The organism is Mycobacterium sp. 1465703.0, from assembly GCF_001672975.1.
In the GTDB taxonomy this organism is placed as follows: Bacteria; Actinomycetota; Actinomycetes; order Mycobacteriales; family Mycobacteriaceae; genus Mycobacterium.
The window spans coordinates 1-57,671 of record NZ_LZKU01000076.1; the positions used below are offsets into that span (position 1 = coordinate 1).

Annotated in this window: 47 protein-coding genes and 1 tRNA gene (1 of these 48 running past the window's edge); 25 read left to right on the top strand and 23 right to left on the bottom strand. The window is 62.8% G+C overall.

The genetic code is table 11. The features are described 5' to 3' along the window. The 5 genes from A5625_RS06945 to A5625_RS06965 all read left to right on the top strand — a co-directional run. On the top strand, positions 1–772 hold a 772-nt coding region (locus tag A5625_RS06945; protein WP_156748013.1), incomplete at its 5' end, for a cytochrome P450. Further along, positions 769–2,619, top strand: coding sequence for an NAD(P)/FAD-dependent oxidoreductase (locus A5625_RS06950; RefSeq protein WP_066990677.1), 1,851 nt, complete (start codon positions 769–771; stop codon positions 2,617–2,619). The genes A5625_RS06945 and A5625_RS06950, both read left to right, overlap by 4 nt. 111 nt (positions 2,620–2,730) lie before the next feature. Further along, positions 2,731–3,843: an ABC transporter substrate-binding protein gene (locus A5625_RS06955; RefSeq protein WP_066990680.1), complete on the top strand. Its 1,113-nt coding sequence runs from the start codon at positions 2,731–2,733 to the stop codon at positions 3,841–3,843. Between the two features lie 34 nt (positions 3,844–3,877). Then, positions 3,878–5,140: a cytochrome P450 gene (locus tag A5625_RS06960; protein WP_066990682.1), complete on the top strand. Its 1,263-nt coding sequence runs from the start codon at positions 3,878–3,880 to the stop codon at positions 5,138–5,140. Positions 5,141–5,421: 281 nt separating this feature from the next. Further along, entirely contained in the window at positions 5,422–6,624 is a 1,203-nt protein-coding gene (locus A5625_RS06965; protein WP_066990685.1) for a cytochrome P450, read from the top strand. Between the two features lie 60 nt (positions 6,625–6,684). Here the strand turns inward: A5625_RS06965 and A5625_RS30000 are convergent, their stop codons facing one another. The 5 genes from A5625_RS30000 to A5625_RS06990 form a co-directional block, all read right to left on the bottom strand. Next, complete coding sequence (locus A5625_RS30000; RefSeq protein ID WP_232003501.1) at positions 6,685–7,878, bottom strand: cytochrome P450; 1,194 nt, start codon at positions 7,876–7,878, stop codon at positions 6,685–6,687. Then, positions 7,764–8,813, bottom strand: a complete 1,050-nt coding sequence (locus A5625_RS28195; RefSeq protein ID WP_082984308.1) for an SDR family oxidoreductase — start codon at positions 8,811–8,813, stop codon at positions 7,764–7,766. The genes A5625_RS30000 and A5625_RS28195 overlap by 115 nt, the downstream gene beginning before the upstream one ends. Next, positions 8,806–9,942 carry a spirocyclase AveC family protein gene (locus A5625_RS06980; RefSeq protein WP_232003487.1) on the bottom strand — a complete coding sequence of 379 codons (1,137 nt, stop codon included), beginning with the start codon at positions 9,940–9,942 and terminating at the stop codon, positions 8,806–8,808. The genes A5625_RS28195 and A5625_RS06980 overlap by 8 nt, the downstream gene beginning before the upstream one ends. A gap of 118 nt (positions 9,943–10,060) precedes the next feature. After that, the gene (locus A5625_RS06985; protein WP_197516002.1) at positions 10,061–10,867 is read right to left on the bottom strand and encodes a CbbQ/NirQ/NorQ/GpvN family protein; all 807 of its coding nucleotides are present in this window, start codon (positions 10,865–10,867) and stop codon (positions 10,061–10,063) included. After that, the gene (locus A5625_RS06990; RefSeq protein ID WP_197516003.1) at positions 10,868–11,755 is read right to left on the bottom strand and encodes an oxygenase MpaB family protein; all 888 of its coding nucleotides are present in this window, start codon (positions 11,753–11,755) and stop codon (positions 10,868–10,870) included. A gap of 184 nt (positions 11,756–11,939) precedes the next feature. On the opposite strand from A5625_RS06990, the gene A5625_RS06995 reads away from it, so the two are divergent. From A5625_RS06995 to A5625_RS07005, 3 genes are read left to right on the top strand one after another with little or no spacing between them, the layout of a single operon-like run. Then, positions 11,940–12,590, top strand: coding sequence for a TetR/AcrR family transcriptional regulator (locus A5625_RS06995; protein ID WP_066990845.1), 651 nt, complete (start codon positions 11,940–11,942; stop codon positions 12,588–12,590). 47 nt (positions 12,591–12,637) lie between these two features. Then, positions 12,638–13,057: a limonene-1,2-epoxide hydrolase family protein gene (locus tag A5625_RS07000; RefSeq protein WP_197516004.1), complete on the top strand. Its 420-nt coding sequence runs from the start codon at positions 12,638–12,640 to the stop codon at positions 13,055–13,057. Between the two features lie 59 nt (positions 13,058–13,116). Beyond that, positions 13,117–14,112 carry an SAM-dependent methyltransferase gene (locus tag A5625_RS07005; protein ID WP_066990702.1) on the top strand — a complete coding sequence of 332 codons (996 nt, stop codon included), beginning with the start codon at positions 13,117–13,119 and terminating at the stop codon, positions 14,110–14,112. Here A5625_RS07005 and A5625_RS07010 read toward each other — a convergent pair. The 6 genes from A5625_RS07010 to A5625_RS07035 form a co-directional block, all read right to left on the bottom strand. Next, positions 14,109–14,495: a nitroreductase family deazaflavin-dependent oxidoreductase gene (locus tag A5625_RS07010; RefSeq protein ID WP_066990705.1), complete on the bottom strand. Its 387-nt coding sequence runs from the start codon at positions 14,493–14,495 to the stop codon at positions 14,109–14,111. The two genes, A5625_RS07005 and A5625_RS07010, sit on opposite strands and share 4 nt — an antisense overlap. A 14-nt stretch (positions 14,496–14,509) precedes the next feature. Next, positions 14,510–15,595: an NAD(P)-dependent oxidoreductase gene (locus A5625_RS07015; protein ID WP_066990851.1), complete on the bottom strand. Its 1,086-nt coding sequence runs from the start codon at positions 15,593–15,595 to the stop codon at positions 14,510–14,512. Position 15,596: 1 nt separating this feature from the next. Beyond that, entirely contained in the window at positions 15,597–16,712 is a 1,116-nt protein-coding gene (locus A5625_RS07020) for an NDMA-dependent alcohol dehydrogenase (protein WP_066990708.1), read from the bottom strand. Beyond that, positions 16,709–16,909, bottom strand: coding sequence for a ferredoxin (locus tag A5625_RS07025; RefSeq protein ID WP_066990711.1), 201 nt, complete (start codon positions 16,907–16,909; stop codon positions 16,709–16,711). The genes A5625_RS07020 and A5625_RS07025 overlap by 4 nt, the downstream gene beginning before the upstream one ends. A 5-nt stretch (positions 16,910–16,914) precedes the next feature. After that, on the bottom strand, positions 16,915–19,263 hold the full coding sequence (locus A5625_RS07030; protein ID WP_066990853.1) for a CaiB/BaiF CoA-transferase family protein: 2,349 nt from the start codon (positions 19,261–19,263) through the stop codon (positions 16,915–16,917). 221 nt (positions 19,264–19,484) lie between these two features. Then, positions 19,485–20,174: a TetR/AcrR family transcriptional regulator gene (locus tag A5625_RS07035; protein WP_066990855.1), complete on the bottom strand. Its 690-nt coding sequence runs from the start codon at positions 20,172–20,174 to the stop codon at positions 19,485–19,487. Positions 20,175–20,480: 306 nt separating this feature from the next. Between A5625_RS07035 and A5625_RS07040 the strand changes: the two genes are divergently transcribed. The 5 genes from A5625_RS07040 (at position 20,481) to A5625_RS07060 (ending at position 27,065) form a co-directional block, all read left to right on the top strand. Then, positions 20,481–21,701, top strand: a complete 1,221-nt coding sequence (locus A5625_RS07040) for a cytochrome P450 (protein WP_197516005.1) — start codon at positions 20,481–20,483, stop codon at positions 21,699–21,701. A gap of 70 nt (positions 21,702–21,771) precedes the next feature. Continuing rightward, on the top strand, positions 21,772–22,977 hold the full coding sequence (locus tag A5625_RS07045; protein WP_082984316.1) for an amidohydrolase family protein: 1,206 nt from the start codon (positions 21,772–21,774) through the stop codon (positions 22,975–22,977). Positions 22,978–22,995: 18 nt separating this feature from the next. After that, positions 22,996–24,519 carry an aldehyde dehydrogenase family protein gene (locus tag A5625_RS07050; protein ID WP_066990715.1) on the top strand — a complete coding sequence of 508 codons (1,524 nt, stop codon included), beginning with the start codon at positions 22,996–22,998 and terminating at the stop codon, positions 24,517–24,519. Between the two features lie 70 nt (positions 24,520–24,589). Next, entirely contained in the window at positions 24,590–25,762 is a 1,173-nt protein-coding gene (locus tag A5625_RS07055; protein ID WP_066990718.1) for a CaiB/BaiF CoA-transferase family protein, read from the top strand. A gap of 394 nt (positions 25,763–26,156) precedes the next feature. Continuing rightward, positions 26,157–27,065 (top strand): SPFH domain-containing protein, encoded by a 909-nt coding sequence (locus tag A5625_RS07060; RefSeq protein ID WP_066990864.1) that lies wholly within the window; start codon positions 26,157–26,159, stop codon positions 27,063–27,065. 139 nt (positions 27,066–27,204) lie between these two features. On the opposite strand, the gene A5625_RS07065 is transcribed toward A5625_RS07060, so the two are convergent. After that, a complete protein-coding gene (locus A5625_RS07065; protein ID WP_066990721.1) occupies positions 27,205–27,447 on the bottom strand; it encodes a DUF1918 domain-containing protein in 243 nt (80 codons plus the stop codon). Between the two features lie 222 nt (positions 27,448–27,669). On the opposite strand from A5625_RS07065, the gene A5625_RS07070 reads away from it, so the two are divergent. Further along, the gene (locus A5625_RS07070) at positions 27,670–29,217 is read left to right on the top strand and encodes a molybdopterin-dependent oxidoreductase (RefSeq protein WP_066990725.1); all 1,548 of its coding nucleotides are present in this window, start codon (positions 27,670–27,672) and stop codon (positions 29,215–29,217) included. 15 nt (positions 29,218–29,232) lie between these two features. Here A5625_RS07070 and A5625_RS07075 read toward each other — a convergent pair whose 3' ends face one another. Next, the gene (locus A5625_RS07075; RefSeq protein WP_066990728.1) at positions 29,233–29,433 is read right to left on the bottom strand and encodes a hypothetical protein; all 201 of its coding nucleotides are present in this window, start codon (positions 29,431–29,433) and stop codon (positions 29,233–29,235) included. A gap of 244 nt (positions 29,434–29,677) precedes the next feature. Here A5625_RS07075 and A5625_RS07080 point away from each other — a divergent pair, with 244 nt between their 5' ends. Continuing rightward, positions 29,678–30,694 carry an ABC transporter substrate-binding protein gene (locus A5625_RS07080; RefSeq protein WP_082984312.1) on the top strand — a complete coding sequence of 339 codons (1,017 nt, stop codon included), beginning with the start codon at positions 29,678–29,680 and terminating at the stop codon, positions 30,692–30,694. 192 nt (positions 30,695–30,886) lie between these two features. Here A5625_RS07080 and A5625_RS07085 read toward each other — a convergent pair whose 3' ends face one another. Further along, positions 30,887–31,507, bottom strand: coding sequence for an antibiotic biosynthesis monooxygenase (locus A5625_RS07085; RefSeq protein ID WP_066990730.1), 621 nt, complete (start codon positions 31,505–31,507; stop codon positions 30,887–30,889). A 433-nt stretch (positions 31,508–31,940) separates the two neighbouring features. Here A5625_RS07085 and A5625_RS07095 point away from each other — a divergent pair, with 433 nt between their 5' ends. The 3 genes from A5625_RS07095 to A5625_RS07105 are packed head-to-tail and all read left to right on the top strand — an operon-like array spanning position 31,941 to position 34,114. Further along, a complete protein-coding gene (locus A5625_RS07095; RefSeq protein WP_066990737.1) occupies positions 31,941–32,849 on the top strand; it encodes an RNA polymerase sigma-70 factor in 909 nt (302 codons plus the stop codon). A gap of 3 nt (positions 32,850–32,852) precedes the next feature. Beyond that, a complete protein-coding gene (locus A5625_RS07100) occupies positions 32,853–33,662 on the top strand; it encodes an SDR family oxidoreductase (protein WP_066990740.1) in 810 nt (269 codons plus the stop codon). Further along, on the top strand, positions 33,659–34,114 hold the full coding sequence (locus A5625_RS07105; protein ID WP_232003492.1) for a hypothetical protein: 456 nt from the start codon (positions 33,659–33,661) through the stop codon (positions 34,112–34,114). The genes A5625_RS07100 and A5625_RS07105 overlap by 4 nt, the downstream gene beginning before the upstream one ends. A gap of 230 nt (positions 34,115–34,344) precedes the next feature. On the opposite strand, the gene A5625_RS07110 is transcribed toward A5625_RS07105, so the two are convergent. Together A5625_RS07110 and A5625_RS07115 are read right to left on the bottom strand one after the other, a co-directional pair. Beyond that, complete coding sequence (locus tag A5625_RS07110; RefSeq protein WP_066990743.1) at positions 34,345–34,986, bottom strand: TetR/AcrR family transcriptional regulator; 642 nt, start codon at positions 34,984–34,986, stop codon at positions 34,345–34,347. Then, a complete protein-coding gene (locus A5625_RS07115) occupies positions 34,979–36,232 on the bottom strand; it encodes a cytochrome P450 (RefSeq protein WP_066990746.1) in 1,254 nt (417 codons plus the stop codon). Before A5625_RS07115 ends, A5625_RS07110 begins: the two co-directional genes overlap by 8 nt. A 337-nt stretch (positions 36,233–36,569) precedes the next feature. On the opposite strand from A5625_RS07115, the gene A5625_RS07120 reads away from it, so the two are divergent. The 6 genes from A5625_RS07120 to A5625_RS07145 all read left to right on the top strand — a co-directional run bounded on the left by A5625_RS07120 (position 36,570) and on the right by A5625_RS07145 (position 45,369). Beyond that, complete coding sequence (locus A5625_RS07120; protein WP_066990749.1) at positions 36,570–37,574, top strand: LLM class flavin-dependent oxidoreductase; 1,005 nt, start codon at positions 36,570–36,572, stop codon at positions 37,572–37,574. 92 nt (positions 37,575–37,666) lie between these two features. Next, the gene (locus A5625_RS07125) at positions 37,667–38,737 is read left to right on the top strand and encodes a phosphotransferase (protein ID WP_066990871.1); all 1,071 of its coding nucleotides are present in this window, start codon (positions 37,667–37,669) and stop codon (positions 38,735–38,737) included. Positions 38,738–38,919: 182 nt separating this feature from the next. Next, a complete protein-coding gene (locus A5625_RS07130) occupies positions 38,920–41,466 on the top strand; it encodes an excinuclease ABC subunit UvrA (protein ID WP_066990873.1) in 2,547 nt (848 codons plus the stop codon). Between the two features lie 91 nt (positions 41,467–41,557). Next, a complete protein-coding gene (locus A5625_RS07135; RefSeq protein WP_369829989.1) occupies positions 41,558–44,230 on the top strand; it encodes an adenylate/guanylate cyclase domain-containing protein in 2,673 nt (890 codons plus the stop codon). A 92-nt stretch (positions 44,231–44,322) separates the two neighbouring features. Then, positions 44,323–44,859 (top strand): hypothetical protein, encoded by a 537-nt coding sequence (locus A5625_RS07140; protein WP_369829992.1) that lies wholly within the window; start codon positions 44,323–44,325, stop codon positions 44,857–44,859. A gap of 111 nt (positions 44,860–44,970) precedes the next feature. After that, positions 44,971–45,369, top strand: a complete 399-nt coding sequence (locus A5625_RS07145; protein ID WP_066990877.1) for a YchJ family protein — start codon at positions 44,971–44,973, stop codon at positions 45,367–45,369. A 42-nt stretch (positions 45,370–45,411) separates the two neighbouring features. Here A5625_RS07145 and A5625_RS07150 read toward each other — a convergent pair. From A5625_RS07150 to A5625_RS07160, 3 genes are all read right to left on the bottom strand, one after another. Next, positions 45,412–45,482 (bottom strand) — tRNA-Cys (locus tag A5625_RS07150). Positions 45,483–45,597: 115 nt separating this feature from the next. Continuing rightward, on the bottom strand, positions 45,598–46,815 hold the full coding sequence (locus A5625_RS07155; protein WP_369829990.1) for an N-acetylmuramoyl-L-alanine amidase: 1,218 nt from the start codon (positions 46,813–46,815) through the stop codon (positions 45,598–45,600). Between the two features lie 140 nt (positions 46,816–46,955). Next, positions 46,956–48,362: an aldehyde dehydrogenase family protein gene (locus tag A5625_RS07160; RefSeq protein WP_066990763.1), complete on the bottom strand. Its 1,407-nt coding sequence runs from the start codon at positions 48,360–48,362 to the stop codon at positions 46,956–46,958. A gap of 215 nt (positions 48,363–48,577) precedes the next feature. Here A5625_RS07160 and A5625_RS07165 point away from each other — a divergent pair, with 215 nt between their 5' ends. Continuing rightward, positions 48,578–49,495 carry a YgcG family protein gene (locus A5625_RS07165; protein ID WP_066990766.1) on the top strand — a complete coding sequence of 306 codons (918 nt, stop codon included), beginning with the start codon at positions 48,578–48,580 and terminating at the stop codon, positions 49,493–49,495. 65 nt (positions 49,496–49,560) lie between these two features. On the opposite strand, the gene A5625_RS07170 is transcribed toward A5625_RS07165, so the two are convergent. The 4 genes from A5625_RS07170 to A5625_RS07185 form a co-directional block, all read right to left on the bottom strand. Beyond that, complete coding sequence (locus tag A5625_RS07170; protein WP_066990769.1) at positions 49,561–51,162, bottom strand: bifunctional aminoglycoside phosphotransferase/ATP-binding protein; 1,602 nt, start codon at positions 51,160–51,162, stop codon at positions 49,561–49,563. A 114-nt stretch (positions 51,163–51,276) separates the two neighbouring features. Continuing rightward, complete coding sequence (locus tag A5625_RS07175) at positions 51,277–53,019, bottom strand: MFS transporter (RefSeq protein WP_066990772.1); 1,743 nt, start codon at positions 53,017–53,019, stop codon at positions 51,277–51,279. 121 nt (positions 53,020–53,140) lie between these two features. Further along, positions 53,141–53,836: a Type 1 glutamine amidotransferase-like domain-containing protein gene (locus A5625_RS07180; RefSeq protein ID WP_066990777.1), complete on the bottom strand. Its 696-nt coding sequence runs from the start codon at positions 53,834–53,836 to the stop codon at positions 53,141–53,143. Beyond that, positions 53,833–57,671 carry the final stretch of a BTAD domain-containing putative transcriptional regulator gene (locus A5625_RS07185; RefSeq protein ID WP_232003503.1) on the bottom strand. 7,603 nt of this gene lie beyond the right edge of the window, so 3,839 of the gene's 11,442 nt are visible here — the last part of the coding sequence; the start codon falls outside the window, past its right edge; the stop codon is at positions 53,833–53,835. The genes A5625_RS07180 and A5625_RS07185 overlap by 4 nt, the downstream gene beginning before the upstream one ends.

Consider the following 57,671-nt stretch of genomic DNA (forward strand, 5'->3'; position numbering starts at 1 on the left):
CACGATCAAGCGCTGGGGGAGCGCCTATCTGTCGCAATTCAGTCTCACCAACACACGTGAGGACATGATCCGCGCGGCTCACGAGCTCTGTGAGATGCAGAACTATCTGATTGCGGTCGTACGAAAGCGAATGGAGACACCAGAAGACGACATGCTCTCAGACATCATCAGAGCCGACACACCAGACGAAGAGCCGCTGACGTTCGAAGAATTGGTGGCAACCGCGCGGATGCTGCTTATCAATACCCATGACTCGATGTCGACGGCGTTCACCAACATCCTCTTCAAAGTTGCGACGGAGACCGCGATCGCTCAGCAGTTCTACAGCGCTGCCGACGACGATTCACAGATGGGGGGTTTCATCGAGGAACTGCTTCGGCTCGAAACACCTGTACGCGCACTGTCGCGTGTGACAACCAAGCCGGTGACCCTGGGCGACACGCCTCTTCCAGAAGGAGCACATCTACTCGTCCTGTTCGCCTCGGCAAACGACGACGAAGCGGTCTTCGAGTGTCCGCGCCAGTTTGAGGCGAGTCGCATCAACATCCGAAAGAGCTTGACATTCGGAGCCGGCGCGCATTTGTGTTTGGGGATCTCACTGGCTCGCATGCAACTGCTGGTCGCGGCGAGGCAAACAGCGAGACGGATGAAGAACATCAGCCTGGCGATACCGATGCAAGACATCCGGTACCTACCGAACGCGGCTTTGCTTGCAATGGAAAGGCTTCCGCTGCGGTTCGTGCCGCACACCACCGAAGGGCTGAGCCGATGAATTGCAATCCCACCGACGTGCCTGCCGCACATGAGGTAGACATCCCGTCCCTGAAAACTAAGTACCGCGAGGAGCGCGATCGCCGACTCCGCCTCGACGGTCAGGAGCAGTACGCACCCGCATTCGAAGATGCTGCGGCACTTGACTTCAGCGACCCGCACATGCCTAAGGTGTCGCGCCGGGCGGTCAGCGATGACGTGGATGTCGTGGTACTTGGTGGTGGTTGGGCCGGAGTTCTTGCCGGTTATCACTTGCGTACGGCCGGTGTCACCGACTTCCGAATCATCGAGCAGGCAGGTGATTTCGGGGGAGTCTGGTATTGGAACAGATACCCTGGCCTGTCATGTGACAACGACGCCTTTTGTTATCTTCCGCTGCTCGAGGAGATGCAGTTCTTCCCCTCCAAAAAGTTCGCCGACGGCCTCCAGATCCGCGAGTATTGCCAGGATGTAGCAAGCAAATTCGGGCTGTATGAAGGCGCGTTGTTTCACACCTGCGTCAACGCGTTGCGATGGGACGAATCGATCAAACGCTGGCGTATCAGCACGGATCGCGGTGACGATCTGCGAGCTCGATTCGTCATCATGGCGATGGGCCCGATCAACACACCGAAGGTGCCCCATGTGCCGGGACTCGAGGACTTCCAGGGCAAGATTTTCCATACGGCCCGTTGGGATTACGAATATACCGGCGGGAATCAGCGCGAACCGGTCCTCGACAGGCTGAACGACAAGCGTGTGGCCGTCGTCGGTACCGGCGTTTCCGCCATTCAAGTAATTCCGTACCTGGCCAGGTACGCCAAGCAGTTGTACGTGCTTCAGCGCACACCGTCGACCGTGGACGAACGGCATAATCCCCCGACGGACCAGTCATGGGTTGCCACACTAAGTCCGGGTTGGCAGCGCGAACGACAGATCAACTTCCACCATGCCGCGATCGACGGCTTGGCGCCGGGCGAACAGGACCGCATCTGCGACATCTGGACAGAGATCAACAGGAACCTGACAGCCGAATTCAACGAAGCGGGCTGGCCTCAATCGCCTGATGAGTTCCTGGCAAAGCGCGAGGAAATGGATTTCCGGGTCATGGAGCGCTTGCGAGCACGCGTCGAGGCTGTGGTGGAGGACAACGAGACGGCGGCGATCCTCAAACCCTGGTATCGGCACATGTGCAAGCGGCCCGCGTCGAGTGACGAGTTCTATCCCACGTTCAACAGGCCGAATGTGCGACTCCTCGACGTTTCTCCCACGCGAGGCGTGGAGCGCATAACGGCCCGCGGCTTCATACACGAAACCGCCGAATACGACGTTGACTGCCTGATATTCGCCAGCGGGTTCGAAGTGACCAGCGACCTCCAACGACGTTGGGGAATCAACAAAATATCGGGCCGGGGTGGTCAATCCCTTTATGACCATTGGGCCCACGAGTTCCGGACGCTTCACGGTGTGATGACCCACGGATTTCCCAATCAATTCTTTGTGGGCTTCTTCCAAGGTGGATTCAATGCCTCAACCACTGAGACCTTCAACTACCAGGGCCGCCATATCGCATGGATCGTCAGCCAAGCACTCAGCCGCGGAGCTCGGACGGTGGAGCCCAGCCTGGAAGCGCAAGATGCGTACGTCAACCACGTCCGCGAAGTCGCGGTCGACACCTCCGCGTTCTTCCGGGAATGCACGCCAGGGTATTTCAACAACGACGGACAGGAAGTCGCCGACGAACAGGGCGAGCTGCGGCCGCGGACCTATACCGGCGAGACATACGGCCTGGGGTACTACGCGTGGGAGAAGCTCTTAGCGGACTGGCGTTCGAACGACGATCTTTCGGGTCTGGTAGTCGAACCGTGATTCAACAAGTCTTCCCGCCGAGGCCCGACATTGTCAGCGAGGTGATGACCTCGCGCGACGCTCTGTAAGTCACCAAACCCGCACTTATGTCGTCACAACACTGGAGTTGAAATGTCCTACGAAAGCACCGCTCAACCCATAAAGATCGGCTACATCATGGATTTCATCCTTCCGGATGTATATCCGGAGGATATGCGAAAAGACCTCACCGACCCGTTCGACTTGGTGTTCAACGATGCGCGCGAACAGGGTGTCATCGACCGCCCGCTCGAGATTATCTACCGCGAGGTCGAGGGCCTTCCCAAAGGCTCAGTGAAGGCTGTGATCGATGCCTACGGGGAGTTAGTCGACGAGGGATGCCTTGCGGTGTTCGGCCCGCATATCAGCGACAACTGCGTACCAACCCGGGAGGCTATCGAAGAGCGTTTCCGGGTTCCTGCACTAAGTGTCACCGGTAGCGACGACTGGTTGGGAGAGTGGACTTTTTCGTTTCCGCAGGGCTCCCTCACCGATGAGCCCATCTTCTGGGCCGACCTTCTCGAGAAGGGCGGGCACCGGGAGGTCGGAGTCTTTGTGGAGCAGTCCGAGTCCGGCCACCACTACTGCAAAAACTTTGAAGACGAATGTCGGCGCAGGGGAATACGTATCGTCGCCGAAGTGTCATTGGCGCAGACTGCCCAGGATGTCACCAAAGCCGTGGACGCGATGTGCGAGGCCAAACCCAGCGCACTTGTACACTGCGGATTCGGTTTCGGGATTGTCTTTATCAACGCAGCGCTTGAGGCGCTCAAGTGGGATCCACCACGCTTCACCAGCACTGCTTTTCAAAATGCGTGGATGAATCCGGTGATGTGGAACGCCTTTATGAACTGGACCGGGGTTGATCAATACGACGAACAAAACCCGGTAGGCCAGCGATTCCTCGATAAATATGAGGCTCTGTATGGGCGGCGCCCGCAGTATTGCGTTCCGGTCGTGAATCATGATGTTGCCTCGACTTTGGTGCGCGCAATCACCCTAGCTCACCCCTTGAGTCCACGAGGTCTCAAAGAGGCACTTGAGAAGGTGAAAATGATGCCCGCGGCGTCCGGTGCCCCCGGTACCAGGGTGTCTTTCGGGAAGTGGACTCGTCGGGGATGGATGGGCGCGGGCTATCTCGTTGCGCGGCAACTTGACTCAGACGGGATTAATTCGCATCTGGTCGCTCGGTTTGGTGAGGAGTAAGGATGAGGCCCTACCATTACGCGAGGAGTGATTCGTGACCGACTTCGAAACTGTGGACTTCTTGACCGACGAATCCCTTGTGCCCGATCCATATCCATACTTTGACTACTTACGGTCGAAGTGCCCCGTCGCGACCGCAACGCCGTTCGGGGTCCTCGCTGTCACTGGCTACGAGGAGGCGCTCGAGGTCTACAAGAACCCTGCCTTCTCGTCCTGTGTCTCGTTCGCCGGACCCCTTTCTGGTCTGCCCTTTGGCGTGGGCGGTGATGATGTCACCGAGCTAATCGAGCAACACCGTGATCAACTGCCCATGGCAGAACACATCGCGACCCAAGACCCACCCGAGCACACCCGCACCCGCGGACTTCTTAGCAAGCTCCTGACGCCAAAGAGGTTGCGCGAGAACGAAGATTTCATGTGGCAGCTGGCCGATCAGCAGCTTGACACGTTCATCGATCGCGGCGAGTGCGAGTTCCTTCACGATTACGCCAACCCGTTCGCGTTGTTGGTTATCGCCGATCTGCTCGGCGTCCCTGCCGACGACCACGGTGAGTTTCGGGCAACGTTCGACAAATCACTCGCCGGTGCCATCGGCGATGAGTCCGTCAGCGCCCATAATCCGCTGGAATTCCTCGCCCAAAAGTTCCATGCATACATCGAGGAACGCCGGCGCGCTCCCCGCGCCGATGTGCTCACCGAGCTGGCGCAGGCTAAGTATCCCGACGGATCGACGCCGGAGGTTGCCGACGTGATGAACCTGTCGACATTTCTGTTCGCCGCGGGAACGGAGACGACCACAAAGCTGGTTAGCACGGCGGTTCGCATCATCGCGGAGAATCCGGATTTCGAGACCGCACTGCGTGAGGACCGCGGCCTCATCCCAGCGTTCCTGGAGGAGACGCTGCGACTGGAAAGTCCTGTCAAGGCCCACTTCCGGATGGCCAGAACATCGACCCACATTCGGGACGTGCCGGTCCCGGCCGGCACGATCGTGATGCTGCTTCCAGGGGCCTGCAACCGCGATGCTCGCAAGTTTGACGAGCCCGACGCTTTTCAGCCCGAACGTCGCAATGTGCGCGAGCACCTGGCATTCATCCGCGGCAACCATTCGTGCCCGGGGGCGCCGCTGGCCCGCGCCGAGGCGCGGATCTCGCTGAACCGCATCTTGGACCGGATGACCGACCTGCGCATCTCCGAAGCGCACCACGGCCCAGCCAGCGCCCGGTCCTACGCGTATGAGCCAACGTTCATCCTGCGAGGACTGCGCGAGCTGCATATTCAATTCAAGCCTGCCTGATGCATGCCGGAGAATCGGTTCGTCCAAATTCGTTGGTTGCCAATGTCTCGCTGGAGCCCACGGCTATAAGCGGCCGTGTCGCAGGCGATTGACGGGTCGTGGATGAAGGTCAGGGCCACAGCCGAATTACCACATCATTGACTGAATTGCCGTGCGGCGTGAGGATGAGCACGGTTGTGAGTGGCTCGATCTTGCGGTGCGCAGTTGGCGTGCTGTCCTGAGCTACCGGGTAGTTCGTCCGATGAACGGTCGAGGCGTTCGATGGAGGGAGTTGCAGACTTATGGGTGTCAAGACTGCGAGTGAGTTGTTTTACGACCCCTACGATGTCGAACTCAACGCCGACCCGTATCCACTGTTTCAGCGGCTCCGCGAGGAGGCACCGCTGTCGTACAACCAACAACACAACTTTTACGCGTTGAGTCGATTCGACGACGTGCATGCGGCGCTGAATGACCATGAGACGTTCAGCTCTGCCCGCGGCAACATTCTCGAGTTGATCAAGGCGGGCTGGCCGATCCCGCCCGGAGTGTTTCTTATGGAGGACCCGCCCCTACACGACGTGTATCGGAAGACCCTTTCTCGCCTGTTCACGCCACGCAAAATGCGCGAGGTTGAGGCCACCGCACGGCAATTCTGTGCCGAGAGCCTAGATCCGTTCGTTGGTACCGGGGGCTTCGATTTCATCGCCAATTTGGGTGCCGAGATGCCGGTGAGAGTCGTGTGCAGGTTGCTGGGAATTCCCGACGAGATGCGGCAGGAGGTCCTCGACTTCGCCGAAGATCACGTCAATACCGAGGCTGGCGGGGAAATGAAAGCCGCGTCCTCAGGGCTAGAGACAGGGCAGTTGTTCGCCGAGTACCTCGATTGGCGCGCTAAACATCCCTCCGATGACGTTGTCACCGAATTGCTCGGCGTCGAATTCACCGACCTCGATGGCACCATACGGGGGTTGAGCCGTGAGGAACTACTGGTTTGCATCTCGCTGGTCGCTGCGGGCGGCGCCGAGACAACGACCCGGCTAATCGGATGGGCAGGCAAGGTTTTAGCTGAGCATCCCGAGCAGCGGCGGGAGCTGGTAGCCGATCGCGGCCTGATTGTCGGCGCAATCGAGGAGCTGCTGCGTTTTGAACCCCCCGCGCCACACATCGCGCGCACCGTCACACGCGATGTGCAGTACTACGGGCAACGCGTGCCAGCCGGCAGCATCATGATGTTGCTTGCCGGTGCGGCAAACCGTGACCACCGGCAGTTCCCACCCGATGGTGACGTCTTCAACATTCACCGAAAGGCCGGAGCCCATGTCGGTTTCGGTGTTGGCGTGCACTACTGCCTGGGAGCGTCATTAGCTCGGATGGAGGGACGCGTGGCGCTCGACGAGGTGCTCAACCGCTTCCCGGAGTGGGACATCGATATGTCCCGGGCACACATGACAACCACATCGACAGTCCGCGGCTGGGCAACCTTGCCAGCCGTCCTAGCATGAAAGGCCATCCCGCGAATAATCGCCGGCCGCGGATCGAGTTTTCGGAACAACTGGGGCAATTTATCCCCGGGCAACGTCGAAGAGAACAGGCAGCGAGGTAGGCGATCGGAACACTTGCCCACGGATATGGGGATCATCGGCATCAGGGTCGAGACGGAGGTTGTCGAGGCGATCGAGCAACAGGTTCACCGCGACCCGCATTTCCATGCGAGCCAAGTGCATTCCCAGGCAGACGTGTGCGCCGTAGCCCCATGAGATTGGCGTCCGCGGCTGGCGGAAGATGTCGAAACGATCGGGATTGTCATAGCGGGTTTCGTCGCGGTTGGCGGCGCCGAGCATCGGCATCACTGAGCAGCCGGCAGGAATCTGCACGCCGCCCAGTTCCGTGTCGCGTGTAGTGACCCGGGTAATTGATAGGAGTGGAGCTTCCCAGCGCACCGCCTCTTCGATTGCTTGTGGCAGAAGCGATCTGTCAGCACGCACCGCGTCGAGTTGATCGGGGTTCGACAGCAAGCCAAATAGCAAATTGCCCAGGGACCGGTACGTGGTCTCGACTCCGGCTGGCATCAATAAATGTAAGAAGCAGTAGATCTCTTCGTCGGACAGTCTCTCGCCGTCGATCTCGGCTTCGGCGAGCCGACTGGTCAAATCGTCACGAGGGTGTTGTCGGCGATCGGCGAGAATCGGCACGAGGTACTTACCGAGTTCGTCGGTCGCCTCCGCCGCGCGCTGAGGGTTGATCCCGAAGGCCAGCTGCGATATCGACCATCGTTGAAACTGCGCATAGTCTCTTTCGGGCAACCCCAACAGTCCGGCGATGATCTGGGCCGGGTAGGGAAACGTGAACTCGTTCACCAAATCTGCGCTACCGCTGCTGGCGAAGCTATCGATCAAAGTGTTACCCACCCGCGCCGCCAGGTCGGATTCCCAGTGTGCCAGCGCCTTTGGCGAGAAGGCTTTGGAGACCAGAGCCCGGTGCCTGCCGTGCTCGGGTTCGTCCATTCCGACCATTACGTGTTTGCCGATACCGAAGAAGTCCTTGATGATGGCCGACGAGTAGGTCTCGTTGTCGCGCAACATCTCTTGAATGTCCTCGTGGCGGTACACCATGAAGACCGGTTTCCCCTCCTCGCCAGGCATCACGGAGAAGTCCAACCGTTGCACCGGTTCGGATTTCCGGATGCGAGACAACTCGGTGTAGGGATCGCGTACGTCCCCAGCGACCGCATCGTCAAAGGATCCGAAATCGTCCAGGTCGTCGAACAACTGCATCGTGCAGACTCCTTAATCTTGCTGACAGTCAGTGGGTTAGGCGACTGAATCGCTGCGTAGAGAACCGAACGCGGGATTCCCATCGCGACTCGTGTGACCTGCTGAAGAAGCCGATTCGGGAGAAACCGATTGCTGATCAGCAGCATGTGTGCGTCGGGGCCGACGGCGTGACGGCTGAGGGGCGCGGTGTCGTCGAGAGCTTTGGCCAGCCCACGGGCGAACCGCTCTGGCGTTCCTGCGATTCGGATAGCAAGTCGGCCTCGTCGGTCGATGTTGGTGTTGATCGGGCCGTAGGGTCCGTCCAAGCCGCGGTAGTCCTGCACTCCCGCATCGGTGAGAATGTCGGTATCGAACGTCCCCGCCACGAGTATTGTTACGCCGAGGCCGAACGGCGCGACCTCGCCGGCCATGGCTTCCGCCCACCGCTCGGATGCACCTTTGACGGCGGAATACGCGGCGATCGTTGGCATTCCGCGCACACCACCCTCGCTGGAAATCACTACGATTCGACCGCGACCGGCAGCGCGCATAGCCGGCAGCAGGGCCTTGGTCAGTGCCACCGGCCCGAACAGGTTGGTAGTGAAGAGATCTTGCCAGACGTCAACGTCCATCTCTTCGACACAACCGGCTGCCATAATTCCCGCGTTGTGTACAACGGCGTGCGGGGCGCCGACTGCAGTTTCGATGCTCTTTGCGGCCGCCTCGATCGATGCCCTATCGGTGAGGTCGAGTTGAACCCCGATCAGCCGAGGGTCGTCTGGTGGTGCACCAGTTGCCTCACGGAGCCGTTCAAGACCGACGTCCGGAGTCCGCATTGCCCCAACCACGCGCCATCCGAGTTTGTATAGGTGTGCGGCGGACGCCAACCCCAGGCCGCGCGAAGCCCCTGTGATGACCACCGTGCGCGGGTCACCCATTGTTGTGCTCCGCGCAGCGATCACTCTTGGACCCGAGCGTAACCGTCGGACGTCCGTCGGGCTGCAACATCATGTATGTCGACCAGATGCCGGACGAGTAGGGCCCCTTCTGGCCGTTCTCTTCGTAGACGCCCTGTGGGTCATAGACTTTCGCGTCCGGGAACGGCCAGGGGCACGCGACGGACGTCGTGGCACGTGACCACTTCATCAGAGCGAACGCTCCTCCGTAGAACAGGTAGAAGACATTCACAATGACCAGCATCACCATGAATGAACCTAGAACCGGCCGGTTGGGAAAGATGCGTGCGCGCTTGGCCAACTTCTCGGACACCGTGCGACCGGTGTCATCTCGGTAGACCAAGATCCCCGCGGGAATCATCACCAGGGTGACTAACGAGGATTCCCACAGCAGCGGGAACTGATGCGGTGTACCGACGAAGACCGAGCCTAACGGGATCAACTGCGAGTAGCTGTACAGGCCTGTGCGGATCGCTGCGACTTCGAGAAACATGTCTACGATGAACCCCACCACGAAGATCAACAGGCCAAGACTGACCAGCGGATGGCGCCAGACGAATGAGTCGACCGGCCGTCGAGCCTGAATCTTACGGAGAGCCCAGGCCGCCGGGAAGTACGGGCCGAATTGAAACAGAACGTAGCCGAAGACAATGAAGGGCTCGACAGTGGGAGACAGCGATACTAAAGGCCACGACTCCGGCCAGTGCCACAGACGCGGGTCGTAAACCGCGTAGGGCGCCCAGTTCATGATCGGGTCCTGCCAGACGATGAACGTGGTCACAATGGCCATGAGTATGTATGGGTGCGGGCCATAACGACGCCAACCCCATACGCAAACCGCGACGACGATGATCATCACGATGAGGGTGCCAACCTGTTCAACGGCGAGCCAGTGGCGAAAGCCGAGTAGCGGCCTGACGGGACGAGGTATACCCGTCACTTCCGGATTCCCGACCCGCGCATCGGGATAGTCGCGGGCATTCCATGCCACCGCCGCGATGGTGATGACACCGAGGGCCCAGAAGACCCAGGTCCACATGTTGCCTGTTCTAGAGCCTGTCGGAGCTGTAGTCGATCCTTTGGGTGATGCGGTTGTCTGCTCGGCGGTCACTATTGGCCCTCACAATCTCTTAATCCGGTTGTGTGATCACGCATTGTCTGCTCTGTCGTCACCGACCAATCCTCACAAATATTTGGTTCGAGGAAAGATTGCAATTGCCTTGTGGTGCCTAGTCACTCAGATACGCGTCGATCATCTCCTCCAAGCCGCTCGTGACCGTCGAGTCATCGCTGAGCGGGCCGGCGATAGCTGCACGCGCGGCGACGCACGGTTCAAGGCCCTCGGCAATCAGCCGGCCGGCTGCGATGAGCACACGCGTCGACGCCACTTCGCGTAGCCCTGCCGTCTCCAGCCGACGAATAGCCTGGCCGAACCGGACCAGCTCAGCAGCCCGCTTCGGCCCGACGCCCGACTCGCACGCAACGACCTTCTCTTCAACATCACTTGGCGGAAAACTAAATTCGATGGCGACCATCCGCTGGCGGGTTGAATCTTTGAGATCTTTCAGCACACTCTGATAGCCGGGGTTGTACGACACCACCAAGCAGAACCCAGGCGCTGCATCGAGCGTGACGCCAAGCCGCTCGACCGGCAACTGGCGCCGGTAATCCCCCAGCGGATGCACTACGACGGTGGTGTCCTGGCGCGCCTCGACGACCTCATCCAAGTAGCAGATCGCACCTTCACGCACCGCACGAGTGAGCGGCCCATCAACCCACTCAGTCTCGCCGCCGCGCAGCAGGAAGCGGCCCACAAGGTCCGCGGTAGTCAGATCGTCGTGGCACGCAACGGTGATTAGCGGTCGGTCGAGATCATGGGCCATTGCCTCGACGAACCGGGTCTTACCGCACCCCGTCGGGCCCTTCAGAAGAATCGACAAACCTTGGCGATAAGCAGCTTTGAATACCCGTTCTTCGTTACCTACAGGGACGTAGTACGGGCGGGTGTCGACTGTCACATCATCAGTCAGTGTCATTTACCCACTCAAATGTCCGCATGTTTCGGTGGCGCCCGGCACGAAGGATGTCAGGCCGATTCCCTTGTAGTGATTGACAATTCGCGCGTAGTCGCACCTGGGTCCCGCAAGCGGCGTGTCGGTAAGGCCACGGGGTAACCAGCGGTAGGCGATCTGCACGAGCCTGGTCAGGACCGTAAATTCCACCTCGTGGCGGCGCGTCCACCGCATCGGAAGTATCGCCCGCACCCGGGGATGCATGATGCCGAACCCCAAGACTGCGGCAAGATGGCCTCCGAGTGGTCCCAGCAGTCTCCACAGCGGTTCTGTCAGAACAGGCATGTGCTCAGGTCGCCGCGGTCGCCGCAGGGCATCCACGACGATGTCGAGAGCCTCTGTGCGCCTGAGCTTCTCGGTCGCCATCTGGTCGTAATACTCGGATAGCTCGTCATAGCGATCTGTCAGTTGTCGTGCACGGCCCGGCATCTCTAGATCCTCGATCAGCGCCCGGTAGCGATCCCAGATCGCCTGGTTGTCAGCGGCGCTCAGCTTTTCCCCGGTCATCGCCATGAAGGCTCCACGGTGCGTGAAAAAGATGCTGATCAGATTCCAATTCCATGGCTCTGGACTCATCGCGCTGTAGCGAACTCCGTCGGGCCCGACGCCCTTGATGTCGCGGTGCAGGCGCACAAGACGTTGCATCTCTTCGCGACGATCGACGTCGTTAGCCATGAACGTGAGTTGAAAGGATGCGGCCGTGCGCAACCCACGCGCAAACGGGTCGTCTCGGATCCGCGCGGTATCTACCAGAGAGGCCGACACGGCCGGCAACATCATTTCGTCGAAGAGGGCTGGGGCGAACAGCACAAGGAAACGCGAACCCATCGCGCGCTGGAATCGATCAGCCACCGAGCCGGCGGATTGGTTACCGGAGTCGGCGACAAGGACCGGGCTGACCGCGTCGCCGATCGAACCGACCGACATCGGCACCTCCTACGCTCTAGTTCTGGTGCACATCGGCCCCAGAAGTTATTGTGGTGTCAGACTGCACCAGAAATGTGGTTAGGTCAAGAGATGAGGCACAATGCGGTCGATGGCTAGTGCGACTCGCAGCTATGGCGGCATCACGGCCGAGGAGCGCCGCGCTACTCGGCGCGGCGCCCTGGTCGAGGCTGCGCTCGATCTGTTTGCCGAAGGCGGCGTCCGAGCAGTCTCGAAACGTGCGGTGTGTGCGCGCGCACGCCTTAATGATCGCTATTTCTACGAGCATTTCACCGACTCAGATGCGTTGCTAGAAGCAATCGTTCGGGATCTCACCGCGCTGGGATTGGAGGCCGTGGGCGCCGCTACACGTGAGACCCCGGCTGACATTCGCGGGCAAATTCGCGTCACTGCGGACGCGGCTCTCGAATTTTTGACCGCCGACCCCCGGCTCGCAAAATTGCTGATCGGGTCCAACACCTCCGACGCCCTACAGCGCGCCCGCTTAGAAAGCACCCGCGCGATCGCCGCCGCGATGTCCGCAGGCACCAGGGAACTTCTCGGCCACAACGCCGCCAGCCAGCTCAACACCGACCTTGCTGCTTTTGCAGTCGTGAGCGGTGCAATTGAGGTGACCACTGCCTGGCTACGCGGTGAGTTCGACACAAGCCGCGAACACGTCGCTGACCTCGTCGCCGGCTTGTTGTTGGCCACGGCTGACATCTCGACAGCACTCCCCGGATCCGTCAGCCAGTCCAGATAGCCGCGCGATGTAAGAGCAAGATGTCCGTCCAAGTTGGAGGTTCCCCCGTGTCTAATCCCGTTGATGTGGTCCGCGAGTTCTGCGCCCTGATGGAACGTCGCGATCCCGACGCTCTGCGCCCTCTGCTGGATGACGACGCCGTCTATCAAAATGTTGGTATGCCGGCCTTCACCGGCGTCGATGCCATCGTGGAGAATTTGAGCGCGCAGTTCTCGATGTTCCCGGACGCTTATGCCTTCGAAATCGTCAACATCGCCAACGACGGTCCAGTCGTGCTGACCGAACGCCTCGACTACATCCAGACCCCCGATGGAGCCAAGCCAGCCATTCCGGTGATGGGAACTTTCGTGGTTGGAGATGACGGCAGGATCACCCGATGGACGGACTACTTCGATCTCAACCTCACGATCAAGCTCCTTCAAGGCGAAGACATCAGCGCGCTGGTTCCAGCCGCGTCTGCGACATGACTGATGAGTGACAGGTATCAGGCCGTCGAACGCTTCACAACCGAACTTGCTCAAAATTCATGACCGGCAACGACGAGGAGCGATCCGACACATCAGTTGAGCATGCGCACGAAAGCTGGGATATAACAAGGAATCTCGGAGCAACCGCACTAACCGTTGCCGCCCAACGGGCCGCTGAGACTGCGCAACAACACCCGCTTGTGCGCGACGACTTCGCCGCGATTCTGGTTGCAGGCGTGAACGATCCGGGATGGTTGGCCATGGCGAGGGGCGATCTGTCGTGGATGGGTCCCGAAAATGAGTTTGGAAGACGCACCGCGGTAATTGGCCGAGAATATGTGGCCACCCGCACGGTGTTCTTCGATGAGTTCTGCGCTTCTGCGGCAGACAAGGGCATCCGACAAGTGGTGATACTGGCAGCCGGCTTAGACGCCAGGGCCTACAGGTTGTCATGTCTGTCCGGTGTCCACGTCTACGAGATCGACCAGCCGGCAATACAGGAGTTTAAGCAATCGACCCTCGGCGCGCACGGCCTAGCTCCGATTGCCGACATTCATCCAGTCGCTGTCGATCTGCGCAACGACGACTGGCCAAACGCGCTAACGGGAGCCGGGTGGGACGAGTCGACGCCAACCGCCTGGCTCATCGAGGGGCTTCTTCCATACCTGTCATCCGGTGAGCACGACCGACTTTTCCGAACAGTGACCCAATTGAGTGCACCTGGCAGTCAGCTGGCGGCGGAGGTCTATCACCACGCCACGACTCACTTCGGCAAAGAACGTCTGGAACGATGGCGAGAGGAAGCCGCAGACATCAACGACGCACTCGGCGTCGACGTCGACGTAACGGCGTTCATCAAACACGAAGACGCCAGCGACACCGCCTCCTGGCTAACCAACCACGGCTGGGTCACCGATACACTCGACAGTCGCAGCGAGATGGCACGCCTTGGTCGCCCCATACCGGCTGAGCTCATCGACACCGCGCCCGCAAGTTCCCTGGTAACTGCCGTCCTGCGAGGACAGCAGGCAAGTGATGGAAGTCATTCCGCCTAAACGGTTTTCGTCAACACCAATGCTGCTTCATTGTAGGGAAACAGACGATAGAACAGTCGCGGTGCCGGTGCGATGAGAGGTGCGGCCTCAGCCTTACTGACGACCCGCGGGCTAGCCAACGCGAGGGCCCTGCCTCGCTTGTGCAGTACGGTCCGCCCGCCGGCCAACACGTTCTTGAGCCAGTCTGTTTCAGGCCCGTAGCCGATGAGAATTACGAAGCCGTCCCGGGTCTTGAATACCAAGAGGGGCGTTCGATAGTGGCTGCCCGACTTGCGTCCGACGTGCTCGAGCGTCCCTAGGCACGGAAGCCACGGCGTAATCGAGCGAGCCACAGGATTAGTGACACGACGATTGAACTCTGCGACAGCGCGAGGCACTCGCATAGCGGTCCTTTCTCCTATGCCGTCGGGAGCACTCCTCGGGGCCGATCCCACAAAGGCTCCCCCAACTTGGCGCGGATTTTCCCCCACGGGTCGGCGTATTGACCGGGCGCGTTCCGATACGGCGACCGTCGCGCCATGACCACTCGTACGAGCGGGGCGATGAGGGGGCCTGGGTAGCGTAACAACCGGTACTTCTTGGACAATTCGGCCTTCAGGTCGGGCCATGAGTGGTTCTGGAACTGCAACGCCTCTTGGGCGCGTGTGGTGTCCATCCAGTCGGTGACGAACCAATCGTCGTCGCTGTTCGGATCCCCGGCCCGGCCCCGTGGCATGGCACCCGGTAGACCCAGAGCCGTGACGAGGTCTGAGGTGACCTCGGCGTAGGTCAATCGGTGGGAATCGTCGCCGCCGATCAGCAGAATCTCGCGACCGACGTCGGCGGTGGTCGCCGCAGCAAACGCCCAAGCGACGTCGCGAACGTCGACTATCTGCACGCGTCCGTCGCTGGGCACTACGGATTGCAAGTACGCCATGTCGGCGCTGACCGGCAGTGCCCCCAGATCCGGGCCGACCACGGCCCCCAAACGCAAGACCACCCAATCCAGCGTCGATCCCCGCACAATCTCCTCGCCCTCAGACTTCTGTCCGCTGTAGACGTCATAAGGGCGCATCGGGTCCTCCGCCTTGAGGGGAGGGGTCGTGCGGTGCGGATTCCGCGGACCCATCACGGTGATGCTCGACGCGTGGACGAATCGCGGTGGCTTGTTTTGCCCCTCGGCAACGCGAACCAGGCATGCGGTGGCGTCCACGTTCACCCGTCGTGCGACTTTCGGTATCGGGTAGATCGCCGGTGCGATGATGGCCGCGAGATGGACGATCACGTCGGGGGCGACGTCGGACACGAGACGATGCACCTGCTCGGGATCGGTGAGGTCGGCCCACCGGAACTCGACGCCGCTCGGCAGTTTCTGAGCCGCCTTCCGGTTGGCGGGCGTATCGAGGTCCGTCGCAACTACCCGCCGGCCGAGTTCTGCGAGTCTCCGGACGGTTGCCGAGCCCACCAGGCCGAAGCCGCCGGTGACGAGGACCCCTCCAGTCAGCTCAGTGCTCATGGATTATTACTCCTCGAATGTTGCGGCCGGCGAGCATGTCGTCGTAGGCCTCATTGATGTCGTCGAGCTTGTACTCGGTGGTGACGGTTTCGTCGAGCAATAGCTTGCCGCTTCGGTAGAGGCTGATGAGTCGGGGGATGTCGGCTCGCGGGTTGGCTTCGCCGTAAAGGCTGCCCAGGAGGCGCTTTTGGAACAGCGTGAACAATGTCAGCGGCAGCGTCGGCGTCACGTCGGACATCGACGCCAATGCGGTGACCACGACGGCACCGCCCTTCCGCACCGCGTTGAGCGCGTCGTTGATCATCGCCCCTTCGAGCACGCCTAGCGTGAGGATGGCCGAGTCGGCCATCACTCCCCGCGTAATCTCGCCAACCAACTGGGTGGCTTCCTCCATCGAGGTGGCGAAGTGGGTGGCGCCGAACTGAAACGCTTTGTCACGCTTGGTCGGCTCAATATCGACCACGACGATCTGCTCCGCCCCTGCCAGGCGCGCACCCTGAATGGCACCGCTGCCGATCCCGCCGCAGCCAATCACAAGGACGACGTCGCCGGGACTCACGTTCGCGGTATTGACGGCCGAACCCCAGCCGGTGGTTACGCCGCAGCCGAGAAGACACACGCGCGATAACGGCACATCGTTGTCGACCTTGACCACTGAGGCCTCCGACAACACGCCCCATTGCGCGAAACTGCCGACGCCGGAGAGCGCTCCGATGCCCTGTCCGCGGGCTCGGCGCCGGAAGGTGCCGTCGGCCTGGACTCCCGCGAGTATGGTCGCGCCGAAATCGCAGAGGTTCTGACGACCCGTGGCGCACCAGCGGCACCGACCGCACGCGGGCAGGAAAGATGTGACCACGTGGTCTCCCACCGCTAAATCGCGCACTCCCGGACCAACCTCTTGAACGATGCCCGCCCCTTCGTGTCCACCGATCAAGGGAAAACTCACCCCGTACATGTCGCCGGTGCGGATGTGGTGGTCGGAATGGCATAGACCCGTGGCTTCGAACTCGACGAGTAGCTCACCTTCCTGCGGGGGATCGAGTTCGATCTCTTCCACCGACCACTTCTCGTTCAACCCCCACAGAACTGCTCCATTGGTCTTCACGGCGACTCCTTGACGATATGTATGGCGCGCTCGGGGCAGTTCCCGATTGCGTTGCGGGCCCGGTCTTCCCATTCGGGAGGAATGTTTTCCACGGTGACAAAGGCGGTCCCTTCGTCGTCGATGTCGAACAATTCGGGATGCGCTGCGTAACAACGGCTGTGACCTTGGCACATCTCCCGGTCGACATGAAGTTTCACGCTATCTAGTCCAATCCGCCCGGTATGGTCCCGATGATTCCTTTTTCTGTGAGCGCTGCAATCGATGCGGCGTCGAGGCCGAGCAGGTCGCCGAGGATACTTGCGTTGTGCTGCCCCAGGGTCGGCGCCGTGGACCTATACCACTTGTCGACGCTGCGGTACTTGAAGGGAATCCCCGGCACGTGATGCCGTCCCACGACGGGATGGTCGAGGCTTTCGAAAAAGCCCCGTGCGGCCAGCTGAGGGTGCATCGAACCGACCCTGGCGTCTGCCAAATCCGCAGCCGGAACACCGTATTCGAGGAGTAACTCCGCAGTGGCCGCGGAATCGTGTTCGCCGGCCCATTGTTCGAGATGCTTGTCGATCACATCATGTGCCCGGACGCGCCCTTCGTGAGTGTCTAACGCGGGGTCATTCGCCCAATCCGGTTCACCCAGAGCCGACTTCAGTAGGCGCCACTGCTCGTCGGTGGCGACCGAAATCGCCAGCCAGCTCTCGGTTCCCGCGCATTGATAGAGCCCCTGTGGGGCGGCGTCACGGCTGCGATTTCCCAGTCGCGATATCAGGTTCCCGTAGGCGGTGAATTCGACAACCTGCTCGGCAGCTGCGTTGAGCGCGGCCTCAACCATCGATACTTCGATGAGTGACCCTTGGCCGGTCTCGTCGCGTCGCCGGAGTCCTGCGAGCATCGCGAAAGCGGAGTGCATCCCCGCCAGTGGGTCACACGGGCCGCGGGGGATTCGCGGCTGGTCGTACTCGTGGCCGGTCACCCACGCCATTCCCGTCATCTGTTCCATCGTTTGCGCGAAACCCACATTGTTGCGCCATGGTCCGTCGAGCCCGAACGCAGGCATGCGGACCATCACCAGTCGAGGATTCTGCTTGCTGACCGCCTCCCATGTGATGGCGAAATTGTCGAAGACGCGGGGCGAGAAGTTCTCGACCAGAACGTCCGAGCATTTGACGAGTCCGAACAACAGCTCCCGTCCTTCGGGCGAGGACAGGTCCAGCGTGAGCCCTCGCTTATTGGCGTTGGTCGCCAGGTACATCCCCGACCGCTCCCACCATTGGGGCTGATTGGCGAACGCTGCGGCGGCCATCCGTGCGCCGTCAGGGTGGTGCGTCGACTCGAGGTGAATGACCTCAGCGCCCAACGCGGCGAGGATGTGGGTCGAAGAGGGACCTGCCCACCACGCCGTCGTGTCGAGAATTCGTACGCTCTCCAGCGGAAGTCCCGGTACCCGGTCGGTGGCGGTCGCAATCCTGCTGCGCGTAGGGACTTTTGTCATTTCACCGAGTTGGGGAGCACCGGCGCTTGGGGCGGGTCGTCGGCCATTGATCCGGTAGGGCGCCAGCGGGTGGGTAAAGGCGCCGTCAGCGTAGGTGCCCCACACGCCGCGTGCCGCGAACTGGGGGTGGTCCAACACGGTCTGGCCATTGTTGACTGGCGAGACGGGTATCCGCAGATCGGAGGCCAGCGCGACGATCTCGTTTGTGGAACGTCTCGTCGTCCATTCCCGCACAATCTGATTCCACTCCTCCCGCCGTTCCCACCGCGTAGTTGCGAGTGCCCACGCCGGGTCGGTATCGAGCAGGTCCAGTCGGCCGATCATCGCCAGGAACGACTCGAATTGTTGGCGGGTATTGGTGTTGAAGCCCACCCACCCGTCCGCGGTTGGTTCGATGGAAGGGATTTCGACCTGTCGGGCTGGCATGGTCAACGGGGGACGACCGGCCAACTCGTGGTAGAGGTCAGCGAATCCGCTGGCGCTGAGGTGACAAGTCTCCAGCAGCGAGCAGTCAACGATTTCACCTGGGCCGCCGAGTTGAGCCCGCCGCAATGCGCCAAGCGCCGCGACGGCGGCGTAACTGGCCATCACCCATTCGAAGACTCGACCGCCCGCTTGAATGGGCGGTTGGTCCGGACGACCACGCAGCGCCAGGGTTCCGCTCTCGGCCTGGATCGTGAACTCCGTTGCGGGTCGGTCCCGGTACGGTCCGGTCAATCCGTATGGAGACAACGCCACGATCACCAGGTGTGGCGCACGTCGGAGGAGGGCCTCGCGGTCGAGTGCCGCGGGGCCTAGAGAATCGACGAACACATCGGCGGAAACGATCACTGGCTCCAGATCGGGCAGGGAAGTGCCCACGACTGAACGCTTGCCGGCGTTGAGGAATTTAAACAGTGCGTCGGCGTCGCTTCGATCGCCGAACGTTCTGCGGCGGAACGGATCCCCGTCTGGTGCTTCAATCTTTATGACCTCTGCTCCGAGGTCGGCGAACAACTTGGTGCAGTACGGGCCGGAAATTTCCGTCGCCCACTCGACAACACGAACCCCACGCAGAGCGTTCATCGCCATACGACTTTCCGCGTCAACGTCTTCGGAAGTGACTTACTCGCGCCGATGAGTGCACACACGCCACTTCCTGACCTCGCGCTCGTGCCGATCGAGCAGGGTGTTCAGCCAGGCCGCATGGCGGCCGTGCCTGGCTGGCAACGACGCTAGCGACGGGAAAGCCGAAGTGTCAAGTGCGACTCGATAACCATGGCCGCAGTTCGAGTCCATCGGAGCTTTTAGTCGGCGGTACGCACCTTCGGGGTCCGTCGGGCCCGACCGCCTCGCTTGGTGGTCGGCTTCGTAGTTGACGTGCTTACACCTTTGGCGAGGATTTGCGAACCCAGTTCGATCTGCGCGCGGATGTCTGATTCGCCCGTACCAAACCAGCGTGGTCCGAGGCTCGTTGTGAAGATGATGAAATTAGCCAGGAGCTCGGCGAATAGGTCGGCGTCTACGTCGGTCCTGATCTGTCCCGCGGCTTGGTAGTGGCGAACGCCTTCGGCAATAACGGCCGTACGGCGTGCGTGATTGGGTTGCAGAACGCGCAGCGAGAAGTCCGGATCTGATAACGCCTGACCGGAAATGTCCCAGCCGGGAACACCGCTGTCGCGGTCATCGATCCTTAGTCTCGCAAAGAAAAGCTGCTCGATATAGTCCTCGAAGCGCGCAGGCAGTGCCGCCACGATTTGCTCTTCGGCCTCACTGACGAGGTCCGCGAGCTGTCGAGAAACAACCTGCTCGAAGATGCCTTGCTTGTCCCCGAAGTAGTGGAACAGCATTGCCTCCGAGCAGTCGGCGCGACGAGCGATCTCTTTTGTCGGCGCGGCCGCGTATCCCGCTTCGGCGAAGACCTCAGCAGCCGCTTCAAGGAGGGCTCGTTGTTTGCCGTCCTTATCGCGAACTCGTCGCCGCGCGCCTGCAGTCATCTCACATACTTTAGCGAGCACCGCTCGGCTGAGGGGAAGCTCGGACGCGCGCCGTCGCATAAGCAGGCTCAGGTAGTTATCGAGTGCGACTTGACCTCCCCGTAGCCGACGACTTACTGTGCTGCCAAAGCAAATTTCGGCGTGTGCGAGAAATCCGAGGCCGGCGCAGATGGCAGATGGACGGTGGCACGAACGCGGTGTAGCTGCAACGTGGACGGCCCCGCGTTGGGGGCTGTCTGTCGAGGCTGACCGCTGGGGTTCTCCCGGGGTCGGGATGCCCGCATCAGGGGGCGGAAAGGACTACCCATGGTGAGCAAATCACCGGAGGAACACGCCCGGAATTTCGATCTTCGTCACGAAGATTTCGACGACCAAGAATTCCTCTACGAGGTTTACGCAGTGATGCGGGAGAGCGGTCCGTTCAGTCACCAGGATGTCCCTTTCTTGGGCCCTACGCCGGGGGGCGCGTGGGTCGCCACCCGCTACGACGAGTGTTATGAGATCTTGCGGGATTGGCGCAGCTTCTCCAGCAAGCCCGCGGGGAGCAACCCAACGTCGTTTGGCGACATCGTGATCAACTTGGATCCGCCACGGCAGCAACAGCTTCGCAAAGTTCTCAACCCATATTTTTCTCCGGGCCGGATGAAGGAGTTGGAACCTCAGGTGCGCGCGATTACCGATGGGTTGATCGACAACTTCATCGAATTGGGCCGCGGCGATCTCGCAAACGTCGCATGGCAGCAACCCGGGATTGTGTTCTTCCGGCACTTGCTCGGCATGCCCGTTGAGGACGTGCCGCTCTACATCGAGGCGGCTGACCTCGGGATCAATGGTGAGAGCGAAGAGGTCCGAATCGATTCGATGACGAAGCTCTACCTTCGCGTGCGCGAGGAGATCGACAAACGTCGAAGTGAACCGGCGCGTGACGACCTCATCGATGTTTTGCTCGCCGCCGAGATCGACGGCGAGAAATTGAGCTTCGACGACGCTGTCGCGAATGCGCTTCTGCTTGTGCAAGCGGGACTCGAAACAACCTCTAGTGCAATGTCGTTCGCCTTCTTCTACCTGGGCACCCATGCTTCGGAGCGCGACCGACTCGTACGCGAAGCCGAGTTAATGCCCACAGCGATAGAGGAATTCATCCGGTTCGCCGGTTCGGTCCACGGACTGCATCGCTCCGTCGCGGAAGAGGTTGAACTAAGCGGCCACAAGTTCTGTCCCGGGGAGACGGTCGTGGTGAACTATGCGGCCGCCAACCGTGACGCGCGCGAGTTCGACGAGCCGAACAAGTGCATTCTCGATCGACAGACAAATCGCCACCTGGGATTCGGCGCCGGCGTCCATCGCTGTCTAGGCTCCAATCTCGCCCGACTCGAGTTTCGGGTGGGCGTCGAACAGACCCTGAATCGGATACCCGACTACGCGATCCCCCCTGGCGCAAAAGTTGATTTTCACGGGAACTCGGTCACTCGCGGCTACCGCGCCCTGCCCGTCGTCTTCACGCCGGGTGCCCGCGTCGGCCAGTAAGGGGCGACGGACAACTGCCGGTATCAACTCGCAGCCAACGCAACAGGGAATTTCCAAGCAGGAGGAAGTCGTGGACAAGCAAGATCTTCAATGGATGATCTCCGTCGATGACCACATCATCGAGCCGCCGAACTTATGGGTCGACCGGGCGTCGGCGTCCGACCGCGATCGCGTGCCACACGTCGAGCGCATCGACGGCGTCGATACGTGGATCTACGACCAAGCGCGCGCGTCGGTGATGGGCATCTTGGTCGCGGCTCACCAAAGGCCGGCCGAGTACTCCCCGCTGCCAGTGAATTACGACGAGATGCCTCGTGCGTACTTCGACCCGGTGGCCCGCATCGCCGACATGGACGAGGATCATGTGATTGCGGGACTGAACTTCCCATTCTTCCCGCGGTTCTGCGGTCAGATGTTCGCCTACCTCGGTGACCGCGATCTGGCTCTCAACTGTGTGCGGGCGTACAACGACTTCGTCATCGACGAGTGGTGCGCGGCGGCACCCGGTCGCTACATCCCGATGGTCATCATTCCGTTGTGGGATACCCGACTGGCCGTCGAGGAGACCCTGCGGTGCGCCGGCAAGGGCGCCAAAGCCATTGCGTTCTCGGAAAACCTGCACCCGCTTGGCCTTCCGTCCATCCACTCGGGAGCATGGGACGACTTCTTCGCGGTGGCGAACGAGACGAAGATGCCGCTGTGCACACACATCGGATCGTCCTCGGTCAGCCCGACCACATCACCCGACGCACCTTTTGGGGTTCAGGCGGTCAACATCAACCTCAATCTGGCGAACTCAACCACCGACTGGCTGTTCTCGGGCAAGCTGCAGAAGTACCCGGATTTGAAGATCGTCCTCGCCGAGGGCGGCATCGGCTGGATCCCCTACCTCATCGAGCGTGCCGAACATGTCGCCGCCGACTACCAATATCTGCGCGCCAACAACTGGGCGGTTGATCCGGGCACAATGCGCTTGACCGCCGTACCCACCGACCCCGAAATTTTCCCGGAGTCACCGCGTCAACTCTTCCGCGACCACATGTACGGCTGCTTCATCGAAGACGACTTCGGGGCGGCGAATCTCGACTTCATCGGTGTCGACAATGTGATGATCGAAACGGATTATCCGCATACCGACAGCCTGTGGCCCAACTCCCTTCAGGCCGCTCATAAGGCACTCGACGGCCGGTCCGACCTCGATCAGTACAAAATACTGCAGGGTAACGCCCGCCGGGTTTTCGACTTTGAGCCCGCCCCGTACCCGACGCTGACGTAGTCGACGGCGATTCCTCTGATGCGGGAGTACCAGAGCTTCATCGACGGTAAGTGGTTGAGCGACAATGCCATCGGCACTATCGACGTCATCGATCCGGCCACCGAAGAATTGATCGGACGAGTCGTCGATGGTGGACCAAAGCAAGCGGCCATGGCGATCGAGGCTGCCCGGCGCGCCTTCGACAACGGGCCGTGGCCGTGGATGTCCGTCCGGGAACGGGCGAAGATCATCAAGCGGTTCGCTGAGATCCTCGATGAGCGCAAAGCGGAACTTCGAGAGCTAGTCGTCGCCGAGATCGGCTCAACCGGCTTTATCACCGACCTGATCCAGGTTGGCGGCGCCATCGAGGCGGCGCACTACTACGGCGAGTTCGTCGAACACGATGTGACGTGGGTGGAGACACCGGGCGGGCCCGTGGTTTCGCCGACTGGCCTGGGCGGCGTGACGGTGGTCCGCGAACCGGTCGGGGTGGTCGGAATCATCACGCCCTTCAACTTTCCGTTTTCGATCAATATTCAGAAGTGCCTGACTGCCTTGGCCGTCGGATGCACCGTGGTACTCAAACCCCACCCGTGGACCCCGATGAACGCGTTGGAGCTGGCCAAGGTTAGTGAGGAAGCCGGCCTCCCGCCCGGAGTGTTCAACGTCGTTGTGGGCGGTGCGGACGTGGGAGAGGAGTTGTGTACCCACCCAGGCGTCGACATGATCGGGTTCACCGGTTCGACGGTGACCGGCCGACGCATCCGCGAACTATCGGCGGCAACCATGAAACGCGCACAGCTGGAGCTGGGCGGCAAGAGCGCGCACATCGTTCTGGACGATGTCACCGAAAGTGACGTTGCGGGAATAGGTTTCGGGCAAGTGCTGATGCATTCCGGACAAGCCTGCACCGTCACGTCGCGACTGCTGTTGCCCGAGCATCTGCTCGAGGCGTACGTCGAGGGTCTCAAAGCCATGGCGCCAATGATCACGGTCGGGGACCCGCGTGATCCCGCTACTGTCGTCGGCCCGCTGATCAGGGATCAGCAACGTCAACGAGTTGAAAGCTTTGTCGAGTCTGGGCAACAGGAAGGCGCGCGGCTAGTGGTCGGCGGCAAACGTCCCGAGCATCTGGAACACGGCTTCTACTACGAACCGACGGCATTCGTCGGCTGCCGCAGCGACATGCGCCTATGCCAGGAAGAGGTGTTCGGGCCTGTGCTGGCGGTGATGACCTATCGCTCCGAAGACGAAGCCATCCGCATCGCGAACGACTCCATCTACGGTCTGGCAGGTCTGGTAATGACGCGCAACGCCGCAAAGGGTTTCAACGTTGCGCGACAAGTCAGAACAGGCACCATTATGGTGCAGACTGTCGCACCCGGTGTCGATCTGGGAACTAATCCGGGTGGCGGCCAAGGCCCCGGCTGGTCTCTACCCGCTCGCGGCATGTTCAACGGCGGCGGGCCATTTGGCGGCGTCAAGCAAAGTGGACTTGGCCGCGAGCAAGGGCGCTGGGGCTTCGAGGAATACACCGAGCTGAAATCAATCACCATGATGTAGTGGGGCACTGCGCCCGCGACGAGGGGCGCGGGTCCGCGTAGGGACTTCGGGGGACTGGAAAGGTCGCGTTATGGAACTTCTCAAGGATGTCCGGGTCCTCGAGGTCTCCCTCTTCTCCGCGGATGCACTGGGCGGGCATCTGGCTGACCTCGGCGCAGAGGTAATCAAGGTGGAACCGCCTGGCGGCGGTGGGTTTCGCGGTTCCGCGGTTTCCGGGGGCGAGTTGCAGGATTCTCACTGGAACCGCGGCAAGAAGAGTGTGGCGATCAACCTGAAAACGAACGAAGGTCAGGATGCGCTTCGCCGCCTGGCCGCGACGTCGGCGGTGGTGATCGACGGTCTACGTTATGGAACCGCACAGCGGCTCGGCTTCAGCTATGACGACATCATCGCCGTCAATCCGACGGTGGTCTATTGCGTGCTCAATGGCATGGGCAGCTATGGGCCTTACACCCGGTTAGCCACACACGGGCTGTCCTTCGATTGTTTCGCCGGCTTGAGTCCGCCGATCATCGAAGCGGATGGAACGCCACGTCTTTCGGGGGCGGCTACAGCGACGACAGGTGTTCTGGCGGGACCGCTGTACGCCGCGATGGGCGTACTCGCCGCGTTGCATGCGGCCGGGCGCGACGGCAAGCCGCAGTACATCGAAGTAGCGCAGGTCGATGCGGCGATCAACTGGAACTTTCAGCACCTCACGGCGTTGGCGAATGGTCGACCGGCCTATGGTGAGGGAATCCGCGCTTCCCTCCGCTACCAGTACTACTCAACGAGCGATGGCAACTACGTGGTGTTCAACGCTTTGGAGGACAAGTTCTGGCTGAGATTCTGCGAGTCCCTCGACAGGATGGATCTGTACGAACCGGGGCGCCAGAAGCCGGGGGAGGACCCAGCGGCGGAGGCCCGGCTGCGCAAAGAACTCACAGCAATCTTCGAGAGCCGAACACGCAAGGAGTGGACCGACTTCTTCATCGCGACCGATATCGCCGGAGCCCCAGCATTTTTGGGCGCAGACCTGTTCGATGATGACCACGCGAAGGCTCGCCGACTGGTCTACGAGCAGGCTCAGCCGGACGGGACGTCGCAGCGGATGATGGGGACGTGCATCAAGACCAAATCCGACGAGGGATTTGCACCGCCGGCAGCGCCGCAGGTTGGAAAGCATACGGAAGAGTTACTCACCGCCCTGGCAGGCTACGATGCGGCCGGAATTGAGCGTCTACGTTCGACTGGCGCAATCTAAATCGGCGCCTGCCCCACTCAAGGTTCAGAAATGAGGAGGTTTCGCGTCTCGTCGGCCGATCGCTAACTACCGGCCTTGCGCGCATCTCGCCGTCCCACCGGGGCGATTTGTAGCCGTACCCGATGCGTACCGGAACCGTACTGGCAACAACCAGATTCTCTGTCTGACAGGGGATGGGCTGTTTTAGGTGTACGGCCGCGCGGAAGCGGTCTCGCCGTGCGATGCGATGCCCACGCGCAAAACGAGGGCACCGCCGTGACCTCGATCGGAGGTCTGAGCACGTCTGGAGTTAGCGGCTCATACTGGAGGGGTCTCGACGTTTCATCGGCTCTACGTCTCCCGCACTCGCTGAGAAGCGCCGCCATCTCTTACCCGGGTGGAAGTGGAGGACATAATGATCATCCTTTACACATTGGCCACGGCGTTCGGCCTTGGTGTGCTCTGGCTGGGCACAAACGTTCGGGTCATCAGGCAATTCGAACGAGGCGTCGTCTTCCGTTTCGGACGTGTGCAAACCGAGGTGCGTGGACCGGGGCTCACGCTGCTGATCCCGATCGCCGATCGCCTCAAAAAGGTGAATATGCAGATCATTACGATGCCGGTGCCCGCGCAGGATGGCATCACGCGCGACAACGTGACCGTGCGTGTGGATGCTGTCATCTATTTCACTGTTGCCGATCCGGTGCGTGTGGTTGTCGGCGTACAGGACTATGTGTCCGCTATTGGCCAGGTCGCGCAGACATCGCTGCGTTCGATCATCGGCAAAAGCGACCTGGACGACCTACTCTGCAACCGCGAGGGTCTCAATCAAGGCCTGGAGTTGATGATCGACAGCCCTGCGGTGGGCTGGGGTGTTCACATCGATCGCGTGGAAATCAAGGATGTGGTCCTTCCGGATTCGATGAAGCGGTCGATAGCGCGGCAAGCCGAGGCGGAGCGTGAGCGGCGGGCTCGGGTGATCACCGCCGACGGTGAACTGCAGGCCTCTGAAAAACTGGCCCAAGCGGCCGAGACGATGGCCGTGCACCCGGCTGCGCTTCAGTTGCGGCTCTTGGAAACCGTCGTCGAGGTGGCCGCGGAGAAGAACTCGACGCTGGTGCTTCCCTTCCCCGTCGAACTGCTCCGGTTTTTGGAACGAGCAGCACCGCAAGCAGCCGGAAGCCGGGACGACGAAGCCGCTATGCCCTTCGCCTCAGCTGCGGGTTCGAAGAGCGAGATGTCCGAGCCGGACCAGCCACAGATCCCCGACGACGTCAGCGGTCTGCACACCGACACACGCATCGCGAGTCGGTATTCCGGCTGAGCGGGTAGCGTTCGACAACTACGTGCGCCCGGGAGGCACCTTCGTGCCCGAAGCGCCGTCGGATGCGGGCCGGTTCGCCATGTTGGCCAACGCATGCTGACTCTCGCCAGCCCAACACATCTCACGGAACCGCGGTGCGCTATGTCGCGGCGTGGCCGGATCGCGCAGCAGCGCGTCGTGCGGCTTCTGTGTGCTCGGCGGCGGTGACGACCACCGCGTCAGACCCGGGGTACACCGTCGCCTCGTGTCCGGTCACCAGCCAACGCACCACGTATGGCGGAGAGCCGTCTTGAGAGCGCACCTCGATGATCTCAGCATGTTGATCATGCCGTTCGGTGGTTGTGCCCTTCACCACGAGGTAGTCGCCGACATTCGCCTTCATCACCCGGTCCCCTTCTCGTCCTGGTGAGACCCCCCGCCCCCTCCATCCTGCGCGCGTTCGTCGCGTAACGGAAGCGTGCAGTCGGTGTTGTTGCCACTTCAGCGGCAGCCAAGGGCGCCAGTGCCGCGCCGCGGGCCGCTGACAGCATGCTGGTGTCACCGGTTCGCCTGCACGGCAGGGCGTTTGCGGTCGTTGACCGAAAACGCGAGTACAGTAGCTTCGATGGCTTTCGCCCCGTCCAATGAGCGGATGACCGCCGGGGTCGTCGCGGCGTGCGTCTCGCTCGGGGTGGCCCAGCTGGTCGGCATTCCCTTCGGTGCGCGGGCCGATGCGCGTACTGCAATCGGCTCAGCGGTCGTCGATCTGACACCGGGGCCCGTCAAAGAGTGGGCGATTCAGACCCTGGGCTCTCTGGACAAACTGTTCGTGGCCGTCGTCGTGCTCGTGGTGATCGCCGCGATCGCGGCGATGGCCGGGACGTTCGAGACTCAGCGCCGGCCGCTCGGCAGCACCGCGTTCGTCGCGGCGGGCCTTCTTGGCTGCCTGGCAGTGCTGTCACGGCAGGGGGCGACGGCGCTCGACACGATCCCCACGGTCGCGAGCACCGCCTGCGGCGTGGCGGCCTTACGCTTGCTCACCCGTCGGTTCTCGGCCGGCCTGGGAGATCCGCAAGACAGAGTCGTTCACGACGAGCCGGATGCCGGCAGGCGCAGGCTGGTGGTATTCGGATTGCTCGGATTCGGAATCGTGAGTGGCGTGGTGGGTGCGGTCATCACGCGGTTGGCGCATTCGGTGTCCGCTGATCGCAACAGCTTCACACTTCCCCGACCGCGCATATCAGCGCCGCCAATACCCGCCGATGTGCAACCGAAAGGCGTTGCGCTTCCGAGCTTTGTCACGACCAGCTCCGACTTCTACCGGGTAGATACCGCACTCATTGTTCCCCAACTCAGCCACACCGACTGGCGCCTGCGCATCCACGGCATGGTGGACCGCGAAACCACCTACAGCTTCGACGATCTCGCCCACTTCGACGTCGTCGAACTGGTAATGACGTTAACCTGCGTGTCGAATCCCGTTGGAGGAAAACTGATTTCGACGGGCGTCTGGACAGGCTACCGGGTGGCTGATCTGCTGGCGGCGGCCGGAGTGCACGCGGACGCCGATATGATGCTCTCGACGTCGATCGACGGGTTCACCGCCGGCACGCCAGTGGAGGTGCTTACCGATGGCCGCGACGCGCTCCTGGCGGTCGGCCTCAACGGTCAGCCGCTGCCTATCGACCACGGCTACCCGGCCCGGCTGGTAGTGCCCGGGCTCTACGGGTACGTGTCGGCCACCAAGTGGGTCGTCGAGATGGAGCTGACCCGCTTCGACAGAGCGCAGGCGTACTGGACGCGGCAAGGCTGGGCACCGCGTGCGCCCATCAAGACCGAGTCGCGGATCGACGTACCGACAGCTGGTCAGACGGTGCCAGTGGGGCCCGTGGTGTTCGGCGGTGTCGCCTGGGCACAGAATCGTGGCGTGCGGGCTGTTGAGGTCCTCATCGACGACGGCGCGTGGCAGCCCGCCGAACAGGGCGCGAGCTATTCCAACGGGACGTGGCGGTTGTGGAGCTTCCCGTGGCAGGCGAAAAGCCCTGGGAAACACACCATCACCGTGCGCGCCACCGACAACACCGGAGCTGTCCAGACGGCGGATCGCGTTGGTACCGTCCCGGACGGCGCCACCGGCTGGCACTCGGTGGACTTCACCGTAGCGGAGCGCTGAGGCACTATTTCGGTGCTAGCTGGAAGAGAGTTTCCGCCAGCTGAACACCGCAATCACGATGCCGATCAGTACCGTGATCGGACCGATGCCGGACCAGGTCGTGGTGTTGCTCATCGGGCTACCACCAAGCACTCCGAATCCCTGGAGCGCCCAGATCAGACCGAACAGCGCGACAATCAGCCCGAGCGCAAATGTGGCGACGAAAGTCCTTCTCATACAGGGATGCTAGCGCCGGAGTGGGATGTCGCGCCTTGCCCAACGGTTGGCGCGGGCATTGCTGATTCCAACGAATGTGACTTTTTGAGACTCTTGGCCGAGGTCGACGAATCTTTCGGAGGTTCGGCGTGTCGGGATTAGTCATCGACAAGCCGCCCGGCAGCGGTGTTGATCCGCAGTGGAATCCCCACGATCGTCCCGCCCTGGGGAGTGGGCGGTTGTGCGACGCGCTTAACTTGAGCATGTGGCATATCGTGCCGTCCTGGCTACCCCACTGTCTGGGCCGCTGGCCAGATTCGGGAAAGCGGGGGCGAGCGCCCTTGGTCTCTGGGCCGACCGTTCCGGAGTAAGTCTGGAGGTCGTCGACGCTTACCCGTCCGCGGCATCCGCGATACGGGCCGCTGAGGCGAGCCGGCCCGACGTGGTGTTCGGCCCCTACGGTTCGGGGCCGGCGATCGCTGCCGCGGGCGCCAGCACAGGGGTTGTCTGGAACCACGGTGGCGCCACCGTCCGGCTGGCGCGGCCGGTGTATCCGCGTGTTGTCAACGGGGAGTCGCCCGGTTACCGCTATTTGGCTGCGGTGCTCGAAACCCTTGTCGCCGAAGGCCTTGGTAAAGGCTCGGAGGTTGTGCTTATGCACGTGGATACGGTGTTCGGCCGCGAGGTGGCAGCGGGGGCGGCGGTGGCGGCGCGGCGACTTGGTCTCTTGACGCGGTCGGTCGCTTTTCGGCCAGGGCGGGCGAGAGACGTGCTGGCGGAAGTCCCGGGGGGCGATGTGCTGTTGACGGCCGGTTCCTTCGACGACGACGTCACTATCGCGCGGTGGCGTAGCGAACGCCGTTGGCGTGCGGTGGGGCTGGTCGCCGCCGGAGTGGAGGAGTTGCGGCGCGCAATCGGCCAGCACGTTGAGGGCCTGTATGGACCTTGCCAGTGGTTCGACGACGGGACAGATGATCCCGCGGACGGACCCAACAGCGAGTGGTTCAGCCGGTGTTACCGGGACGCGAACGGTACCGAGCCGCCCTATCCGGCTGCTGCGGCGTTCGCCGCGGGTGTCATTTGGCAGCGCTGCGTGAAGGAAGCCGACACCGTTGAATCCTTGTCGGTGCTGGCCGCGTCACAACAACTCGATACCACCACCTTGTTCGGTCGGTTTCGTGTCGACCCGGTCACTGGCGTGCAAACCGGCCATCAGATTCGCGTCGTTCAGTGGCGAGGCGGACAGCGGGTGCTCGTTGACCGGCCGCTTCGTCCTACGTGAGCATCGAACTCACATCAGCGGGAGTCAGCGTGAAATCCTTTACCTGCCACTATCTGATGTCTCCAGGCATACTCACGGCCCGAACCCTCGTTCGGGGTTCGGGTTTTCTTGAGGCAGCCCGCTCGACTGAGGCGGCCGTCCCGTCAGCGCGATACCCGAGCTGCCTACGACGGTTGCGGCACCGGGTGCCGGTCAGACCATCTCGGGTACACGCAGGTGTGCCACCGCCAACTCGAAGTCGGACTCGTCGAGCACCTCTGCGTGTGCTTCCTGACTGCCCGTAGCTCTGATCCTGTCCAACTCGTCCTTGTTCCGCTCCATCGCTTCGAAGCTGTCGAAGGTCGCCGAGGCTACGCCACGACCGGATGCTCGGTCGACTAGCAGGCTGCCACTGCAGAAACCTTCCAGTTCCTCGAGGGCGGGCAGGATTGTCATCTTGTAGAAGTCGATGCCTCGGTCGATCTGATCCGCGCCGACCTTGACCCAAGTGGCTCGGACACAGGCGCCCTCACTCGCGCGGTGCTCGCGATGCATGGCAGCGATCTCCCATTCCTCGACCTGCCTGCTTCCACCCAAAAGCTCGGCCGCCCGTTCACGAATCGGCCGAATGGACTCCTCGCTTGCGCGCATCGCCTCCTCGGACTCCCAGGAGGTGGTAACAATGCACCGGCCGGACGTTCGGTCGACCAACAGGGACAAGCCAACGCACCCGTCGATGCCCTCGAGCGCGGGCATCACGCTGTCGCGCGTGTGCGCGATACCGGCGTCAATGGACGAGGGCTGCCCTTGGATGGTGGTGCTTCTTGCATACATGATCTGCCTCCGTTGTATGTGGGGCAGCGTCTCGACGGCGCCGCCGGACTACTTCATCGTCCTCCAACAGGCAGAGCAGGGCAATGGGTGGCGGGTGTCAGCTGAGGGTACTACCGATTTGCTGAAATCTAGTGCGCGCCTGAACAATACGTGGTTAACAGTCAAGCCAAACTAACAATTTTTGCGTCCGGCAGTAGGAGCGCGCTGTCCCCGAACTCGTGCCAGAGCAGCTGACGCCGGCGCAGCAGAGCCTTCTGCTTAGCGGCCTCCGCCAGGCCGTGGTCCAGAACCGGCTGGCGTGGGTGGTGACGGCCCGTCTGCCCTGCCAGGCGAATCTCACAAGCGATGGCACATGCGATACCAACTATTGCGACCGCGCCCGCCGTGCGGCCGAGCCATCCGGCGACGTTCGAGTCGTGGCAGGCTTGGCAGTGTGACCGACCTCGTGGAGGACTTCGAGGCTCAGCGGCCGCGCCTGTTCTGGCTGGCCTACCGACTGCTGGGGTCGGCCAGCGAAGCCGAAGACGCGGTGCAGGATGCATACCTGCGACTGCACGGCGCAGACTCAGCGCTGATCGAATCGCTGCCGGGGTGGCTTACCAAGGTTGTCACGAACCTGTGCCTCAACCGGCTCACGTCGGCCCGCGCTCGCCGGGAGGTCTACCCTGGGCCGTGGCTTCCGGAGCCAGTCCTCACCGACGACCGGACACTCGGCCCGCAGGAAGTTGCCGAGCAACGCGAGTCGGTGTCCATCGCGCTGCTGAGCTTGATGGAGCAACTCACCCCCACCGAGCGGGCGGCGTTCGTGCTCAGAGAGGCATTCGCCTACAACCATTTAGAGATCGCCGAGATCCTCGAGACGTCGGAGGCCAACGCCCGGCAGCTGTACCGGCGCGCGAGGCAACGCCTTGGTGAACCGCGGCGGCGTTTCCAACCTGATCGGACGCAGTGGCAGTCACTGGTTAATCAGTTCTTCACCGCCGCCACCGCCGGCGACGTCGCCGGGCTCGTCGAAATCTTGACCGCCGATGTGACGTCCACTGCCGACGGCGGCGGCAAGGTGGCGGCGGCCCGGCGCGTGGTCTCGGGCCGCGGCCGGATGGCCCAGTACGTGGCCCGCGTGTTCAGCAGAAACGTGGGGCAAATACGGCTGCGTCTGGACGTCGCCGAGGTCAACGGCGAGCCGGCGATGCTGGCATTCGACGGCGACACGCTGGCGGGCGTCTTGTACTTCGAGATCACGGGCGAGCAGATAGCCGCCCTGCGGATAGTCGCCAATCCCGACAAATTGCGATTTCTTGCCGAGCAGTTGTCACATCAGGCGGGCCTGCCCGGTTCATAGGGTGTGACGAACTCAGTACTCGTAACCGGCGGCACGGGAACCGTAGGCCGTATCGTTGTCGACCACCTGGTGACCGCGGAGCAGGACGTCCGCGTTGTGAGCCGCGGGCGGCGACCCCGGCAGTCCACCGACGTCCGGCATGTCGTGGGGGACGTGCAAACCGGTGATGGGCTCGACGCGGCGATGGACGGCGTCGATACGATCGTGCACTGCGTCTATCCCAGCGAGCACCTGGTAGCGGCGGCCAAACGGGCGGGCGCACCGCATCTGGTGTACGTCTCCATCGTCGGAATCGACCGCGTCCCATTCGCCCTCTACCGGATGATGCTCGCCAACGAACGTCTGATCGCCGAGTCGGGCCTGCCGTGGACGGTGCTGCGGGCGACCCAGTTTCACGATCTGATCGCCTTCATGTTGCGCATGCTCGCGAAACCACCAGTTCTGGCGCTGCCCTCAGGCCTGCGGTTCCAACCGGTCGACGTGCGCGATGTGGGCGCCCGGTTGGCCCAATTGGCGCTGGCCGAGCCGATCGGGCGTGCGCCGGATTTCGGCGGCCCGCGGGCGCGTGCGATCGACGATCTTGCCCGCAGCTACCTGGCGATCGTCGGTAAGCGGCGACCCATCATACCGGTTCGATTGCCCGGCAAGGTATTTGGTGGCATCCGCGCCGGCGGGCTGCTAACCCCGGAGCACGCCGCCGGCACGATCACCTTCGAGGAATACCTCGGCGAACAAGTTGCGGCGGGCCACCTGCCCTACCGCGACGCCATCCGCACTTACCTGCCGCACCGCCGACGCAAGGGGTCGCGGTGAACGCCCGGGTGATCGTGCTTCGCGCCGGGGTGTGGTTTCTCACGTTCGTGGAGATCGTGGTCGCGCTCGTCGCGACACTGGCCCCTCGGGCGTTCTACGACTACGTGCCCTGGGTGGACCTCATCCCGCCGTTCTCCGAACACCTCATGCGCGACTACGGCGCCATGAATCTCTCGCTTGCGCTCGTATTCGTTGTCGCAGCAGTCACGATGGAGCTGCGCATGGTTCGGATCGCGCTGGGCGCCTATCTGCTGTTCGCCATCTCGCACCTGATCTTTCATCTCACACACCTGGAGCACTTCACGATGACGGCCGCGGTCGGGCAAACGATTTTGCTAACGGTTGCCGTGCTGCTGCCGGTTGGTCTGCTGATCCTCACGGCTTGGCGGCCAAGCCCAGCCGCCACAAAGGAAGCAAATGACTGTCGTGAAGATCAGGCACTTGGTGACTAGCCGACCGGCCACGAATCATGCGCCCGCCGTGAGGGGGTCCGCATGCACGACCTACGCCATACGTTCGCCACTCTTTAGCTCTGGGCGGGGGTTCAGCTTATGCAGGTGGCGAAATGGCTGGGCCACAGTACGTTTACCCTCACTCTGGATTTCTACGGCGACTACGAGCAGGGCCGCGAACACCCTGCCTGAGGCACTGGCTGAAACCGTGTTCCGAGGGGAGGACCGTGCTAGTCCGGTGATGCCTGTCGTTCGTGGATCCGTAATGCCGTCAGCCGCGGATACAGGATTGCCGGACCGAGCCATCGAGCAACGAAGCGGCGCAGTGCGAGTCCATCGTGCGGCCGCTCTCCGGGATCGGTCAGCAGGGATTGCACTGTGCGCAGGGTCATTTCGGCCAGTTCACTGAGCGCGGCGGTGTCGAAGCCGTGCAGCTTCCAATCGACATCGAGGCGGTGGAAAACCGACAAGCAGAATGCGATCGCCGTGTCAGAGGTCAGCGAGGTGACGGGTTCGCCCTCATTTCGCCGGGTCAATAGGCTTTCCAGTTGCGGATCACCGGAGAGGTTCTCGACTCCGAACGAAACGCATTCGACAACTGCAGTGACCGGGTCGTTGAGTCCGTTGGCGTGTTCTGCGACCTGATCGATGAACCCGTTGACCGCACGCATTGAGCTGGCGATGAGCAGCGCGTCAGCATTGGGAAAGTAGCGGTATACCGTCTGGCGAGTGACACCGAGCCTGCGGGCGACGTCGGCAAGGCGTATCCCCGGTCCATGCTCGGCGACCTCCTCGTCTACCGCAGTCAGAATTCGCGAAATCGCCTCCTCGTCCGACGAGGGTGTCAAACCCGCCCAGCCACGACTACGCATCCGCCGTCACAAGCCTTTCGCTGGTGAATTCAATCGGAAGAGTTGTCGGGCCGGTCATTCCCAGCAGAGGTTTCCACGGGGCTGGACCGACGCGATGCGGGGCGGGGAGGCGGCGGGTGAGGACGGTGAGCGCATCCGCCAGTTCCCGGCGTGCGAGGTTTGCCCCCAGGCAGTAATGAGCGCCACCGCCGAACGTCAGAATTGGGGGAACGTCCTTGCGGGCAATGTCGAAGCGGTCAGCATCGCAATAGATCGCTGGATCTCGGTTGGCTGCAAAGGTGTTCGCGAATACAAAGGTCCCTGCCGGGAACATATAGCCACCGAACTCGACATCTTCGGTGGCCGCTCGCGGGACGATGCAGGCCGCCGGCGAGTGGCGCATGCTCTCCTCGACCGCCTGCATCGCGAGTTGTGGTTGGTCGCGCAGCTTCGCCCATTGGTCTGGATGCTCGCAGAGCACCTGTACCGATGCCGCCAGTTGGTTTCGGGTGGTGTCCGTTCCCGCCATCAAGAAGCCGGCCACCAGCATGCGGAGTTCATCGAGATTCAGCCGATCGCCGTCACTTTCGGCGCGAATGAGTTCGGAGAGCAGATCATCGGTCAGGTTGTTTCGGCGGGCAGCGACCATGTCATCGACGTAGCCGTCGAGTTCACTCCATGCGCGCATGATCGCAGCTTCATCGAAATTGGCATCCGGTTGGAAGTTGAGGGCTTTGAAGATCTCCTCGGTCCAATCCGCGAACAGCTGCCAATCCTCGCGGGGCGCGCCGATTAGCGCGCACATGATCGGGGTCGGGTAGCGACGCGCGATGTCGGTCACGACGTCGCAGTTTCCGGCGTCGATCACGCGATCGATCAGCCCCTTCACCACCTCGTGGATCGTGTCGGTGAGGCGGGATGTCGCGCGGGGAGTGAACGCTTTGGAAACCAGTTTGCGTAACCGGACATGCGGCGCGCCGTCAAGGCCCAAGAGGCTATTCGCCATCTTGTCGTACAACGGACCCGACGTGATGCCCTGGGCCGCCAGAGTGATACCGGGCGGCAAGCGGAATCTGTTGTCGCGCAATATTTCACGAGCCAGCTCGTAGGACAGGATCTCCGGGCCGAGGGGCCCGATGGCGATGGGCGCGCGCGATTGGGCCTTTCGGACATCTTCGAGGACGTCATGCGGAGTGGCGGTGAGGCCGTAATCGAACGTGGGAAGATCAGCGTCGAAAACGTTGGGGGCGGTGTTGTGCGCGTTCATCGATGTCCCAACTTCAGCGGGTGCGCCCAGACAGGCGTACGGACATATATGTTCAGAGCGTATGACCATCGGTCAACATCGTCAAGGATCGCCGGAATATAACGAGGTCAGAAGTGCGAACGGCAAGCAAGATCATACAAATGTTCAGCCAATGTCCGTATCGATGGTCCAGTGACACTGTGGACGCCAGGCTCGCTGCACACCGCGCACTTCGCCGGTTTTACTAAGAGACCTGATGCGGGTGACTTTTCGTTCGCGATGTCTTCGAACGGGCCGCGGGCAGGAGACATTGGCCCACAACGAATCCGCGGCGGCGTGAAGAGTACCGTCATCTGACGTGGAAGTCTCCTGCGCCTTCGCGACGTCGTCGAATACTCCCGAACATGTCGAGCTGGCCGAGGCGCTCGGCTACACACGGGCCTGGCTCTATGACTCGCCGGCGCTCTACCCCGACGTGTGGATGGTGCTGAGCCGGTGCGCCGAACGCACGACTCGCATCGGGCTCGGCCCGGGAGTGCTCGTCCCCAGCCTGCGACACCCAATGGTCAACGCCGCCGCGATCGCGGAGCTCGCACATCAAGCACCCAACCGCGTGGCCGCCGCGGTCGGCTCGGGGTTCACCGGGCGCTTCACGCTGGGTCAGCGGCCGATGCCGTGGCGGCGGGTGGCCGAGTACGTCCGCTGCCTCAAGGCGCTGCTGGCAGGGGAATCTGCCGAATGGGACGGCGCGACGATCCGGATGCTTCAGCTGCCCGGTTTCGGCGCTCAGCGGCCGCTCGATGTGCCCATCTTGATCGGCGCGGACGGCCCCAAGGGGTTGGCGGTTGCGGCCGAACTGGGCGACGGCGTCTTCTCCGCCGCCGTGCCGCAGCCGGATGCGGTGAGGGCGGCCGACTGGCGAGCGTTGCTGGCGTTCGGCACCGTCCTCGACGACGGTGAGGACCTGACGTCGCCGCGAGTGGTCGCCGCCGCCGGACCGGGCGCCGTGGTGCTCTACCACGCGATGTACGAACGGGGCGGCGCGGCGGCGGTGGACGCGCTGCCCGGCGGACCAGGCTGGCGCGAGGCGATTGAGGCTGTGCCCCAACATGAACGGCATCTCGCCATCCACGCCGGCCATCTCGTCGAGGCGAATCCCCGCGACGCGCCGCACGTCGCGGAGCTGATCCCGATGGCGAGCTCGATGGCTTTGACGACAACCCGGGCCGAAATGCCCAGCAAGATCGCCGCTTTAGGCGCGCTGGGCGTCACCGAAGTGGCGTACCAGCCGGCCGGTCCGGACATCGAGCGCGAACTACGTGCATTCGCCTCCGCTGCCGGCCTGCCCGGTGTCGGCAACTAGTGCCCAGGCGTATTAAGTTGGGCGACAAGAGGTCCTGACAAGCAGACGACGACTGCCGCAGAGCGTCGGCCAGGGAAGTAATGTTGCAAACGATGGACGGTGTCGCAGAACTGGTGCCGGTGCTTCCGGCGCACCGCTTTGATGAGGCCGCCCTCGCACGCTATCTGCGTGAAGGATTGCCCGGCTTCGACGGTCAACTCTGGGTTCGCCAGTTTCAAGGAGGACAGAGCAACCCGACTTTCTACCTGCAAACCACCGGTGGCGAATACGTCCTTCGCAAGAAGCCACCGGGCAAGTTGCTGCCGCGGGCACACGATGTGGAGCGCGAACACCGCGTCATGTCGGCCTTGCGGGACACCGATGTGCCGGTCCCGCGCATGCGGCTGCTATGCAACGACGAATCGGTCATCGGCACAAGCTTTTTCATCATGGATTACGTTCCCGGACGCATCTTCCATGACCCAGCGATGCCTGACAGCACCCCGGCGCATCGCGCGGCGATCTACGAGGACCTCGCGCGGGTGCTCGCAGCGCTGCATGGTGTGGACTGGCGTGCCGCAGGACTCGAGGGGTTCGGCCGGCCGGATGGTTATCTGCAGCGTCAGGTCGCGCTGTGGACACGGCAGTGGCAGGCCGCGCGCGTGGAGGACATGCCGGCGATGGACCTGCTGGCGCAGTGGCTGGCAGAACACCTCCCGCTGGGCGACGAGCCGGCGTGCATCGCGCATGGCGACTACCGCTTGGGCAACGTCCTGCTTCATCCGACCGAGCCGCGGATTGTCGCGGTCTTGGACTGGGAGCTGGCAACCATCGGCCATCCGTTGGCCGACTTGGGCTATACCTGTCTGACTTACCATCTTCCGCCGGCCGTCAGCGGCACCATGGGTGTGGCGGGCGAGGACCTGACCGGCACCGGCATACCCGATGAGCAGGCGTTCGTCGCGAGTTACTGTCGGCACGCCGACCGAGAGCCACCTCGTTCGCTCGACGCCTTCATCGTGTTCTCCATGTTCCGCCTCGCTTCTATCACCGCCGGCGTGTGGCGGCGCGGGCTCGACGGCAATGCAGCCGACTCCCGGGCCAGCGCACCAGGGGTTCGGGACCGCTACCGCGGCCTGGCGCAGATGGCGTGGGCTTTGGCGCAACAACTGGAGGGCCGGTGAGGCTGGCGGCCGGAGCTGCTCATGGTCGTGTCGAACCGGGCTCCGGCCGCGCTCAGGCGGATGCGGCTTGGTGATGTCTCCGTCATCGCCACGGCGGAATTCCCGGCCCACCAGGCGTTGAAACGGTGTCGAGCCGGACAGCCGCTTGTGTGGCCCGCAACAGGGGTACTCGGCTGAGCAAGATGACGCAAATGTCCTATCGAAGCTCGGACGAAATCGACCCGTGCGTGCGTGTTTACGGGGCGCGGGTCCACAATCTGCGGGGTGTCGACGTCGTGGCACCGCGTGACGCGCTGGTCGCGTTCACCGGAATCTCCGGATCCGGCAAATCGTCGCTGGCCTTCGGGACCATCTATGCCGAGGCGCAGCGCCGCTACTTCGAATCGGTCGCTCCATACGCCCGTCGCCTGCTATTGCCCACCGCCGCACCAAAGGTAGATGACGTCACCGGGCTACCGCCGGCCGTCGCACTGCAGCAGCGCCGGGGTTCGGCGACGTCGCGCTCGACGGTCGGCACCGTCACCACGCTGTCGAACCTGCTGAGGATGCTGTTCTCCCGCGCCGGCACCTACCCGCGTGGGGCCACGGAACGGCTGGACTCCGATGCGTTCTCGCCGAACACCGCGGTGGGAGCGTGTCCCGAATGTCACGGACTGGGACGAATCCACCGGGTGACCGAGGAGACACTGGTACCAGACCCTTCGCTGACCATCCGTGAAGGCGCGGTTGCCGCATGGCCGGGCGCCTGGCAGGGCCAAAACCTCCGCGACATCCTCGTCACGTTGGGGTATGACATCGACAAGCCATGGCGCAAACTCCCTAAACAGCAACGCAATTGGATCCTGTTCACCGACGAACAACCAACAGTCGAAATCGATCCGGGCCAGCATCCCGTGCAGGCCGATTACTATTACAACGGCACGTTCTCCAGCGCCGAACGTCATGTCCGCCACACGTTGGCCAACTCCCATAGCGCGATGATGCGCCGCCGCGTACTGCAATTCGTCGACACCGTCGAGTGCCCGGTGTGCGACGGTTCCGGGTTACGACCGGAGGCGCTGAAGGTGACATTCGCCGGGCGCACCATCGCCGACTACACGGCGATGCCGTTGGCCGACCTCGCTGACGCCTTGCGGCCGACGGCTTCTCGGACCGATGCCGCTGCCGCGTACGAGTCCACGACATCCGGTGAGCTGACGGAAGTGGCGACCATGATCGCCGCCGACCTCGTCGCGCGCCTGCAGGTACTCATAGATCTCGGCCTCGGCTATCTCACGCTGAGTCGCCGCACTCCGACCGTTTCACCCGGCGAACTGCAGCGGTTGCGGCTGGCCACTCAACTGCGCGCCGGCTTGTTCGGCGTGCTCTATGTGTTGGACGAGCCGTCGGCCGGACTGCACCCCGCCGACGCCGAACCGCTACTCGAGGTGCTCGATCGGCTTCGGCGCGCGGGCAATTCGTTATTCGTGGTCGAGCACGACATGGACGTTGTACGCCGTGCCGACTGGATCGTCGACGTGGGGCCTGGGGCCGGAGAGCTTGGCGGGGGCGTGCTCTACAGCGGGCCGGTGCCGGGTCTCGCCGACGTCGAAGGGTCGGTCACCCGTCGGTACCTTTTCGACGGGGCCGGGCCACCGCCTCGTCAACCGCGCACGCAGTCCGGGTGGCTGCGGCTGCGCGGGATCTGCTTCCACAATCTGAGAGACCTCGACGTCGACCTGCCCCTCGGTGTGTACGCCGCGGTCACCGGAGTGTCCGGTTCGGGCAAGTCGACGCTCGTCGTCAAGGTCCTCGGCGATGTCGTGCACCGCCATCTCGGCACCGGACGAGCAGCCGATCCGGCCGAATCAGATGACGACGAAACCGACAGTGGGATCGACGATCTCGATCACGACGCGAGTGCCGGTGTGACGGCAGAGGGGGCCGAGGCGATCAACCGGCTGGTATCCGTCGACCAGCGCCCGATCGGACGCACGCCGCGCTCGACGCTGGCGACCTACACCGGCTTGTTCGACGCCGTGCGTCGTGAATTCGCCGCGACCCCGAAGGCGCGTCGCCGCGGTTGGACGGCGGGCAGGTTCTCGTTCAACGTGGCCGAAGGTCGCTGCCCCACCTGTCAGGGGGAGGGGTTCGTGTCGGTCGAATTATTGTTCCTGCCAGGCACATACGCCACATGCCCCGCGTGCAATGGAGCGCGTTACTCCGACGAGACGCTCGAGGTGCGCTATCGCGACCGGACGATCGCCGACGTGCTCGCGATGACCGTCGATGAGGCCTCGGAGTTTTTAGCCGACGTCACCAGCGCAGCGCGGAGCCTGACCACGCTTCAAGAGGTCGGACTGGGGTATCTCCGCCTGGGACAGCCCGCTACGGAGCTGTCGGGTGGCGAGGCGCAGCGGATCAAGCTCGCCGCCGAACTGCAGAGACCGCGACGAGGGCACACCCTCTACGTCCTCGACGAGCCGACCACCGGGCTTCACCCCGCCGACGTGGATTTGCTCGACCGTCAGCTGCACCGCCTGGTCGACGCGGGCAATACCGTCGTGGTGGCCGAACACGAGATGCGGATGGTCGCGGGTGCGGACTGGGTGATCGACCTGGGACCGGGAGCCGGCAGCGACGGCGGTCGGGTCGTTGCGGCGGGCCCGCCGAGGAAGGTGGCGCGGGCGAAACACAGTCGCACGGCGCCGTATCTGACGAAGCGGTTGGCGCCTTCTGCTACGCCATGAGGAGTTTTTTGCGGCCTCAGCGCCGAGGACATCCCACTTCAAAGCGTATTTTTTCGCTCCGGACGGTTCGCTCATGTGGCATTCTGCTGGGGTGTCCACTGAGCCGGGGGCTGCTCCCTCGGGGGTAGTGACGTTCTTGTTCACCGACGTTGAGGGTTCGACCCGTCGGTGGGAGACCGACGCCGAGCAAATGCGGGCGGCGCTGGCCGCGCACGACAAGGTGGTGCGCTCCGCGATTGAGACGCACGGCGGTTTCATGTTCAAGCACACCGGTGACGGGGTGTGTGCCGCATTCAGCTCGCCGCGCTCTGCGGTAGCCGCGGCGGTGGCCGCGCAGCGGGCGCTGGAGTTGCCGGTGCGGATGGGCATCGCCACCGGCGAAGCCGAGCTGCGCGACAAGGATTACTTCGGTGCGGTGCTCAACCGTGCGGCGCGAGTGATGGCGGCCGGCCATGGCGGTCAAATCCTTTTGGCCGAGTCGACGGCAGGCCTGCTCAGCGGGGTAGATCTCGTCGATCTGGGGCAGCGACGGTTGCGGGACGTACCAACGCCGGTTGGTCTGTTTCAGGTTCGAGCAGCTGGGCTCCAGGATGAGTTTCCGCCGCTGCGGGTGCTGCAGACCAGCCCGGGAAACCTGCGGCGTGCTGCGACCAGTTTCATCGGGCGCGCGTCCGAACTCGACGAGGTACAAGCCGCGGTCAAGGCGCATCGGCTGGTGACGTTGACCGGTGTCGGCGGGGTGGGCAAGACCCGGCTGGCGGTAGAGGCCGCATCTCGGCTTGCTGACGAATTCTCCGACGGTGTTTGGCTTTTCGAGTTGGCCGCGGTCACCGATCCGGCTTCGGTGCCCGACGCGGTGGCGTCGGTGCTCGGCATCGCGCAACGACCCGAGATGAGTGTGAGCGACTCGGTGGCCGCCGCGTTGGAGGGCAGGCTGCGGCTGTTGATATTCGACAACTGCGAGCACGTGCGTGACGTCGCAGCTGATCTCATCGAGGCGATCCTCGCACGGTCCGCGACGGTGACGATTATTGCCACCAGCCGCGAAGGGTTGGGCGTCGCCGACGAGCAGTTGTGGCTGGTGCCATCGCTGGGACTTGGCGCGGGAATCGACTCTGCCGCGGTGGATTTGTTCGTCGAGCGCGCTCGTAGCGTCGCTTCGGGGTTCTCGATGGCCACCGCCGCTGAGGTGGAGGCGGTCATCGAGATTTGCCGCCGTCTCGATGGGATCCCGTTGGCCATCGAGCTGGCCGCTTCGCGTCTGCTCTCGATGACGGTCGCCGAGCTGCGGGACCGGCTCGATGACAGATTCCGGCTGCTGGTGGGATCGCGACGCGCACTCGAACGTCACCAAACCCTGCGCCACGCTGTGGCATGGTCTTACGACCACCTCGATGATGCCGAAAAGTCTTTATTGGCGGCGTGTTCGGTGTTCGCCGGGGGCTTCGATCTTCCCGCCGCGTGCGCGGTGGCCGATTGTGGTGACGAACTCGGCACGCTGGACCTGCTGGATGCGCTGGTGCGCAAGTCGCTTCTAATCGCAGACCGGACGTCGGACCGCACGCGATTTTCGATGCTGGAGACGATCCGCCAGTTCGCCGAGGACCAACTCGTCGTTTCCGGTATGGCAGCCGATGTTCGGACCGCGCATGCACGCTACTTCGCCGGCCGGGAAGCCGACATCATGGCGCTGTGGGACAGCCCCCGACAGCGCGAGGCCTACGCCTGGTTCGCCGTCGAGCTGGCAAACCTGCGCGCGGCTTTTCGGTGGGCAGCCGACAACAGCGACCTAAACACCGCCGCCGCCATCGCCGTCTACGCGACGTTCTTGGGTTTCCATGTGGAACAGTACGAATCCGTCGCCTGGGCCGAGGAGCTCATCGGACTTGCACGCAAGACCGACCATCCGCGCCTTGCCCAGCTTTATGTGGTATCCGCGCAGTGCCACGCGGCCGGGCGGGTTGACGACGCCGTCGGCTACCTCGATGCCAGCTACCGGATAACGCAGCGCGGAGGATTCGACGAGGTTCCGTACGAGCTACAAACTGCGACCGGCATTGTGTACAGCCATGCCGGCCAGTCCTACCGGTGGGCCGACCTGTGCCGCGGCGCGATCGCGGCCGAGTTGGGCCCTCTTCCGATCACCCGCGCATGTCTGGTCATGGCGCTGTATTTCATGGGTGAAGGTGACGAGGCGAGGGTGGCCTCGGAAGGGCTGCTCGACGTGGCCGAAGCCTCGCACAATCCCGTGCAAGCCTGCTTCGCGCTCTTGGCGCATGGCCTCGCCTACCACGACGCGGATACCGTCGCCGCGTATGACGCCCTACGGCGAGCCTTGACGATCGCCGGGGAGAGCGGCAACCGGCAGCTGGAATCAGCGGCGGCGGTAACGATGTGGATCGTTGCGACTACCGAAACCAACCCCAACCAATTCTTCGAATACCTAACGGTGGCGATCCGCCACTACGAGGACTCCGGCAGTGTGGCCAACCTGCGAAACCCGTTGGCAGTCCTCACCTGTCAATTGAACCGCCTTGGGCACCACGAACAGGCCGCGACCATGAGTGGGTTCGCCGCATCCGCCTTCACGCTTGCCAGCTATCCCAAACTCAACACGGCAATCGCCCACCTACGCGACGTCCTCGGCGAGGAAACCTACCAATCACTCGCTCGCCAGGGCGAAGCAATGACCATCGCTGCGGCGGCGGCCTACGCATTCGATCAAATCGAAAGGGCCCGCGCGGAACTCGAACACTCTGGCTGAGTTGCGCGAGTCGCGTGTCCAGTGGGTTCGAGCCCCGACGTCCGACGTCAGAGGCTGGATGTTGGAGGGCGCGCTATCGTTTGCGAGTGGCCATATCGACTCGTTTGAGCGCGCTGCTTGCGACATTGCTGGCGATTACTGCGGGCACCACAGCGCCGCGCGGCATCGCCGACCCGACAACCCAACAGTCGCCGTTCCCGACCGGAAATTCCGGCACCACCATCCATGTCACGGAGTACAGTGCCGCGACCGCCGACGTCACGCTCAACAATGCGAACTGGGTCTCGTCCGGTTGCACCGGGGGAGGAGGCTGCAACGTCATCGAGCTCACCATCGTCGGCAAATCCGATGCACCCTTCCACTACGGCGAAACCTACATAACCGCCGCCTCTTCGCCGTGGCGGCAAGATCCATATCGCGACATCCAGGGCGGCTCATCGGTGCTTGATTACCAGAAGGTCAACAAAACGCCGCCGCTGCGCTCGGGCAGCGTGACCAATGGCCAAACCGCCCACGGATTCATCGGCTACGACAGCACCGTGAAGCAGGGTGACATTTACATCGAGTTCAATGACCCCGACGCTCCGGCGGCACCCGCTCCATTGGCCGGCTGGAAGGTCCATACCTAGTGGAAACCCACTGACTATCTGACATTCGGAAGGCCCTCTGGCGCAGATTGTTGCGAGACTGATCTATGTCCGCTGACGAAGCCCCCGCAATGGTCTGTCAAGCTCGTGGATGTGGGGGAGTTTCTCGGGCCGCCTTGCCCTTGCGGCAGCGGCGCTAGCTATCAAGCGTGTTGCGAGCCGTTGCACCATGGTGAGTTGCACGCCCGATCGGCCGAGGAATTGATGCGATCGAGGTATTCGGCATATGCGCACGGTGACGCCGATTATCTATTCCGCACCTGGCACCCGCGTACGCGGCCAACCGACGTCAGCATTGACCCGTCTATCACCTGGAAAGGCCTAGAGGTCCTCGATACCGTCGCGGGTGGTTCCGCCGACACTCAGGGCGAGGTGGAGTTCAGAGCACTATTCGAGGCTGGGGGCCGCCCCGGAAGCCTGCATGAACGAAGTCGTTTCGAGCGCCGCGCCGGCCGATGGTTTTACCTCGTCGCCGTCACCGAAGATGAATAGCCGCCTCTAGGGTGACACAGAAGCTGCACCATCTCTTGGTTGAGCGAGTGACGGGATTCGAACCCGTGTGTACGGCTTTGCAGGCCGCTGCCTAGCCACTCAGCCACACCCGCACGAATCGCTACCTTGCCAGCCCGAGTCACCGCAGCCCAGTGTTTGCCTCGGCCCGATCATTTCGATTTGCGGCGCTGACGCGCCAAGACCCGATGGGCGGAACTGCGCGGCCGGTCAAACGCGGTTGCGCGCTGGCGAAAACCGCTCAATCTGCACGGGCGGACCGTCGGCAGACGGCGGCGGCACCACTGCAGCGGCACCGTCAATCACGCTGACGACTGCCCGGCTTCCCCGATCAAAGTTCAGAGTGCCGTGCTGAAAATTCTGGATGACCCAACCGGGCTCGTCCATTTCGGCGCTGGTCGGTAGCCCCAGCGGGCTGTGCTCGTAGCCCAGGGTGCCCCACCCGGCGTAGATGGCACCCGTGACGGGCTGGGCACCGGTGGCGGGTGACCAGTACATCGCTCCCTTCTCGAAGACGACGTAGCGCGTGGCTCCCGCCCCTTGCGATTCCGGCGACATCGGCGCGCCCAGCGCACTGTTTAGACCGCCCATCGCCTGCCAGCGGTCATAGATAGCAGTACCTTGTAGCGACTGCGCCAAGTCCTGGGCGCTGGGGCGTTTGTTGAACCGCGCGGCGGTCTCCCGAATCTGGTTCATCAGGCCATATCCGATGTGGCCGGGGCAGTCAGTGTCGCCGACGTCGCGGTGGGCAAAAATGCACGGCAGGTTCGCGGCGGCGCCTCGGGGGATGCGGGTATAGGGGCCGCCGTCCGATGTCAACGCGACACTGCCCTGCGGGTCGATGCCATCCATGGCCAGCCGCCAACCGAGCAAGCGTCCGACGGTACGCACCTGAATCGCTGTGGGGCCGACCGCATTGAACTCACCGATCATGCACACCGCCCAGGTGTTTCTATTGAACCCGCCAGTGTGGGTGCCCTGAACCGCTCTGGTCATCCCGCCGAATCGACCCTCGAACACCTGACCGTACTTGTCGACCAGGGCGTTGTAGGCGATGTCCGGCCAGCCCAACGTGCGGGTGTGGTAGTCGTAGACCGACCGTACGATTGCCGCCGAATCCTGCTGCGCGTAGTCATTTACGGTGGCGGTGTGGTGCACGATGCCGGCCTTGATTCCGTTGTCATACACGGGTGCTCGGCTGCGCTTCGACTCGTCGGCGCCCCACTGGGCGCGACTGATGATAGTGGGCACCTGTCCGGGCACCTCGACCGCCGCGACCAAAGCCGGCTCTGCCGCCGCCCTCGGGGCTTGGGCCAGCCCCGATGCGGCGGTGCCCAAACCCAGCATGATAGGTGCGGCCGCAACGTATTTGAGGACATCACGGCGCGAGACGCACGGTGACGCTGAGCACCCGCACCAATGAAGCACGGCAACACGGTAACTCGCGGTAACAGTATTGCTAAGGCGACCCGCCGCAGCTGAAAACGGTTTTAACGCGGCGGGTTCGCAAGTGCCAACAGGGATTCAATGGATACAAACCGTGAGACGAACGCCGGCGCAGCTCCCGATCAGAGGCCGATGTAGACCGCCTTGGTGTTGAAGTAAGCTTCGATACCCTTCCTGCCGCGCTCGCCGCCCCACCCCGATTGCTTGTGGCCGCTGATTGGCATCGAGGGGTCCGCCGCGAGCGAGGAATTCACCCAAATCTGGCCTGCGCGAAGCTCATTCACGACGCGGTGGGCGCGGCTCAGGTTCTCGGTCCAGATGGATCCGGCCAGCCCGTAGTGCGTGTCGTTCGCGGCGGCGATCACTTCGTCCTCGTCGTCGAACGGGATCACACAGCCCACCGGCCCGAAGATCTCTTCTTTGATCAGCCGCATATCGGGGGTGGTGTTGGTGACGATCGTCGCCTCGTAGAAGTAGCCCTTGCGGTCCATCGGCTTGCCGCCGGTGATCACTTGCGCGCCCGCGGCCACCCCGTCGTTCACGATGCCTTCTACACGTTTGCGCTGCTTGTCGCTGATCAGCGGCCCGAGCACGGAGTCGGGGTCGTCGCTGCCGCCCATCGGCAGCATCTGAGCGAAAGCGGCAAGGCCTTCGACCACCTTGTCGTAGATGGGGCGCTGGACGTAGATGCGCGAGGTGCAGGAACAGTTCTGCCCCGAGCCGGCGAGCAGTCCCATGCCGGCCCCCATGATGGCCTTGTCGAGGTTGGCGTCCTCGAACATGATCAGCGGCGACTTTCCGCCGAGTTCGAGGGTCAGCCGCTTGAGGTTGCCGGCTGCCGCCTTGACGATCAGCCGCCCGACCTCCGTCGACCCTGTGAACGAGATCTTGTCGACGTCGGGGTGCGCGGTCAGCGCGGCACCCGTGGTCTCGCCGTAGCCGGTGATGACGTTCAGCACACCGTCGGGCAGGCCCGCCTCGCGGAAGATCTCCTCCAACTTCAGCGCGGTGAGCGGAGTTTCCTCGGCGGGCTTCAGAACGGCGCTACAACCCGCCGCCAGGGCAGGCGCGACCTTGAGCATCGCGACGAAAAATGGTCCGTTCCAAGGGATGATGAGGCCGACGACGCCGACCGGTTCGAGCTGGGTGAAGGTGTGGTAGGTCTCCCAGGTGCCGAGCAAACCGTCGGAGACGAGATTGGCCGACTCGCCGTGGATCTTGCCGACCCAGCCGGCGTAGTACTTCAGCATGTCCACCGACACCGGGATGATATGGCCCGCCGCTGTCAGGTTCATACCGTTGTCTTGGGCTTCGAGCGCGGCCAGCTCGTCTTTGCGTTCCTCGATGATGCGCGCGGCGCGGAAGAGTACGTTCGCACGGTGCGACGCGGGCGCCTTGCGCCAGACGCCCGACTCGAAGGTCTCGCGCGCCCGAGCCACCGCCGCGTCGACGGCCGCCTGATCGGAATCGGGGACCTCGGCGATCTGCTCCTCGTTGGACGGGTTGAAGACCGCAATGGTGTTACTCAATGTTCCTCATGGCCCTTCGCTCGCGGGAAATCCTGTCGTCGCGCGAGAGGTTACGCGCGTAACCACGAGGTGTCCAGTACGGCTGGGACCCGTGCCCGACCAGGGGTGCCGATGGATTCCGCTGGTCATCGACGTGCGGCGTAGGTCCCGTGAATCCTTGGTCGCGGGTTTGCGCCTTGCCCGCCCCGGCGGAGATTGACCGCTAGATTTAGCCCATGCGGGAAGTTCGCCTATTCGGTGCGGTCCTGTCGATCCTCACAGCGGGGCTGTTGTGGGCCAGTCCCGCGGGCGCGCAGCCCCCGGCCAAGCTCACCGATCACATCACTGACAGCACCGGGGTGTTGACGGATTCGGGCCGAGCCGCGGTCAACTCTGCTATCGACCGCCTGTACCGCGACCGCCACATTCAATTGTGGGTTGTCTACGTCGACAACTTCTCCCGGTTCAAGCCCGAGAACTGGGCCGACCGAACCCGCAGTGTCAGCGGGATGGGCGACCGCGATGCGCTGCTGGCCGTGGCCACCAACACCAAGCTGTACGCGTTGAGTGTCCCGCAGGCGCAGGGCCTGACACCGGCCAAGCTGAACAGCTTGCGCAGCAACCAAATCGAACCTGTGCTGGGCGCTAAGGACTGGAGCGGTGCCGCGGTTGCGGCGGCCGACGGGTTGGACAAATCGACTAGCTCGTCACAGCCGGCAAGCTCGTCGAAGCCGATCTGGGTACCGATCGCGATCGGCGTCACCGTTGCACTGGTCGTCCTCGTGCTACTTCTCCTGCTCTTTCGCGCGCGCCGCCGTCGGCGCGCTAGGGCGAGTGGTGGGCCAGCGGAGATCGACGGGCGCGATCAGTCGGCGCAGCAGGCGTTGTCCACCGCGGACACCAGATTGCGCCAGATCTCCGACTACGTCGCCAGGCATCACACCAACATCGGGTCCGAGGCCCAGGCCCGGCTCGATGAGGCGAAACGGCATCTGGCAGCCGCGCACGGCAAGGAATCGACAAGCGACACCGAAGCGATTGCCTATGCCAACCGGGCATCGACGCTGGCCGCTCAGGCGCAAACCTTGGCCAACGCCGACGTGCTCGCAGCGCACCGCACGCCCCGACGGCGCGGCAACACATCTACGCGTTGACCGGTGATATCCGCCAAACCGCAAGGCGGGCAGGCTATTTGACTCTAAGGGGCCGCAGCCTGCCGTCAGCGCAAGGCGGCGCGCAGCAACTTCAGCGCCTGCTCGACGGTCCCCTCCGTATCCCGCGTCGCGTCGACGCGCAACAGGGATGGCTGCTCATCGGGAGGCGTGAACGCGGCGCGCAACTCGGGCCACAGCTCGATCCGCGCGTCCGAGACCACACCCGCTTCTGTGGCGCGCCGTTCAAGTCGCGCGATCAGGGTGGCGTCGTCCGCATCGCACAAGACGACGTGGAGGTCGGTCCCGAGCCGGTGCGCAAGCCGCTGCATCTGGGCCCGCTCATCCGGATTGCCGAACGTCGCGTCGACGACAACGCCGCGGCCGCGGCGCAACCACCGCGCGGCGTCGCGGCGCAGCGCGGCATAGGTGCTCCGCGTCATCGCCCGGTCGTAGAGACCCGAGCCGAACGCATCGTTGCCCCGCTGGGTGGGTTCAATGCCCGCCATTCGCTTGCGCGCCACGTCCGACGAGAGGTGCACCAGCCCGAGTCGGCCGGCCAGCGAGCGCGCCAGCGTGGTTTTGCCGCTTGCCGGCAAGCCCATGGTCACCACCATCGGCGGACGGGGCAGGCCACCCGCGTGCGCCCACGCCAAGTCGAAATACGCCCGCGACTCCGCGATGAGCTGACGTCCTTCACCACCGGAATTCTGTTCGGTCTGTGCCAGGCGCAGGCTGCGCACCTTGCCGCGAACGTAGGCGCGGTAGCAGGTATAGAAGTCGAGCAGGCTGAGCAGCCCATCGTCGCCACTGGCCCGGACGTAGGAGTCGACGAAGGCCCAAGCCAAATCGGAACGACCGTGGTACTCGAAATCCATGGCCAGAAACGCGACTTCGGAGGCCAGGTCGGCGCACCGATAACGTGGTGCGAATTGCAAGCTGTCGAACAGCAGGATCTGGCCGTCGTCGATGCAGATGCTGGCAGCATGCAAGTCTCCATGGCCGTCTCGCACGTGCCCGTCGGCCACCCGCCGCTCAAGCAACGGCGTCTGCGTCCGCAGGAACTGGTCGACGTAGCTACGGATGTCCTCATTGACGTCACTCGAGATGCTTCGACCGACGAACGGACCCATCTGGTCGAAGTTCTCTTGCCAGTTCGCGATGACGCTGGAAGGGCCGCCGTACGCATCGATGTCAGGGCCGGTTTCGGCCCTGGCGTGCAGCTTGGCCAGGGTGCGACCGATTCGTCGCGCGAGACGTAGGTCGACTTCGCCGCGTGCGAGCTTGGCCGGCAGCATGCCCTCTTCCGGTAGACGCCGCATCCACACCGCCGGCTCGCCCGCACCGACCTCGCCGCCGATGCGGTAGTGACCGTCTCGCTCGGTGACTTCGACGACTCCCAAATACATCTGGGGACTGAACCGCCGATTGAGGCGCAGCTCCTCTTCGCAGTCGGCGCGGCGCTGCTCGATGCTGGTGAAGTCGAGGAAGCCGAGGTTCACCGGCCTTTTGAGCTTGTAACCGTAGGGGCCGGCGAGCACGACCCACGAGCTGTGCGTCTCGTGCAGACGCAGGTCTTCGGTCGGCGGGTCGTAGGCATCGGGTCGCAGCAAGTCATCGACGATCCGCGGGCGGCCGTCGGGTCCGGTTGGGTCGAAGGCGTGTGTCATGGTCTCGCCGAATGAACACTACTGGCGCGCCAGTTCGACGGAGCGCTCGGGCGGGCGCCGTCCGATGTCGCCCGCTGCCCGACGGTATCGCGGTACCGGCGGACGCGCCCGCACTTACACTTCCTCGACCTCACCCGCGTAGCGCCCAGGGTGGACCATCGACGCCAACGCACCCGTCAACATCATGAGCGCCGCCGCGACGAACACCACCACCAGTCCGGCGTGGAACGGCCCCGAAATGAGTTCCGGGAAAAACGACTTGCCGGTGAGCACTGCGGTGTTGACGCCAGGTTCCTGCAACGCATGCGCCGGGCCGAGCAACTCGGCGATCGGGTTGTAGCCCAGAAACGCAGCGAACAAGCTGCCAACCGGGGGCAGGTCGGCAACGTCCTGTGCTACCGCCGCCGAGACGCCTTGCGCTTGCAGCCCGCTGCTCAGTGCCTGAGGCAGCGTGTGTGCCAGCCCGGTGACCATCAGCGAGAAGAAGACACCGATCGACAGCGCCGACCCGGCGTTGAAGAACGTCGACCGGACGCCAGACGCGGCTCCGCGTTCGTTGGCCGGCACGCTCGACATGATCGCTGCGGTGTTGGGCGCGGTGAAGACGCCGCCGCCGAGCGCGTTGAGGAAAATCAGCAGAGCGAAAATCGGGTAATCGAAGTTCACCGGAATCATCAGTAACCCGACGAAAGTGGCTGCCATCAGCAACATCCCACCGACGGTGAGCGGCCGCGCGCCGAACCGGTCCGCCAGCCACCCCGCCACCGGTGCCGCGATCAGAAATCCGAGCGTCGCCGGCAGCATGTAGATGCCCGCCCAGAGTGGCGTCGACTCGAAGCGATATCCGTGCAGCGGTAACCAAATGCCCTGCAGCCAGATGATGAGCATGAACTGCAAGCCGCCGCGGCCACTTGACGACATGAGGTTCGCCAAGTTGCCCATTCCGAATCCGGTCGACCGAAACAACCGGACGTTGACCATCGGCTGGGCTGCCCGCAATTCGATGATGCAGAACGCGACTAGCAACAGCAGGCCAACGGCGATCGAGCCCAGTACCCACGGGCTCGTCCAGCCAGTGGCATGGCCACCATACGGCTGAATGCCGTAGGTGATACCGACCAGTACGACGGTCAATCCGACGCCAAATGTCACCGTGCCCGGCCAATCCAAGGATCCCGGTGTGCGCACTCCGATCTCGTGCAACGAGCGCACCCCCCAGACGGTGCCCAGCACGCCGATCGGCACACCGACCCAGAAGATCGCTCGCCAATCCCACTCCGATAGCAGCCCACCGATCATCAGGCCGAGGAACGAGCCAGTGACTGCCGCGACCATGTTGAATCCGAGTGCCATGCCGCGCTGATTGCTGGGGAACGCGTCGGTGAGAATGGCTGCCGACAGGGCCATCAGCATCGCACCGCCGATCCCCTGAATGACGCGCCAGCCGATCAGCCACAGCGCGCCGGCGCCGAGAGGAAAGGGATCCAACGACAGCGCAATTGCCGCGACGGTGAATACCGCGAAGCCGAAGTTGTAGATGCGCACCCGCCCGAACATGTCGCCGAGCCGTCCGACGAACACCACCAGGACCGCGGTGACCACCAGATAGCCCATGAGCATCCACAGCAGGTAGCCGACATTGGCCGGGGCCAGCGGGTCCAATCCGATCCCGCGGAAGATGGCGGGCAATGAGATCAACACGATCGACGCGTTGATCATCGCCAGCAGCATGCCCAGCGTGGTGTTCGACAGTGCGACCCACTTGTAGCGCGGGTGGTCCCGGTCCCATCGGGGCCGACGACTGTTCGTTTCAGCGGGGGCCAGCATCGGGTTCGTTGCCGCAGGACTGTCAGTCATCTATATCGCAGTCGTCCTCAGTCATCGCCTACCCATCGACACAAAGACTCTTATGTTAGGCATACGAACAAATTGAAGCTGCGAGCACCTTCGGTTGAGGGTTACGGGTCGGCCCGACCAGTTAGTTTTCGGCGGGCAACAGTGAGTGCGTGACGCCGGTGCCTTCGAAGACGAATTGGTGCGCGGGTCGGCGCAGCGGCTCGACGGTGGCGTCCGGGTGCACGATGACTCCGCCGCCCGAGGGGATTCCGAGCCCGATTGCCGCTCCCTCGAGCAATTGAATCGTCCGCGATAGCCGCGCCCATTCGGCTTGCTCGTCGTGCGCGTCGATGATCATCGGGGTGAGATTGAACGTATCGAACAGTTCCGTCTTGGGGGACTCCGGTGTCCCGTCGATTCCGGAGCGGCCGAGCTGGACGGCTCCGGCCGAAACGCCCACTAGCACTGCCCCTTTGGCGTACCGGCCCACAATCACGTCCTTCATGCCTGTTCTCACGAATGTGTTCCAGCCGAGCCGCACGTCACCGCCGGCCAGAAGGATCAGCTGGGCACCTTGCAGGAAGGCGCGATCGGCCCGACCGAATGACGAATCGATCATGAGGCGGTCGGTTATCCCAACGGCATCCATTGCAGCTTCGAAGATTTCGTAGAACTCCGGACGATCTCCATTTGAGGCGCCGATATAGGCTGCGCTCAGCGGCTTGTCCCGAGTCAACCCATCGAGAGCTGCGTCGAGAAGCAGTCGGCCGCGGCGCCTCCAGAACAGCAGCTGACTGTCCGCCAGCAGATAGAGCGGTGCGAGCTGTATTGCCGTCACTTCGACTGATCTTTACCGGTGAGTTCGTCGAGCCTCGCGAGCGCGGCGTCGAGATCTGCCTCGTCGAAGATTTCGCAGCGGTTGATCCGGTCGCCTGCGACGGTCAGAAGCATGATCATTCGCCACTCGGCGTCGAAGCCTTCTGGCGAGGTTCCGTACGCCGCATAGGTGACGATCGCTCCGAAATTGCTGAGTTGATGCACCGCCTCGATGTGGATGTGGAGGTTCGGTGTGAGGTCCCAAGCGGAGCGGAAGGTTGTGGTCGAATCGATTTCGTCCAACGTCAACGGCCGGTGGTCGACTGTGACCCAGTCCCCCGCAAGGAGGTCCTGCCGGTTGAACGCAGCCAAGGTCTGCGCGATAACCGACCATGTTTGCGAGTAGGCGGCCGCTTCACCCGCGAGATACCGCGCGTCGAGTTCTTCGACGGCGGCGTCGATATCGTTGATGTCGAACGAGATGGCCGCGACGAATCGGTTGTCGGAGTTGATCTCCACGATGACGAACACATCTGTGAGAAAGCCCTCTTGCACTTCATCGTTGAAAGCCAAGCGCATACGCACGAGGGCAAGGCGCTCCCCGCGCGTCGCCATGACGGTCGATGTCAGGTATTTGGTGCGGAGGTCGGCGATCGCCCTCATGTCTGCGATCTGGGCGTCTCGACCATGTCGGACTCCCGCGCCTATCATCCGACGGCGATCGTCCTGGGAGAAATCGTCCGCCAATATCTGCGCCATGCCGTCCCAGTTGCGCGCTTTGAAGTGCGCCAAAAATCGCTCACCCATTCGGCTCGCCGCATTTTCCAATTGTTCTGGCGGGGAATGTAAATCATCGAATCGGGTTAAGGCAGTGTCCAGGTCTGCCTCGTCGAAGACTTCGACGCGGCTGATTAGGCCGCCTTCGACCGTGAACATCATGATCATCCGCACTTCCGCGTCGAAGCCTTCTTGCGAAGTCATCTTGAGCACCTCGGTGAAGACGGCTCCGTGTTCGCTCAGCTGATGCCCCGCCTCGATGTAGACGCTGGCATCCGAAGTGATGTCCCATACTGCACGAATAGATGCGGCCAGATCAGCATCCTCGATCGACACGACCGGCCGATGATCGATGTAAACCGGATACGGTGTCGTCGCGGGAAGTTCGTGACGATTGAATCGGGCAGGGACCCCCGCAACCACCGACCATGTGTCGGCGTGGGCGGCTGCTTCGCCAGCGAGGTAGCGCGCGTCAAGTTCCGCAAAGGCTCCGTCGATGTCGTCGGGGTCGAAAAGGACATGCGCCGTTATCCGCCCGTCGGTGCCGATTTCGACTACGCCGAGCATCTCGACGCCGAACTCTCCATGTCGCAGGTCGCGGTCTGGGGCGCAGATATGAGTCAGGGCAACGCGATCCCCTCGGGTCGCCGTGACAGCGGACGTTATGGTCGGCGCCACTTCCGCGAGAGCTCGAATGTTTGTGATCACGACATCGCGGCCATGCCAGACTCCGATATTCACTACTCGGCGGCGATCATCGACGAAACTACCAACGGCCAGAATCTCGGCCATCGCCTCCCAATCGCGAGCCCGGAAGCAAGTAAAAAATCGGTCATCCGCCTGGCTTGCAGCATTTTCCAGTTGACACGACTGTGCGTGCAGTTCGTCGAAGCGGGTGAGCGCGGCGTCGAGGTCTGCTTCGTCGAAAAGCTCGGAGCGGCTGAGAAGGCCATGATCGACCGTGTAAATGTCGATCATCCGCCATTCGGCGTCAAAGCCCTCTTGGGAGGTACCTCTAATGGTTTGGGTGACGACGGCTCCGAGCTCGCTCAGCCGATGCACAGCCTCGATGTTGATGTAAATGCTCGGAATGACGTCCCATATCCCGTGAATAGATGCTGCCAGATCAACCGTCTCGCTCGTTACCAGCGGACGACGGTCGATCATGACCCAATCCGGCGTTGTCGCGGGTGGTTCACCGCGATTGAACCCCGCGTACGACTGAGAAATCACCGACCACGTGTTCATGTGGGCCGCCGCTTCGCCTGCAAGGTAACGCATTTCAAGTTCTCGGAAGGCGGCGTCGAGGTCATTGGGGTCGAATACGATGTTTGCGCTGATCCGGTTCTCGGCGTCAAGCTCGACGACGCTCAACATCTCGAAGCCGAAATCTGCTTGCTGCAGATTGCGATTCGCGAAGTAGATACGAGCGATCGCGAGGCGCTCACCACGGATTGCAAGGACCGTTGATGTTGTCGTCGCCTCTCCTGCAAGAGCTCTCATGTTTTCGATTACGATTTCGCGACCTTGCCACCGCCCGGCATTGATGATCCGCCGGCGATCATCGACGAAGCTGTCGTCCGCGAGGATTTCGGTGATCAGGTCAAATTGGCAGCTACCAAAGTGCGCGAGCAAACGCTCGACGACTTGGCTCGCCGCGTTGTCCAGTCGCGGCGCGCGCGGGCGCAATTCCTCAAAGCGGGCAAGGGCGGCATCGAGGTCCGACTCGTCGAAGACCTCGATGCGGCTAAGCAAGTTGTCCTCGACCGCGATCATGTACGTCAACCGCAATTCCGCGTCGAAGCCCTCTTGCGTGGTCATTTTCAGCACTTGGGTAACGACGGTTCCGGGTTCGTTTAGCTGATGCACGGCTTCGATGTAGGCGCTGGCATCCGAAGCGAGGTCCCACATGGCACCAACAGATGTGGCCAAATCGACCCCCTCGATCGATACGAGCGGTCGATGATCGATATACACCGGATCCGGCGTCGTCGCGGGAAGTTCGTGACGATTGAATTGGGCGTTGGCCTCTGCAACGACCGACCAGGTGTGCGCGTAGGCGGCCGCTTCGCCGGCGAGGTAACGCGCGTCGAGCTCCGCAAAGGCCGCGTCGATGTCGTCGCGGTCGAACGAGACGGCGGCGACGATGCGCTCGTCGGCGTTGATTTCGCTGATGCCCAGCATCTCTCCGAAAAAGGCCTCGGGCCCTTTATCGCGAAACGAGAAGCCGACTCGCATGAGGACCAGGCGCTCCCCGCGGGTCGCTATGAGAGTCGATGACACATTGACCATTCCGAGGTTGGCGATCGCCTGCAAGTCTGCGATCTCAGCGGCTCGACCGTGTCGAATTCCGGCGCCTACCACGCGACGACGATCGTTTTGAGAGAAGTCTTCAGCCAAGGTCTCCGCTACTGCATCCCAGTCGCAGGCCGCAAAGCTCGCCAGGAAGCGCTCAGTAACTCGGCTTGCCAAGTTTTCCAGCTGGGCTGCCGGCCGGCATAGCTGATCGAACGCCACAATTGCTGTTTCGAGGTCTTCCTCGTCGAATACCTCACAACGGTTGATCAGGTCACCGTCCAGAGTCATAAGGTTAACCTCGCGCCATTCGGCGTCGAAGCCGTCCGACGATGTCCCATGTGTCGACTGGGTGACGACTGCTCCGAGGTTGTTCAGCCGATGCACCGCATCGACATAGATTTTGGCTTGCGGCGCGACCTGCCATGTGGCGTAAATGTAGGGAACCAGTTCGCCGGGGGAGAACGCTCTTCCTCGGCGGTGGTCGATAGTCACCCAGTCTGGTGTCGTCGAGGGGAGCTTGTGTTCGTTGAACGCGTTAAAACCTCGCAACAACGTCGACCACGTATGCCGATAGACGGCCGCTTCTCCTGCCAGGTAACGGTTTTCGAGCTCCTCGAAAGCAGCGTCGATGTCGTCGAGATCGAAGATCACATCCGCTGTGATTCGTCCGTCGGATTCGACCTCGAGCATGTTCAGGGCGTCGCTTGCAATCGCTTCGGGGTCGCGGCCCACGGCTCTGACACGCACCAGAACGAGTCGATTCCCGCGAGTTGCCATGACGC

What these genes read in the sequence shown, in the direction of transcription:
- A5625_RS06950 (WP_066990677.1), top strand. Translation starts at nt 769, where the DNA reads ATGAATTGCAATCCCACCGACGTGCCTGCCGCACATGAGGTAGACATC.
- A5625_RS06955 (WP_066990680.1), top strand. Translation starts at nt 2,731, where the DNA reads ATGTCCTACGAAAGCACCGCTCAACCCATAAAGATCGGCTACATCATG.
- A5625_RS06965 (WP_066990685.1), top strand. Translation starts at nt 5,422, where the DNA reads ATGGGTGTCAAGACTGCGAGTGAGTTGTTTTACGACCCCTACGATGTC.
- A5625_RS28195 (WP_082984308.1), bottom strand. Translation starts at nt 8,813, where the DNA reads ATGGGTGACCCGCGCACGGTGGTCATCACAGGGGCTTCGCGCGGCCTG.
- A5625_RS06985 (WP_197516002.1), bottom strand. Translation starts at nt 10,867, where the DNA reads ATGACACTGACTGATGATGTGACAGTCGACACCCGCCCGTACTACGTC.
- A5625_RS06995 (WP_066990845.1), top strand. Translation starts at nt 11,940, where the DNA reads ATGGCTAGTGCGACTCGCAGCTATGGCGGCATCACGGCCGAGGAGCGC.
- A5625_RS07005 (WP_066990702.1), top strand. Translation starts at nt 13,117, where the DNA reads ATGACCGGCAACGACGAGGAGCGATCCGACACATCAGTTGAGCATGCG.
- A5625_RS07010 (WP_066990705.1), bottom strand. Translation starts at nt 14,495, where the DNA reads ATGCGAGTGCCTCGCGCTGTCGCAGAGTTCAATCGTCGTGTCACTAAT.
- A5625_RS07030 (WP_066990853.1), bottom strand. Translation starts at nt 19,263, where the DNA reads ATGAACGCTCTGCGTGGGGTTCGTGTTGTCGAGTGGGCGACGGAAATT.
- A5625_RS07035 (WP_066990855.1), bottom strand. Translation starts at nt 20,174, where the DNA reads ATGACTGCAGGCGCGCGGCGACGAGTTCGCGATAAGGACGGCAAACAA.
- A5625_RS07040 (WP_197516005.1), top strand. Translation starts at nt 20,481, where the DNA reads ATGGTGAGCAAATCACCGGAGGAACACGCCCGGAATTTCGATCTTCGT.
- A5625_RS07050 (WP_066990715.1), top strand. Translation starts at nt 22,996, where the DNA reads ATGCGGGAGTACCAGAGCTTCATCGACGGTAAGTGGTTGAGCGACAAT.
- A5625_RS07055 (WP_066990718.1), top strand. Translation starts at nt 24,590, where the DNA reads ATGGAACTTCTCAAGGATGTCCGGGTCCTCGAGGTCTCCCTCTTCTCC.
- A5625_RS07060 (WP_066990864.1), top strand. Translation starts at nt 26,157, where the DNA reads ATGATCATCCTTTACACATTGGCCACGGCGTTCGGCCTTGGTGTGCTC.
- A5625_RS07065 (WP_066990721.1), bottom strand. Translation starts at nt 27,447, where the DNA reads ATGAAGGCGAATGTCGGCGACTACCTCGTGGTGAAGGGCACAACCACC.
- A5625_RS07070 (WP_066990725.1), top strand. Translation starts at nt 27,670, where the DNA reads ATGGCTTTCGCCCCGTCCAATGAGCGGATGACCGCCGGGGTCGTCGCG.
- A5625_RS07075 (WP_066990728.1), bottom strand. Translation starts at nt 29,433, where the DNA reads ATGAGAAGGACTTTCGTCGCCACATTTGCGCTCGGGCTGATTGTCGCG.
- A5625_RS07085 (WP_066990730.1), bottom strand. Translation starts at nt 31,507, where the DNA reads ATGTATGCAAGAAGCACCACCATCCAAGGGCAGCCCTCGTCCATTGAC.
- A5625_RS07110 (WP_066990743.1), bottom strand. Translation starts at nt 34,986, where the DNA reads ATGCGTAGTCGTGGCTGGGCGGGTTTGACACCCTCGTCGGACGAGGAG.
- A5625_RS07115 (WP_066990746.1), bottom strand. Translation starts at nt 36,232, where the DNA reads ATGAACGCGCACAACACCGCCCCCAACGTTTTCGACGCTGATCTTCCC.
- A5625_RS07125 (WP_066990871.1), top strand. Translation starts at nt 37,667, where the DNA reads ATGGACGGTGTCGCAGAACTGGTGCCGGTGCTTCCGGCGCACCGCTTT.
- A5625_RS07130 (WP_066990873.1), top strand. Translation starts at nt 38,920, where the DNA reads ATGACGCAAATGTCCTATCGAAGCTCGGACGAAATCGACCCGTGCGTG.
- A5625_RS07165 (WP_066990766.1), top strand. Translation starts at nt 48,578, where the DNA reads ATGCGGGAAGTTCGCCTATTCGGTGCGGTCCTGTCGATCCTCACAGCG.
- A5625_RS07170 (WP_066990769.1), bottom strand. Translation starts at nt 51,162, where the DNA reads ATGACACACGCCTTCGACCCAACCGGACCCGACGGCCGCCCGCGGATC.
- A5625_RS07175 (WP_066990772.1), bottom strand. Translation starts at nt 53,019, where the DNA reads ATGACTGACAGTCCTGCGGCAACGAACCCGATGCTGGCCCCCGCTGAA.